Annotated in this window: 55 protein-coding genes and 1 tRNA gene (2 of these 56 running past the window's edge); 38 read left to right on the top strand and 18 right to left on the bottom strand. The window is 57.6% G+C overall.

The window, feature by feature from the left end; translation table 11 throughout:
• Both RYZ18_RS00820 and RYZ18_RS00815 read right to left on the bottom strand, forming a co-directional pair.
• Positions 1-573, bottom strand: the 5' portion of a protein-coding gene (locus RYZ18_RS00820) for a TRAP transporter small permease subunit (protein ID WP_317654452.1). The gene continues 327 nt to the left of window position 1, outside the view; 573 of the gene's 900 nt are visible here — the first part of the coding sequence; its start codon is at positions 571-573; its stop codon lies beyond the left edge, outside the window.
• A gap of 173 nt (positions 574-746) precedes the next feature.
• Positions 747-1,832 carry a TRAP transporter substrate-binding protein gene (locus RYZ18_RS00815; RefSeq protein ID WP_317654449.1) on the bottom strand — a complete coding sequence of 362 codons (1,086 nt, stop codon included), beginning with the start codon at positions 1,830-1,832 and terminating at the stop codon, positions 747-749.
• Positions 1,833-2,538: 706 nt separating this feature from the next.
• Between RYZ18_RS00815 and RYZ18_RS00810 the strand changes: the two genes are divergently transcribed.
• The 4 genes from RYZ18_RS00810 (at position 2,539) to RYZ18_RS00795 (ending at position 6,366) form a co-directional block, all read left to right on the top strand.
• A complete protein-coding gene (locus RYZ18_RS00810; RefSeq protein WP_317654447.1) occupies positions 2,539-4,293 on the top strand; it encodes an acetolactate synthase 3 large subunit in 1,755 nt (584 codons plus the stop codon).
• A 15-nt stretch (positions 4,294-4,308) separates the two neighbouring features.
• Positions 4,309-4,869, top strand: a complete 561-nt coding sequence (gene ilvN / locus RYZ18_RS00805) for an acetolactate synthase small subunit (RefSeq protein ID WP_317654445.1) — start codon at positions 4,309-4,311, stop codon at positions 4,867-4,869.
• Positions 4,870-4,987: 118 nt separating this feature from the next.
• Positions 4,988-6,142 carry an aromatic ring-hydroxylating oxygenase subunit alpha gene (locus RYZ18_RS00800; protein ID WP_317654444.1) on the top strand — a complete coding sequence of 385 codons (1,155 nt, stop codon included), beginning with the start codon at positions 4,988-4,990 and terminating at the stop codon, positions 6,140-6,142.
• Positions 6,139-6,366, top strand: coding sequence for a hypothetical protein (locus RYZ18_RS00795; protein WP_317654443.1), 228 nt, complete (start codon positions 6,139-6,141; stop codon positions 6,364-6,366). The genes RYZ18_RS00800 and RYZ18_RS00795 overlap by 4 nt, the downstream gene beginning before the upstream one ends.
• 4 nt (positions 6,367-6,370) lie before the next feature.
• Here the strand turns inward: RYZ18_RS00795 and RYZ18_RS00790 are convergent, their stop codons facing one another.
• Positions 6,371-6,886, bottom strand: a complete 516-nt coding sequence (locus tag RYZ18_RS00790) for a lytic transglycosylase domain-containing protein (RefSeq protein WP_317655778.1) — start codon at positions 6,884-6,886, stop codon at positions 6,371-6,373.
• Positions 6,887-7,115: 229 nt separating this feature from the next.
• Here RYZ18_RS00790 and ssb point away from each other — a divergent pair, with 229 nt between their 5' ends.
• From ssb to trpE, 3 genes are all read left to right on the top strand, one after another.
• Positions 7,116-7,628 (top strand): single-stranded DNA-binding protein, encoded by a 513-nt coding sequence (gene ssb / locus RYZ18_RS00785; RefSeq protein WP_317654442.1) that lies wholly within the window; start codon positions 7,116-7,118, stop codon positions 7,626-7,628.
• Positions 7,629-7,759: 131 nt separating this feature from the next.
• The gene (locus tag RYZ18_RS00780) at positions 7,760-9,616 is read left to right on the top strand and encodes a SurA N-terminal domain-containing protein (protein ID WP_317654441.1); all 1,857 of its coding nucleotides are present in this window, start codon (positions 7,760-7,762) and stop codon (positions 9,614-9,616) included.
• Positions 9,617-9,626: 10 nt separating this feature from the next.
• Positions 9,627-11,150 (top strand): anthranilate synthase component I, encoded by a 1,524-nt coding sequence (trpE, locus tag RYZ18_RS00775; RefSeq protein WP_317654440.1) that lies wholly within the window; start codon positions 9,627-9,629, stop codon positions 11,148-11,150.
• Positions 11,151-11,159: 9 nt separating this feature from the next.
• Here the strand turns inward: trpE and RYZ18_RS00770 are convergent, their stop codons facing one another.
• Positions 11,160-12,134: a divergent polysaccharide deacetylase family protein gene (locus tag RYZ18_RS00770; RefSeq protein WP_317654439.1), complete on the bottom strand. Its 975-nt coding sequence runs from the start codon at positions 12,132-12,134 to the stop codon at positions 11,160-11,162.
• A gap of 141 nt (positions 12,135-12,275) precedes the next feature.
• On the opposite strand from RYZ18_RS00770, the gene RYZ18_RS00765 reads away from it, so the two are divergent.
• The 6 genes from RYZ18_RS00765 (at position 12,276) to lexA (ending at position 17,190) form a co-directional block, all read left to right on the top strand.
• Positions 12,276-12,863, top strand: coding sequence for an anthranilate synthase component II (locus RYZ18_RS00765; RefSeq protein WP_317654437.1), 588 nt, complete (start codon positions 12,276-12,278; stop codon positions 12,861-12,863).
• Entirely contained in the window at positions 12,860-13,876 is a 1,017-nt protein-coding gene (gene trpD / locus RYZ18_RS00760; protein ID WP_317654435.1) for an anthranilate phosphoribosyltransferase, read from the top strand. Before RYZ18_RS00765 ends, trpD begins: the two co-directional genes overlap by 4 nt.
• A 13-nt stretch (positions 13,877-13,889) precedes the next feature.
• Complete coding sequence (gene trpC, locus RYZ18_RS00755) at positions 13,890-14,702, top strand: indole-3-glycerol phosphate synthase TrpC (RefSeq protein WP_317654434.1); 813 nt, start codon at positions 13,890-13,892, stop codon at positions 14,700-14,702.
• 7 nt (positions 14,703-14,709) lie between these two features.
• On the top strand, positions 14,710-15,192 hold the full coding sequence (gene moaC, locus RYZ18_RS00750) for a cyclic pyranopterin monophosphate synthase MoaC (protein WP_317654433.1): 483 nt from the start codon (positions 14,710-14,712) through the stop codon (positions 15,190-15,192).
• Entirely contained in the window at positions 15,189-16,376 is a 1,188-nt protein-coding gene (gene glp / locus RYZ18_RS00745) for a gephyrin-like molybdotransferase Glp (RefSeq protein WP_317654431.1), read from the top strand. Before moaC ends, glp begins: the two co-directional genes overlap by 4 nt.
• A gap of 106 nt (positions 16,377-16,482) precedes the next feature.
• Positions 16,483-17,190 (top strand): transcriptional repressor LexA, encoded by a 708-nt coding sequence (lexA, locus tag RYZ18_RS00740; RefSeq protein ID WP_317654430.1) that lies wholly within the window; start codon positions 16,483-16,485, stop codon positions 17,188-17,190.
• A 9-nt stretch (positions 17,191-17,199) separates the two neighbouring features.
• Here lexA and RYZ18_RS00735 read toward each other — a convergent pair whose 3' ends face one another.
• Positions 17,200-19,320 carry a ComEC/Rec2 family competence protein gene (locus RYZ18_RS00735; RefSeq protein ID WP_317654429.1) on the bottom strand — a complete coding sequence of 707 codons (2,121 nt, stop codon included), beginning with the start codon at positions 19,318-19,320 and terminating at the stop codon, positions 17,200-17,202.
• Between the two features lie 114 nt (positions 19,321-19,434).
• Here RYZ18_RS00735 and gltX point away from each other — a divergent pair, with 114 nt between their 5' ends.
• Together gltX and gltA are read left to right on the top strand one after the other, a co-directional pair.
• On the top strand, positions 19,435-20,841 hold the full coding sequence (gene gltX / locus RYZ18_RS00730; protein WP_317654428.1) for a glutamate--tRNA ligase: 1,407 nt from the start codon (positions 19,435-19,437) through the stop codon (positions 20,839-20,841).
• 104 nt (positions 20,842-20,945) lie between these two features.
• Positions 20,946-22,238 carry a citrate synthase gene (gene gltA, locus RYZ18_RS00725; protein WP_317654426.1) on the top strand — a complete coding sequence of 431 codons (1,293 nt, stop codon included), beginning with the start codon at positions 20,946-20,948 and terminating at the stop codon, positions 22,236-22,238.
• A gap of 77 nt (positions 22,239-22,315) precedes the next feature.
• Here the strand turns inward: gltA and RYZ18_RS00720 are convergent, their stop codons facing one another.
• The 3 genes from RYZ18_RS00720 to recA form a co-directional block, all read right to left on the bottom strand.
• Positions 22,316-22,606 carry a DUF1330 domain-containing protein gene (locus tag RYZ18_RS00720; protein ID WP_317654425.1) on the bottom strand — a complete coding sequence of 97 codons (291 nt, stop codon included), beginning with the start codon at positions 22,604-22,606 and terminating at the stop codon, positions 22,316-22,318.
• A gap of 1 nt (position 22,607) precedes the next feature.
• The gene (gene alaS, locus RYZ18_RS00715; RefSeq protein WP_317654424.1) at positions 22,608-25,274 is read right to left on the bottom strand and encodes an alanine--tRNA ligase; all 2,667 of its coding nucleotides are present in this window, start codon (positions 25,272-25,274) and stop codon (positions 22,608-22,610) included.
• A 179-nt stretch (positions 25,275-25,453) separates the two neighbouring features.
• Positions 25,454-26,524: a recombinase RecA gene (recA, locus tag RYZ18_RS00710; protein ID WP_317654423.1), complete on the bottom strand. Its 1,071-nt coding sequence runs from the start codon at positions 26,522-26,524 to the stop codon at positions 25,454-25,456.
• Between the two features lie 209 nt (positions 26,525-26,733).
• Between recA and RYZ18_RS00705 the strand changes: the two genes are divergently transcribed.
• On the top strand, positions 26,734-27,309 hold the full coding sequence (locus tag RYZ18_RS00705) for a gamma-glutamyl kinase (RefSeq protein ID WP_317654422.1): 576 nt from the start codon (positions 26,734-26,736) through the stop codon (positions 27,307-27,309).
• Here the strand turns inward: RYZ18_RS00705 and RYZ18_RS00700 are convergent.
• The 4 genes from RYZ18_RS00700 to RYZ18_RS00685 all read right to left on the bottom strand — a co-directional run bounded on the left by RYZ18_RS00700 (position 27,280) and on the right by RYZ18_RS00685 (position 33,220).
• Positions 27,280-29,682, bottom strand: coding sequence for an ATP-binding protein (locus RYZ18_RS00700; protein WP_317654420.1), 2,403 nt, complete (start codon positions 29,680-29,682; stop codon positions 27,280-27,282). The genes RYZ18_RS00705 and RYZ18_RS00700 overlap by 30 nt on opposite strands.
• 100 nt (positions 29,683-29,782) lie before the next feature.
• The gene (locus RYZ18_RS00695) at positions 29,783-30,952 is read right to left on the bottom strand and encodes an RsmB/NOP family class I SAM-dependent RNA methyltransferase (RefSeq protein ID WP_317654419.1); all 1,170 of its coding nucleotides are present in this window, start codon (positions 30,950-30,952) and stop codon (positions 29,783-29,785) included.
• Between the two features lie 9 nt (positions 30,953-30,961).
• Positions 30,962-32,416, bottom strand: a complete 1,455-nt coding sequence (gene guaB, locus RYZ18_RS00690; RefSeq protein WP_317655777.1) for an IMP dehydrogenase — start codon at positions 32,414-32,416, stop codon at positions 30,962-30,964.
• An 87-nt stretch (positions 32,417-32,503) separates the two neighbouring features.
• Positions 32,504-33,220 carry an RlmE family RNA methyltransferase gene (locus tag RYZ18_RS00685; RefSeq protein ID WP_317654418.1) on the bottom strand — a complete coding sequence of 239 codons (717 nt, stop codon included), beginning with the start codon at positions 33,218-33,220 and terminating at the stop codon, positions 32,504-32,506.
• 166 nt (positions 33,221-33,386) lie between these two features.
• Here RYZ18_RS00685 and RYZ18_RS00680 point away from each other — a divergent pair, with 166 nt between their 5' ends.
• Both RYZ18_RS00680 and RYZ18_RS00675 read left to right on the top strand, forming a co-directional pair.
• Complete coding sequence (locus RYZ18_RS00680; RefSeq protein WP_317654416.1) at positions 33,387-34,325, top strand: nucleoside hydrolase; 939 nt, start codon at positions 33,387-33,389, stop codon at positions 34,323-34,325.
• Entirely contained in the window at positions 34,322-35,779 is a 1,458-nt protein-coding gene (locus RYZ18_RS00675) for a protein adenylyltransferase SelO (RefSeq protein ID WP_317654415.1), read from the top strand. Before RYZ18_RS00680 ends, RYZ18_RS00675 begins: the two co-directional genes overlap by 4 nt.
• Here the strand turns inward: RYZ18_RS00675 and RYZ18_RS00670 are convergent.
• Entirely contained in the window at positions 35,776-36,672 is an 897-nt protein-coding gene (locus RYZ18_RS00670; RefSeq protein WP_317654413.1) for a DMT family transporter, read from the bottom strand. The genes RYZ18_RS00675 and RYZ18_RS00670 overlap by 4 nt on opposite strands.
• A 149-nt stretch (positions 36,673-36,821) precedes the next feature.
• Here RYZ18_RS00670 and RYZ18_RS00665 point away from each other — a divergent pair, with 149 nt between their 5' ends.
• The 4 genes from RYZ18_RS00665 (at position 36,822) to RYZ18_RS00650 (ending at position 39,950) form a co-directional block, all read left to right on the top strand.
• Positions 36,822-37,199, top strand: coding sequence for a Fur family transcriptional regulator (locus RYZ18_RS00665; RefSeq protein WP_411567065.1), 378 nt, complete (start codon positions 36,822-36,824; stop codon positions 37,197-37,199).
• Between the two features lie 84 nt (positions 37,200-37,283).
• Entirely contained in the window at positions 37,284-38,192 is a 909-nt protein-coding gene (locus RYZ18_RS00660) for a DMT family transporter (protein WP_317654410.1), read from the top strand.
• Positions 38,193-38,237: 45 nt separating this feature from the next.
• Positions 38,238-39,512, top strand: coding sequence for a phosphopyruvate hydratase (gene eno, locus RYZ18_RS00655; RefSeq protein WP_317654409.1), 1,275 nt, complete (start codon positions 38,238-38,240; stop codon positions 39,510-39,512).
• Positions 39,513-39,518: 6 nt separating this feature from the next.
• Positions 39,519-39,950, top strand: coding sequence for a cupin domain-containing protein (locus RYZ18_RS00650; protein ID WP_317655776.1), 432 nt, complete (start codon positions 39,519-39,521; stop codon positions 39,948-39,950).
• Here RYZ18_RS00650 and RYZ18_RS00645 read toward each other — a convergent pair.
• Positions 39,947-41,053 carry an anhydro-N-acetylmuramic acid kinase gene (locus tag RYZ18_RS00645; protein ID WP_317654408.1) on the bottom strand — a complete coding sequence of 369 codons (1,107 nt, stop codon included), beginning with the start codon at positions 41,051-41,053 and terminating at the stop codon, positions 39,947-39,949. The genes RYZ18_RS00650 and RYZ18_RS00645 overlap by 4 nt on opposite strands.
• 76 nt (positions 41,054-41,129) lie before the next feature.
• Between RYZ18_RS00645 and tyrS the strand changes: the two genes are divergently transcribed.
• Both tyrS and RYZ18_RS00635 read left to right on the top strand, forming a co-directional pair.
• Entirely contained in the window at positions 41,130-42,380 is a 1,251-nt protein-coding gene (gene tyrS, locus RYZ18_RS00640; protein ID WP_317654407.1) for a tyrosine--tRNA ligase, read from the top strand.
• 43 nt (positions 42,381-42,423) lie between these two features.
• The gene (locus RYZ18_RS00635; RefSeq protein WP_317654406.1) at positions 42,424-43,239 is read left to right on the top strand and encodes a hypothetical protein; all 816 of its coding nucleotides are present in this window, start codon (positions 42,424-42,426) and stop codon (positions 43,237-43,239) included.
• 33 nt (positions 43,240-43,272) lie between these two features.
• Here RYZ18_RS00635 and RYZ18_RS00630 read toward each other — a convergent pair whose 3' ends face one another.
• Together RYZ18_RS00630 and RYZ18_RS00625 are read right to left on the bottom strand one after the other, a co-directional pair.
• Positions 43,273-44,010 carry a GNAT family N-acetyltransferase gene (locus tag RYZ18_RS00630; RefSeq protein ID WP_317654404.1) on the bottom strand — a complete coding sequence of 246 codons (738 nt, stop codon included), beginning with the start codon at positions 44,008-44,010 and terminating at the stop codon, positions 43,273-43,275.
• A 28-nt stretch (positions 44,011-44,038) separates the two neighbouring features.
• Positions 44,039-44,533: an outer membrane protein assembly factor BamE gene (locus RYZ18_RS00625; RefSeq protein ID WP_317654403.1), complete on the bottom strand. Its 495-nt coding sequence runs from the start codon at positions 44,531-44,533 to the stop codon at positions 44,039-44,041.
• Between the two features lie 171 nt (positions 44,534-44,704).
• Here RYZ18_RS00625 and RYZ18_RS00620 point away from each other — a divergent pair, with 171 nt between their 5' ends.
• From RYZ18_RS00620 to RYZ18_RS00585, 8 genes are all read left to right on the top strand, one after another.
• Positions 44,705-45,355 carry a DUF177 domain-containing protein gene (locus tag RYZ18_RS00620; protein ID WP_317654401.1) on the top strand — a complete coding sequence of 217 codons (651 nt, stop codon included), beginning with the start codon at positions 44,705-44,707 and terminating at the stop codon, positions 45,353-45,355.
• Positions 45,356-45,623: 268 nt separating this feature from the next.
• Positions 45,624-45,830 (top strand): 50S ribosomal protein L32, encoded by a 207-nt coding sequence (gene rpmF, locus RYZ18_RS00615; protein ID WP_317654399.1) that lies wholly within the window; start codon positions 45,624-45,626, stop codon positions 45,828-45,830.
• A gap of 39 nt (positions 45,831-45,869) precedes the next feature.
• A complete protein-coding gene (gene plsX, locus RYZ18_RS00610; protein WP_317654397.1) occupies positions 45,870-46,967 on the top strand; it encodes a phosphate acyltransferase PlsX in 1,098 nt (365 codons plus the stop codon).
• Complete coding sequence (locus RYZ18_RS00605) at positions 46,964-47,938, top strand: beta-ketoacyl-ACP synthase III (RefSeq protein WP_317654395.1); 975 nt, start codon at positions 46,964-46,966, stop codon at positions 47,936-47,938. The genes plsX and RYZ18_RS00605 overlap by 4 nt, the downstream gene beginning before the upstream one ends.
• 118 nt (positions 47,939-48,056) lie before the next feature.
• Complete coding sequence (gene ihfA, locus RYZ18_RS00600; RefSeq protein WP_317654394.1) at positions 48,057-48,362, top strand: integration host factor subunit alpha; 306 nt, start codon at positions 48,057-48,059, stop codon at positions 48,360-48,362.
• 12 nt (positions 48,363-48,374) lie between these two features.
• Positions 48,375-48,920 (top strand): MerR family transcriptional regulator, encoded by a 546-nt coding sequence (locus RYZ18_RS00595; RefSeq protein WP_317654393.1) that lies wholly within the window; start codon positions 48,375-48,377, stop codon positions 48,918-48,920.
• Positions 48,921-48,993: 73 nt separating this feature from the next.
• Positions 48,994-49,070: transfer RNA gene (locus RYZ18_RS00590), tRNA-Pro, on the top strand.
• 74 nt (positions 49,071-49,144) lie between these two features.
• Positions 49,145-50,221 (top strand): 2'-deoxycytidine 5'-triphosphate deaminase, encoded by a 1,077-nt coding sequence (locus RYZ18_RS00585; RefSeq protein WP_317654391.1) that lies wholly within the window; start codon positions 49,145-49,147, stop codon positions 50,219-50,221.
• Between the two features lie 3 nt (positions 50,222-50,224).
• Here RYZ18_RS00585 and RYZ18_RS00580 read toward each other — a convergent pair whose 3' ends face one another.
• Together RYZ18_RS00580 and RYZ18_RS00575 are read right to left on the bottom strand one after the other, a co-directional pair.
• Positions 50,225-51,049, bottom strand: coding sequence for a DUF3445 domain-containing protein (locus RYZ18_RS00580; protein WP_317654390.1), 825 nt, complete (start codon positions 51,047-51,049; stop codon positions 50,225-50,227).
• A complete protein-coding gene (locus tag RYZ18_RS00575; RefSeq protein ID WP_317654389.1) occupies positions 51,046-51,525 on the bottom strand; it encodes an Lrp/AsnC family transcriptional regulator in 480 nt (159 codons plus the stop codon). Before RYZ18_RS00575 ends, RYZ18_RS00580 begins: the two co-directional genes overlap by 4 nt.
• A 138-nt stretch (positions 51,526-51,663) precedes the next feature.
• Here RYZ18_RS00575 and cysG point away from each other — a divergent pair, with 138 nt between their 5' ends.
• The 6 genes from cysG to RYZ18_RS00545 all read left to right on the top strand — a co-directional run.
• Positions 51,664-53,061, top strand: a complete 1,398-nt coding sequence (gene cysG, locus RYZ18_RS00570; protein ID WP_317654388.1) for a siroheme synthase CysG — start codon at positions 51,664-51,666, stop codon at positions 53,059-53,061.
• Complete coding sequence (locus tag RYZ18_RS00565) at positions 53,058-53,360, top strand: DUF2849 domain-containing protein (protein ID WP_317654387.1); 303 nt, start codon at positions 53,058-53,060, stop codon at positions 53,358-53,360. The genes cysG and RYZ18_RS00565 overlap by 4 nt, the downstream gene beginning before the upstream one ends.
• Positions 53,361-53,365: 5 nt before the next feature.
• Entirely contained in the window at positions 53,366-55,024 is a 1,659-nt protein-coding gene (locus RYZ18_RS00560; protein WP_317654385.1) for a nitrite/sulfite reductase, read from the top strand.
• Positions 55,011-55,751, top strand: a complete 741-nt coding sequence (locus tag RYZ18_RS00555; RefSeq protein ID WP_317654383.1) for a phosphoadenylyl-sulfate reductase — start codon at positions 55,011-55,013, stop codon at positions 55,749-55,751. Before RYZ18_RS00560 ends, RYZ18_RS00555 begins: the two co-directional genes overlap by 14 nt.
• An 11-nt stretch (positions 55,752-55,762) precedes the next feature.
• On the top strand, positions 55,763-56,152 hold the full coding sequence (locus tag RYZ18_RS00550) for a DUF934 domain-containing protein (protein WP_317654382.1): 390 nt from the start codon (positions 55,763-55,765) through the stop codon (positions 56,150-56,152).
• Positions 56,153-56,218: 66 nt separating this feature from the next.
• On the top strand, positions 56,219-56,250 hold the start of the coding sequence (locus RYZ18_RS00545) for a ferredoxin--NADP reductase (protein WP_317654381.1). The gene runs 808 nt beyond the window's last position; only the first 32 of its 840 coding nucleotides appear in the window; it begins with the start codon at positions 56,219-56,221; its stop codon lies beyond the right edge, outside the window.

The raw sequence follows: 56,250 nt of genomic DNA, 5'->3' as shown, positions 1-56,250 counted from the left end.
CAGAACGGTTGTGGGCAGCATAAAGAACAGCGCCCCGCCCATGTCGACAATGCGCCTTGCGCGGTGTTTCATGCCAGAATAAAACAGGTCAACGCGCACATGCCCGCCCTGCACGAATGTGTAAGACACGCAAAGGCAGACGATCATAGCGTTATAAAGCTTTAGTTCCTCAGCCCACCAAGACAGGTCTTGCGCAAAACTGATCCCAAGCGGGCCAAGCTGAATATCTGGCACGCGGAAAATTCTTTGCAGGAAGACGATCATCACCTGCTGCAGCACCATGATTAAGCCAACCCATGCAACTGTGCGACCCACGCCATTGGCGAATGCCTCAAGCGCGCGCACCATCGCCCATAGGATTTGGCGTTTCCAAACCGCACCGATGACGGTGATGATCAAGAAGGCGGTGAAGACGACAAAGAAGAACTCCACCGATGCACCATAGTAGATGAACCGCACGAGGGACTCGTTATTGCTCCAATCCAACCATGACCCAGGGTTCATGAGCGCGACTGCCAGATTGTAAGGGGCCATCGCGATATTGGTGAAGACCCAGACAATGAAATCAATCATGTGACTATCCTTGCAGAAGCGGGCGTTGCATCAACGGAATTTGCAGCACCGCAGCACGCAGAAATCTGCACGCGCTTGGCGCTGGATCTGTCCCGCTATGAGAGGCAGCTTCGGGGAGATGTAAGAAAAACTCCTCCCCCGCTTGCACGGGAGAGGAGCCGAAGTTCAGACGATTAGCCTGCGTTCACACGGTTACGCTGGCGCATATATTCGCCATCACCGATGTCATACCAGCCGACCGATTCCTGCATCGCAGCGAAGTAGCTTTCTGCGATCTGTGCATAGATCGGATCGCCCATGTTCTCTTCGCGCACTTCTGCGGAAGCACGGCCGAACGCATCCCAAACATCATCAGGGAACTGACGTGTCTGGATGCCGCCTGCGCGCAGACGCTCAAGCGCCGCACCGTTTTCCTGCAGCGTCATCGCCAAGGATTTGGAGTTTGCTGCCGCACATGCCGCGTCAACGATTTGCTTCTGTGCATTGGTGAAGCTTTCGTAAACATCGAGGTTGAACGACAAGGTCAATGCAGAACCTGGCTCGTGGAAGCCTGCGGTGTAGTAGATCGAGGTTGCTTCCTGGAAGCCCATGCGCTCATCCGCGAAGGGGCCGATCCATTCCGCACCGTCAATCTGACCAGAAGCAAGCGCCTGATAGATTTCGCCGCCAGGAATGTTCTGAACGGATGCACCCAAGCGGCCAAGAACCTGACCACCCTGACCGGGCATACGGAAGCGCAGACCCTGAAGGTCATCAGCCGAGTTGATTTCTTTGTTGAACCAACCACCTGGCTGCATCGCTGTGTTGCCGCAAGTGAAGGATTTCAGGTTAAAGAGACCTGCAAGCTCGTTGTGCAGCTCGTGGCCACCACGGTTGTAATACCAGTTGGCGAATTCCTGACCAGTCATACCGAAAGGCACGGCGGTGAAGAATGCAAAGCCAGGGTGCTGGTTCAAGAAGTAGTAATCAGCCGAGTGATACATATCAGCCTGACCAGAGGACACGGCGTCAAACACTTCGAACGCGCCAACAAGGTTGCCTGCAGGCATCTTGTTGATGGTCAGCTGACCATCGGTCATAGCAGTGATGTAGTCTGCCGCCATCTGTGCCGCGTCATCAAAGATCGCGAAACCATCAGGAACCGAAGTTACCAATGTCAGCGTACGATTGCCCTGAGCGTAAAGTGGTGCGGCCAAAGTCGAAGCTGCGGCTGCTGTCCCCCCAAGGGCAGACGTTCTCAAGAAAGAACGACGATCCATAGTATTCCTCCCATTCGGACACTGCCGCATTGGTGCGACAGTTTTTCGTTTCAAGGTTCTGCCACGCTACAGCAACAAAATTGCGCCGCAAACCAATTTCCGCGCTCGAAGCCCCGATTTTGTAAAATTTTTTTACCAAAAGAGCCATTTTCCCTAAAATATATCGCAAATTCTGACCTAATTTTAGAAGAGGTGAATGGATTTTACGCAAGCGATCAACTTAAGGTTACAATTGAACGCTGCGCACTCGCCATGATCTGCGCCCGCGCTCCGAATCTTTTCAAACGCAAGGGCACCTACAGTTTCCCCGATCTTGCCCCTCCCAAAGCGCATAGTCCTATCGGAAAGCAAAAGCGGCCATCATCCCCAAGTTCGGATGGTCGAATTCAGAAAACCATCCAATCGGGCTATTCTGGGATATAAAATTGCGCATTTTCGCCGCCAAAAGACAGTTTATTTAATTTCTACCCTGCAAACGCTGTTGACCTCCCCCCCGCGGATACCTAATGTCGCCCCAATTATAGGAGATTGGGATGCTAGATTTGGTGGTCGTAAATGTGGGAGTGACAGTGCGCATGGGTCGGTGACGATAGCCATAAAAACCCCCATGCGCCCTCGGATATCACCGAGGGCTTTTTTATTCGCAACACCCCATAAAACACCGCCCCGTATAGCGGCCAAAGTGTAAAACGAAGGACAAACACAGATGACTCGTCAGATGACCGGTGCAAAGATGGTGGTCGAAGCCTTGATCGAACAAGGCGTTGATACGGTGTTCGGGTATCCAGGTGGCGCCGTTCTGCCCATCTATGACGAGATCTTTCAACAAAATCACATTCGCCACATTCTTGTGCGTCATGAGCAAGGGGCGGTGCATGCCGCCGAAGGCTATGCCCGCGCCACGGGCAAACCGGGTGTTGTGTTGGTCACCTCTGGCCCCGGGGCAACCAATGCTGTGACAGGGTTGGTGGATGCGTTGATGGATTCGATCCCAATCGTGGTTCTGACGGGTCAGGTTCCAACCTTCATGATTGGGTCAGACGCATTCCAAGAGGCCGATACAGTTGGCATCACCCGCCCCTGCACCAAGATGAACTGGTTGGTCAAAGACACAGATCACCTGTCATCCACCATTCACGAGGCGTTTCACATCGCCACAAAAGGCCGCCCAGGCCCCGTTTTGATCGACATTCCAAAAGATGTGCAATTCGCAACAGGCACCTATGTCGAAAAGCCCCGCGCGAAGGTTGATCACTATACCCCGCGCGTCAAAGGCGACACCGCGATGATCACCGCCTTGGTCGAGGCCATGGAACAGGCGGAGCGTCCGATTTTTTACACAGGCGGCGGCGTGATCAATTCTGGCCCCGCGGCGAGCAAGCTGCTGCGTGAACTGGTCGAGGCGACTGGATTTCCTATCACGTCAACCTTGATGGGGCTTGGCGCCTATCCCGCATCAGGCGAGAAATGGTTGGGGATGCTGGGTATGCATGGCCTTTACGAGGCCAACCTTGCCATGCATGGCTGCGATTTGATGATCAATATTGGCGCGCGGTTTGACGACCGCATCACAGGGCGCATCAACGCGTTTTCGCCAAACAGCCTCAAGGCGCATGTCGATATTGATCCCTCCTCGATTAACAAGGTGATCCATGCGGATTTCCCTATCATCGGGGATGTGTCCCATGTGTTGGAAGATATGCTGCGCATCTGGAAATCGCGCGGCAGCAAAACGAATTCCGCAGCGGTCAAGAAATGGTGGGGCCAGATCGAAGAATGGCGCGCCGTGAAATGCCTCAGCTATAAAAATTCGACCAAGACAATCAAACCGCAATATGCGCTTGAGCGGCTTGAGGCGCTGACGAAAGGCATGGATCGCTACATCACAACTGAGGTCGGCCAACACCAGATGTGGGCCGCGCAATATTTGGGTTTTGAAGACCCCAATCGTTGGATGACCTCTGGCGGCCTTGGCACAATGGGCTATGGCACACCCGCCTCAATCGGGGTGCAGGTCGCCCATCCTGACGCCTTAGTAATCAATGTGGCGGGCGAGGCATCATGGCTGATGAACATGCAGGAAATGGGCACGGCCGTGCAATACCGCCTGCCCGTCAAGCAATTCATCCTCAACAACGAACGTCTTGGCATGGTGCGCCAATGGCAGGAATTGCTGCATGGCGAACGCTACAGCCATTCATGGTCAGAGGCCCTGCCCGATTTCGTGAAACTGGCCGAAGCGTTCGGGTGCAAGGGTATCCTGTGCGATAATCCTGATGATCTGGATGAGGCGATTAAAGAAATGCTCGCCTATGACGGGCCTGTGATTTTCGACTGTTTGGTTGAGAAGCATGAAAATTGCTTCCCAATGATCCCATCGGGCAAGGCACATAATGAAATGTTGTTGGGCGAGGCTGAAACCCAAGGCGTGATTGACGCCAAGGGCAGCGTCTTGGTCTAAGGAAAGGGTGTAATCATGTCTCCGCTCAATATCGAAAAAGGCTCTAGCAGCCATTCGGCCTATGATCTGCGCAGCCATATGTCTGACGCGATTGAAACCCACACGCTTGCGGTTTTGGTGCAAAACGAAGCGGGCGTTCTGGCCCGTGTCATCGGGCTGTTTTCGGGCCGTGGTTATAATATCGAAAGCCTGACTGTGGCTGAGGTTGATCATGCAGGCCATCGGTCACGCATCACGATTGTGACCTCAGGCACGCCGCAGGTGATCAACCAAATCAAAATGCAGCTTGAGCGTATGGTGCCCGTCCATGAGGTGCATGACCTCACCGTGGAAGGCGCGATGGTCAGCCGTGAATTGGCCTTGTTCAAGGTCAAAGGCAAGGGTGAGCATCGTGTCGAAGCCTTGCGCATTGCCGAGATTTTCCGCGCCAATGTGGTGGACAGCACTTTGGAAAGTTTCGTCTTTGAAATCACAGGCACGCCCGAGAAAATTGACGCCTTTGCCGATCTCATGCGCCCCTTGGGCCTGTTAGAGGTTGCCCGCACAGGCGTTGCTGCAATTGCGCGCGGTGCGTAACCGCATAGGTCGCTTCCCATAGTCTCAAAGGTCGCGTTTTGATAAGATCAGTGCGGCCTTAGCCTTCAAAAAAGATCATCCCCATCTGGGGCGCATCTTTTCTTGGGGGGAAAGACCTATGCCTGATGATTTGATCAAGCACGATCTCGACAGCGTTCTTGCGCCAATTTCGCGCGCCAATGGCCTGCCGAATGCGCATTACACCGACCCCGCAACAATCGCTCGTGAAAACCGCGCGGCGCTTGAGCATCAATGGGCCGCTTTGGCCGTTGGGGCCGATGTGCCTGAAAATGGCGATGCAAAACCGATTGAATTTTTGGGCCAACCCCTGCTGCTTTTGCGTGATGACACAGGGGCGGTGCGGGTCTTTTTCAACATCTGCCGTCACCGCGGTATGATTTTGGTCGATGCGCCGCGCAAAATCGAAGGCGCGATCCGCTGCCCCTATCATTCATGGTGCTATGCCAAGGATGGCCGCCTTGTGGCCACGCCCCATGTGGGCGGGCCAGGCCAAAACCAACATGAAGGGATTGAGCGGGCGACCTTGGGCCTCAAAGAGGTGCGCAGCCATATCTGGCGAGATGTGGTATTTATCAACCTTTCGGGCGATGCGCCCGATTTTGAAACCCAACACCAAGCCGCCCTCACCCGTTGGGCTGAATTTGAAAAGCCGCTTTATCATGGCGGCGAAGACAGCCGCTTTACCTTGGATGTGAATACGAATTGGAAACTCGCAGTCGAGAATTATTGCGAGAGCTATCACTTGCCATGGGTGCATCCGGGCCTGAACAGCTATTCACGCCTCGAAGATCACTATCACATTGAAGAAGAACAAAAATTCTCGGGCCAAGGCACGCTTGTCTATCGCCAGCTCAAGGATGAGAAAGGTCAAAGCTTCCCTGATTTTGACGGGCTGTCGCAGGCATGGGACACCGCCGCCGAATATATCGCGCTTTATCCCAATGTCTTGCTGGGCGTGCATCGCGATCATGCCTTTGCGATCATTCTAGAGCCTGTCGCCCATAACCGCACGCGCGAACATGTGCATCTCTACTATGCCACCCCAAAGACCGATCCTGCCTTGCGCGCGAAAAACGCCAAGCTGTGGAAGGATGTCTTTATCGAAGATATTTTTGTGGTGGAGGGGATGCAAAAAGGGCGTGCTGCCGCAGGGTTTGATGGGGGCCGCTTTGCCCCCGCGATGGACGGGCCGACACATATGTTCCACCAATGGGTGGCGCAGCGGTTGCGCGACACGGAAAGCGGATTGTGAGCGCCCCAAAATCCGCGCTTGATGCCGCACTTCTTGCGGCCCATGCGGCAGGCGATAAAGAACGCATTGCGCAGATATATGCGAAGGCCGCCGATGATATGGATGCGGCCTCTGCCGCGTTTTATTTGACCCATGCTTATGTGTTTGCCCTAGATGCAGGGCTGCCCGAGGCCGAAACCTATCGGCGTGCCTTGGTCGAATTGGGGGCCGAGCCGACCGGCTAGGCGCTCACCCACCCCCCAAAATACGGCGCACATAATTTTGTGTCTCTTGAAAGGGCGGCACACCGCCATGGGTGTTCACGGCTTGTGGCCCTGCATTATAGGCCGCCAAGGCCAAACGCCATGAGCGGAAATTGCGATATTGCATCGCCAAATAGCGCGCACCCCCTTCTAGGTTTTGCGCAGGATCATGCGGGTTTACCCCCAAGAGATCAGCCGTATCTGGCATCAATTGTGCCAAACCAATCGCCCCCGCGTGGCTGATGGCGCGCGGGTTCCAGTTCGATTCAACCGCAACAAGGCGTAGGAACAAATCCTCAGGCACGCCATGACGGCGCGCTGCATTGCGGGCAAGATCAAGATAGGCCTGAGGGGCCTGCCCCGAAAAGCGCGGGATCGCCGCGCCAAGGGCCGCATCGTAATCAGGGCGCAAGCGTTCTGAATTGGAATATTGGCTTGAGGCGCGGCTGTCCAAAACCCGTGCCGCTGAACGGAAACGATCAAGGCTATTGCCATAGGCCATAGAGATTTGCCCAAATATTAGGACAAATCCCACAGAAATCAGGCTGACTTTCTGCACCTTCACGGCCCATTCACCTCATAAACCTGTGTTGTTTTAGCCTGTATCCCCTACAGCGCCAAGCGCTTGTGCGCCGCCTGCAAATGAAATTCGGGTTTCATTAACCAATTTACGATGGTCTAAACATATCTCAAAGGCGCAGATTCGCGGCCACGACTATGGGAGAGGTGACATGGCAGGTTCGGTTAATAAGGTAATTCTGGTCGGGAATTTGGGGCGCGACCCTGAGGTGCGCAGCTTTCAGAATGGCGGCAAAGTGTGCAATTTGCGCATCGCGACATCTGAAAACTGGAAAGATCGCAACACAGGCGAGCGGCGCGAGCGCACAGAATGGCACTCGGTGGCGATTTTCTCAGAACCTTTGGCCCGCATTGCAGAACAATATCTGCGCAAAGGGTCAAAGGTCTATATCGAAGGCCAGTTGGAAACCCGCAAATGGCAGGATCAAAATGGGCAGGATCGTTACACGACCGAGGTGGTCTTGCGTCCCTATCGTGGCGAGTTGACCTTGCTTGATGGTCGCAATGACCAATCGGGTGGTGGTGGCAGCTATGGCGATAGCGGCGGCTATGGCGGCGGAGATGACCGCATCAGCGGCGGCGGTTTCCCAGATGATCGCGGAATGGATCGCGGTGGTGCGGGCCAATCCATGCCAAGCGATATGGATGACGAAATCCCCTTCTAAGTTGCTTGCCCCCCCTGCCCCAAGCGCGTAAATCCTCATCACAAATTTGGTAAATGCCACCCGCGCGGGTTGCGCGTGGTGGCTTTTGTCAGGCACAAGATCGGCACAGCGCAACAAAGCGAGATACGCATATGAGCAAATCGGCCCGAAAATCCCTGTCCAAGATTTTTGTCTGGGCAATCCTTGGCCTGCTATTTGTGGCCCTAGCAGGCTTTGGGATCGGGTCGTTCTCAGGCGGCGCCTCGCGGATGGGATCGGTCGGCGATATTGAGATCAGCGCCGAAGATTATGCCCGCGCCCTAGATCAAGAATTGCGTGCCCGCAGCGGGGAGACGGGGGAAAATGTGACCCTGTCGATGCTGATTGCCAACGGCATAGATGCACAGGTGCGTCAGGGCCTTTTTGCGCGCGCGGCCCTTGATAATGAGGCGGCGATGATGACGCTCTCCATCGGGGATGAGGAGATCGCCAACCAGATTTTGCAAATCCCCGCTTTCCAAGGTGCAGATGGCACGTTCGACCGCCAAGCCTATGAGTTTTTTCTTAGCCAACGTGGTTTGAGTGCCGGCGAATTTGAGGAAGAAATTCGTGCGGATATCGCCCGCTCCATCCTGCAATCTGCGATTTTGGGGCGCGTGCCTGCGCCTGCGGCATTGGTTGATCCTTTGGTGGCCTATCAACAAGAATCCCGTGGCTTTTCTTATCTGCCTTTGACCGCCGCCGATTTGGACGCCCCCGTGCCTGCCCCTACGGAAGAGCAGATCATAACCCATTACGAGGCGTTCCCAGATCGCTTTACCTTGCCCGAGGCCCGCGAGATCACCTATATCTGGATCACGCCCAACATCATCATGGATGATATCCCCGTCAGCGACAGCACGCTGCAAAGCCTCTATCAGGAACGCATTGAGGAATACCGCCAACCCGAGCGCCGCTTGGTGGAGCGTTTGGTCTACCCCACCGAAGCCGAGGCCGAAGCCGCTTGGGCGCGCCTCAATGACGGCAGCGCAGATTTTGAAACCCTTGTGAGCGAACGTGGGCTGTTGTTGGAAGACACCGATATGGGGGATGTTACCCGCGATGATCTCTCTGCCACCGAGGCAGAGGCCGTTTTCGCCGCAAGCGATGCGGAATTCGTGGGCCCCGTTGCCTCGCCCTTTGGCCCTGCAATTTTCCGCATCAATGCCGTGTTGGATGCGACAGAAATCCCGTTCGAAGAGGTGCAGGACGACCTGCGCAGCGAAGTCACGGCGGATGCCGCGCGCCGCGCCATTTCTGACCTGCGCGAAGGGTTTGACGACCTCCTCGCCTCAGGCGCCACCCTTGAGGAGGTCGCGGATGAGACGCAAATGGTGCTTGGCACGATCCGCTATGATGGCAGCCAAGAGGATGGCATTGCCGCCTACGAAGCTTTCCGCGCGGTTGCAGACACGATTGAAGATGGGGATTTCCCCGAAATTCTCGATCTCTCCGATGGCGGGGTATTCGCCCTGCGGCTTGACCAAATCGTGTTGCCAACCCTGCCGCCTCTTGACGATGTGCGCGCGGATGTCATCGCGGATTGGACAATCTATGCGACCCAAGACGCGCTCTTGGCCCGCGCCGAAGAAATCCGCGCCGATATCGCGGCCTCGGGTCGGCGCCTTGAGCGGTTTGGCGGCTTGATGCGCGAGACAGATGTGCGGCGCAATGACTTTATCGCGGATACGCCTGACGCGCTGGTGCAAACAGTGTTTGGCCTGTCCCGCACGGGCGAGATTGCGGTTGTCGGCGGTGAGGCACAGGCCTTGGTCGTGCGCCTTGATGCGATCAACCCTGCCGATCGCGCCGACCCTGATACGGATCTTTTGGCCAATATCCTGACCCAACAAATCAGCCAGTCCCTGACGGCCGATTTATTCGAAGATTTCGGACGCCAGATGCAATCGGCGGTCGGCCTTACCTTTAACCAATCCGTGGTCAACCAAGTCCACGCATCCTTCCCATAAGGCACGGATCATGGCGCTAATCACCCGTTTTGACAGCTTCGCCGAAGGTTGGGCGCAAGGCAAAAACCAGATTGTCTATGCCCGTTTGGCTGCTGATTTGGATACGCCTGTTTCGCTGATGCTGAAACTTGCCAATGCGGGCCAAGACAGTTTCATGCTTGAATCTGTCACGGGCGGGGAATTGCGCGGCCGCTATTCAATCGTGGGCATGGCCCCCGATGTGATCTGGGAATGTCACGGCACCCAGGCGCGGATCAACCGCCACGCTGCCCAAGATCGGGATCATTTTGTTGAGTGCGACAGCGCGCCCCTCACCTCACTGCGCGCGCTTTTGTCCGAAAGTCAAATTGATCTGCCCGCCGATATGCCACAGGCCGCAGCGGGTCTATTCGGCTATTTGGGCTATGATATGATCCGTTTGGTGGAGCATTTGCCCGATGTGAACCCAGACCCGCTTGGCCTGCCTGATGCCGTGATGATGCGCCCATCTTTGGTTGCCGTGCTAGATGGGGTTAAGGGCGATGTAACCTTGGTGTCGCCTGCGTTCTTCTCGGCGGATATTTCGGCGGAAACCGCCTATGCGGCGGCCTGCGCGCGGGTGCAAGAGGCGCTCGACAAGCTCGAACAGGCCCCTGCCATTGCGCAACGCCATTTGGGGGCGGATGCAGACACGTCTGGCGTTGAGCCCATTTCCAATTTCACTAAAGAGGGCTATTTCGCCGCCGTGGACAAGGCCAAGGCCTATATTCGAGCGGGCGATATTTTTCAGGTTGTCCCCTCGCAGCGCTGGACGCAGGATTTCTCGCATCCGCCCTTCGCCCTCTATCGCGCGTTGCGGCGCACGAACCCTTCGCCCTATATGTTCTTCTTCAATTTCGGGCCTTATCAGGTCGTTGGCGCAAGCCCAGAGATTTTGGTGCAGGTCAAAGGCAGCCAAGTCACCATTCGCCCGATTGCAGGCACACGCCCCCGCGGTGCAACGCCCGAAGAAGATCGCGCGCTTGAGGCGGATTTGCTGAGCGATAAAAAAGAATTGGCCGAACATCTTATGCTGCTGGATTTGGGCCGCAACGATGTGGGTCGTGTCGCCAAAATAGGCACAGTGCGTCCAACCGAAGAATTCATTGTCGAACGCTACAGCCATGTGATGCATATCGTGTCGAATGTTGTGGGCGAATTGTCGGATGAGCATGACGCGCTTTCCGCCCTTTTGGCGGGTCTGCCCGCAGGCACAGTCTCGGGCGCGCCGAAATTGCGCGCCATGCAGATTATTGACGAGCTTGAGCCAGAAAAGCGCGGCGTTTATGGGGGCGGTGTCGGGTATTTCAGCGCGGGCGGCGATATGGATATTTGTATCGCCTTGCGCACGGCTGTTTTAAAAGATGCACAGCTTTACATCCAAGCGGGCGGTGGCGTTGTCTATGACAGTGACCCCGAGGCGGAATTCATGGAAACCGTGAACAAATCGCGCGCCTTGCGCAAAGCTGCGGCAGAGGCCGCGCAATTCGCGGGCCAATCCCAAAGCAAAGATTAGACCGAACGCCTAGCGCGCGAGGGTCTGTTGCAAGATCGCTGAGACGGGCGCGACCGCATAGCTTGCGTTCACCGCCGCCTGCCCTGCCCCCCAAGACAAAAGCGCCGCCAAGGTTTCGGGATAGCTGCGGCCCAAAACAATCGCGCTGCCTGTTTGCTGTGCCTCAAAAGCCGCACGATCCAAAAGCCGCAACATGACGGGCGCAGATTGCCCCTCGTCATCCAAAACGCGGTAAAGACGCGCGGCGGGAACGCCATCGCGGGTGGCGGCCTGCTCAAGACCGCCAAGACCGAAGGCGCCTGCAATCAGCCCATGGCCCGTTTCCCCCATCCGCGCCAGAACCTGACCTTGGAGGGAAATATCCCCGCGCAATGTTCCATCTGCGCTGTCAAGCAAGGCCACAGTTTGCGGCAGGCGGTCGAGCGCGGCCTCGAATGCCGCAAGATCGGCAAACCGCGCCTCTATGACCGCCTCAATCCCTGCCGCACGATATCGCGCCAGTTGCGCCTCTGCATCCATGCGCGTGGGATCAATCACGATGCTCACAGGCACAGTTAGGCTTTCCAGGGTGCTATCGGTCAGCGGAAATTCGGGATCATCATAAAGCAAGATTGAGAAAAGCGGCACAGATTGCGGTGCAGAAAACGGCGTTGCGTAGGCCACAACCGAAGGCAGATCTTCGGGCTCTGGCATGGGTGCCGAGGCCGAAACGGGGGGCATCGCGGCTTGTGCAACAGGGGCATCTGGCGTGATTGTTGGCAAAATCACGCGTTCTGGCTCGGGTTCTGGCTGCGGTTCTGGCTCAGGTGCGGCGGCAGGGGCAGGATCTGGGGAGGGGGCGACCACGGGATCAGGGCGTGCGGCCTCTTGGGCCTGCTCCACCACCCCGCTCGTGTCTTGCCCTAAGAAATAGGATGTGCCCAATAATCCCGTCACAGAGATCACCGTGCCGATCACGGCACCGACCAAAAACCCCTTTAGCATCCGACTTTACCCTCTCTTGTGCCAATCAATCTGCGCAGTGCCGCATGTTTTCAGCCCCACCTCCCTTGACCCCGAGGCGCGGCTCTGAACATTTATAGCCTGAGTGATCTGCCAAAACACCCCCAATTCCGCGAGCCCGTCATGCTTCTCTTGATCGATAATTACGACAGTTTCACCTATAACCTTGTTCACTACTTGGGCGAGCTTGGGGCAGAAACCCGCGTTTTGCGCAATGACGCGCTGACAGTGACCGAGGCCTTGTCCATGGGGCCAGATGGGATTGTTCTGTCACCTGGGCCTTGTGACCCCGCACAGGCGGGTATCTGCCTTGATCTGACCCGCGCTGCCGCCGAGGCCCGCGTGCCGCTTTTTGGCGTGTGCTTGGGGCATCAAACCATTGGCGAGGCCTTTGGGGGTAAGGTCGTGCAGTGCCATGAAATCGTGCATGGCAAACTGGGCGAGATCCATCACAAGGGGATCGGGGTCTTTGCAGGCCTACCTTCGCCCCTTTTTGCCACGCGCTATCACAGTCTGGTGGTCGAGCGCGCCTCTCTGCCCGATTGTCTTGAGGTCACAGCGGAATTAACAGACGGCACGATTATGGGGCTGCGCCATAAAACACTGCCGATTGAGGGCGTGCAATTTCATCCCGAAAGCATTCGTTCGGAACATGGCCATGCGATGCTGAAAACCTTTATCGACACAACGAAGGGAGCGGTGCCTGCATGAGCGATGCAATGAAACCCCTGATCTTTGCGGCCTCAGAAGGGCCACTGTCCCGCGCCCAAGCCGAGACGGCCTTCACACATCTGTTCGAGGGCACAGCAACCGCCGCGCAAATGGGGGGCTTGTTGATGGCCTTGCGCGCGCGCGGTGAATCCGTCTCAGAATATGCGGCGGCGGCGGCTGTGATGCGCGCAAAATGCACCGCCGTTTCCGCACCCGCAGGCGCGATAGATATCGTGGGGACAGGTGGCGATGGCATGGGCACGCTGAACATTTCCACCGCGACCGCCTTTGTGGTGGCGGGTGCAGGGGTGACCGTGGCCAAACATGGCAATCGCAATCTGTCGTCCAAATCAGGGGCGGCAGATGCGCTGACCGCCTTGGGGGTCAATGTCATGGTCGGCGCCGAAGTCGCAGAACGTGCCATTAATGAAATTGGCATCGGCTTTATGATGGCCCCAATGCATCACCCCGCGATCAAACATGTCATGCCCGTGCGCCAAGAATTGGGATGCAAAACCATCTTCAACATCCTTGGGCCTTTGACCAACCCTGCAGGGGTGAGGCGGCAATTGACGGGGGCCTTTGCGATTGACCTGATTTTCCCAATGGCTGAAGTTCTCAAGGATTTGGGATCCGAGAAAGCATGGCTTGTCCATGGGGATGACGGCAGCGATGAGGTGTCGATCTGCGGGGCCACACAGGTTGCAAAGCTTGAGGATGGAAAAATCACAGGCGGTGAAATTCACCCCGAGGATGCAGGCCTGCCCGTTCACCCCTTGCGCGATATCTTGGGGGGCTCTCCTGAGGAGAATGGCCGCGCTTTTGCCGCGCTGCTTGAGGGGGCGCCATCAGCCTATCGCGATGCGGTTCTCTTGAATGCGGCCTGTGCGCTTGTCGTTGCGGATCACGCCAGTGATCTGCCCACTGGGGTCGAGATGGCCCGCGACAGCATCGACAGCGGCAAGGCAAAGGCAAAACTAACCGCCCTTGCCCGCCTGACATCGCAAGCCTGACATCGGAGGCCGCATGAGCACCCCCACGATCCTAGAAAAAATCAAAGCCTATAAGCTTGAGGAAATCGCAGCCGCAAAGGCAGCGAGGCCTCTTAGCGAGGTTGAGGATGCGGCGCGCAATGCCCCCCCCCTCCGCCCCTTCGCCGAGGCGCTACAAGAGGCCAGCCGCGAAGGCTATGGCTTGATTGCTGAAATCAAGAAGGCGAGCCCCTCCAAAGGGTTGATCCGCCCTGATTTTGATCCGCCGGCCCTTGCACAGGCCTATGAGGCGGGCGGGGCCACCTGCCTCTCGGTTCTGACCGACACCCCCAGTTTTCAGGGTGCGCCTGACTATCTGGTGGCGGCACGCGCCGCAACCACCCTGCCCGCGCTGCGCAAAGATTTCCTCTATGACACGTATCAAGTGGCCGAGGCGCGCGCTTGGGGGGCCGATTGCATTTTGATTATCATGGCATCTGTCAGTGATGCCCAAGCCGCCGAGCTTGAGGCGGCAGCGTTTGATTGGGGAATGGATGCGCTGATCGAAGTGCATGATGAGGCCGAGCTAGAGCGCGCAAGCGCCCTAAAATCACGCCTCTTGGGGATCAATAACCGCAATCTCAACACCTTTGAGACCAGCCTTGAGACCACCCGACGCCTGTCGCGCATGGCCCCGGAAGATCGGCTTTTGATCTGCGAAAGCGGGCTTTTCACCCCCGCAGATTTGGCCGATATGGCAAAATATGGGGCGCGCAGTTTCCTGATTGGCGAAAGCCTGATGCGCGCGGATGATGTGGCCGCGGCCACAAGCGCGCTCTTATCTGACCCCTATACTGGCACAATGTGAGGGCGGCATGAGCGAGCAAAAACTGACCCATTTCGACAAAGACGGACAGGCGCATATGGTGGATATCTCTGCCAAAGACGCGACTGATCGCGTGGCGATGGCCGAATGTTTTGTGCGCATGGCCCCTGAGACATTGGCGCTTGTGGAAAGTGGCACTGCGAAAAAGGGCGATGTTTTGGGGGTCGCGCGGCTTGCAGGGATCATGGGGGCGAAGAAAACCGCCGATTTGATCCCGTTGTGCCATCCTTTATCCTTGTCAAAAGTGGCCTTGACGCTTGAGGCAGACAGCGCCCTGCCTGGGGTGCGGATCGTGGCGATTGTGAAAACCACGGGCCAAACGGGGGTTGAGATGGAGGCGCTGACCGCCGCCTCTACCGCCGCGCTGACGGTCTATGACATGCTCAAAGCCGCCGACCGCGCGATGGAAATCGGCGGGCTGCGCGTGCTGCTCAAAGATGGCGGTAAGTCAGGGAAATACGAGGCGCAATGATTTCCGTAAGTGAGGCCCTCGCGCAGTGTTTGGACTTAGCGCAGCCCTTGGGGGTTGAAGATATCCCCTTGCGCAATGCAGCGGGGCGGGTTTTGGCGCGGCCTGTTGTGGCGATGCGTGATCAGCCGCCCTTTGCGGCCTCTGCGATGGATGGCTATGCAATCCGCAAAGCGGATTTGTGCCTTGGCGCGCGGCTGCGGGTGGTGGGTGCGGCCCCCGCAGGACAAGCCTGGCAGGGCCAGATTGGCCAAGGTGAGGCGGTGCGTATTTTCACGGGCGCCCCCCTGCCGCAAGGGGCCGATCATATTGTGATCCAAGAGGATGTCACCACCTCAGAGGATCATATCGAGATCAATGCAGTGGATGACGCACCCCATATTCGCCCTGCGGGCGCTGATTTCAAAGAAGGGGCAGAGATGACCCCACCACGCCGCCTGACCCCTGCGGATCTGGCCTTGGCCGCGGCCATGAATGCGCCGCGCCTCTCGGTTTATCGCCGCCCTGAGGTGGCAATCATTGCCACAGGGGATGAATTGGTCAGCCCCGGTGAAACCCCGCGCCCTGATCAAATCATTGCCTCAAACACCTATGGTTTGGCCGCAATGGCCGAGGCTGAGGGCGCGGTCGTGCGCCTTTTGCCGATTGCACGCGACAGGCGCGACAGCCTTGCCGCCACGTTTGAGATGGCAAAAGGCGCGGATTTGATTGTCACTGTGGGCGGTGCATCGGTGGGCGATCATGATTTGGTTGGCGCCGTGGCCCAAGATCTGGGGCTTGAGCGCAGCTTTTATAAAATTGCGATGCGCCCGGGAAAGCCGCTGATGGCGGGGCGGATGGGGGATGCGGCCCTCTTGGGTTTACCAGGAAACCCCGTATCCGCCATGGTGTGCGGGCATCTTTTCATGGTGCCGCAATTGCGCGCCTTCCAAGGCCTGCCCAAATCCCCGCGCCGCACCAAACAGGCGCGACTGTCAACGGATCTGCCCGCCAATGGCCCCCGCGCCCATTACATGCGCGCGAGCCTCGCGCCGCAAAAGGGGGCGGCGCTGCCACATATTGCCCCCTTTACAAGCCAAGACAGCGCGCTCTTGACCATTTTCGCCGAGGCGGGTGCCTTGTTGATCCGCCCCCCGCATGACGGGCCGCGCAAGGCAGGTGATCTTGTTGATTACCTCAGCCTTTAACACCTAAAATCGCAGGGGCGTTGACAAAATAGGCGAACAAGGGTAGAACATTCATCGAACATAACCGCATCACGCCAAGCGATGCATGAGCAGAGGCCCGTTCGAGATGTTGACGAAAAAGCAGCTAGACCTGTTGGAATTCATCCACCGCCGCATGCAAAAGGACGGTGTTCCCCCCAGTTTTGACGAGATGAAGGATGAGCTGGATTTGCGCTCGAAATCGGGCATCCATCGTCTAATCACGGCCCTTGAGGAACGGGGCTTTATCCGCCGTCTGGCCCATAAGGCCCGCGCGCTGGAGATTGTAAAACTGCCCGATGCGTTAGAGCAGAAATTTGGCACTGGGGCCAAAGCAGGCTTTGCGCCCCGCGTGATCGAGGGGGACAGGGTCGACCCGCCCGCCCGCGCGCAAGCGGTTGAGACCCGCGGGGTCAGCGAATTGCCAATGATGGGCCGCATCGCAGCCGGCACCCCGATTGAGGCTTTGGCGGATATCTCGCATCATGTCAGCGTGCCTGCCTCCATGTTGGCCGCAGGGCGGGCGCATTACGCGCTAGAGGTTAAAGGCGACTCTATGATTGAGGCGGGCATCAATGATGGCGATATGGTCATCATCGAAGAACGCAACAGCGCCGAGAATGGTGACATCGTTGTGGCCTTGGTCGAAGGCTATGAGGCCACGCTCAAACGCTTTCGCCGCAAGGGCAATATGATCGCGCTTGAGGCGGCCAACCCTGCCTATGAAACCCGTGTTCTGCCCGAAGGTCAGGTAAAAGTGCAAGGTCGCCTTGTTGGCTTGGTGCGGGTTTACTGACCCCCCCTTTTATCGTGACCTGCCAGACCAAAGCCGCGCACCCTGTGATGCGCGGCTTGTTTCTATGGCAATTGGGCCGATACCCCCTTGGGGCAAATGCAAGGCCACAGCGCCTGCACGGGCCATATCGCGCGCATCAAAAAATAGGCAAGGCCCCGGACTATCCGATGGGTTTAGACGGGCGGCAAGGATCACAACATCCGCTGCCCCACAGGCAGAAAGGGCATCCGCCAAGGCCGCCTCGCCCCGCCCGTGCCAAACACGATACCCTTTGACGGTGGCAGCCTGCCCTGCCCCCTCCGCCTGCCAAAGCGGTCGTGCAGCCGCCTCGGGTTGGGTCGCGCGATCCCCATCGTTTTCAAGCCAGAGATCCACCACGAACCTCTCGCCGCGCGCATGGCTTGGCACACGTAGGCCCGCCGCATCCATCACCCCGACAAGACGCGCTGAAGGGGCAATCAAGATGTCTGGTCGCGGGCTTTGGCCCGAAATCCAAAGGGCCACTCCCATGGGCAAGAGAAAGGCGGCCCGCATTGGCCCGTTCCAAATCAATCCGCCCACAAACCCCGCCGCGAAAACGGGCATGACAAGCGGTGCGGGGCTGACGACCATACGCACCGCACGCGGCCATGCCGCCACCTCATGCGCCACGGATAAGATGAGGGTCAGGCCCTGCTCCATCGGATAGAGCGCCAAATTGGCAAGACCAAAAGGCGCAAGCAGGCCTGCCACAACCCCCAATGGCATCACCAAAATGCCCATGATCGGCATCGCAATCAAATTCGCGACCAAGCCATAGGTGGTGAGGCGGTTGAAATGCATCGCCGCAAAAGGCGCAGTTGCTGCCCCTGCAAGAATGGATGAGACAACCACCCCTAACACTGCCATTCCCAACCGCCACCCCCAAGAGCGCGGGCCCGTCCGCCCCGTAAACAGGCGCGACAAGGCCCCAAACCCAACCACAAGCGCCGCCGTGGCCGCAAATGACATCTGAAAGCCCGGCGATAACAATGTCTCGGGTCGGCGGATCAGCACGATCAAAGCTGCAATCGCAACAGAGCGCAGTGAAATCGCCCGCCGATCACAGAGAACCGCCGTGAACATGACCGCGACCTGAATATAGGCGCGCTCGGTCGCGACTGACCCGCCCGAAAGGGCCAGATAGAACCCGCCCGCAGCAAGGGCTGCAATAGCCGCCCATTTCTTGGTCGGGTAGTAGAGCGCCACGCGCGGAAAAAGGGCCAAGATCACCCGCAAGGCCGTAAAAACAAACCCCGTCAAAAGCCCCATATGCAGCCCAGATATTGCAAGGAGATGGGCGATATTGGTGTCGCGCATCGCCTCGACATCGGTGGCGATCAGGCCCGCGCGATCCCCTGTTAAAATCGCGGCGGCAAATCCCCCTGCCCCCGCCTGCATGCGTGCTTGAATGGCGCGCGAAAGATCAAGCCGCGCGCGGGTCAACCACAGGCCCGATGGATCATGGTCAATCACTTCGAAATCTTTGCGGCTGTAGCCAACGGCACCAAGCCCCAGAAAATAGGCATGGCGTTGGAAATCAAACCCATTCGGTTCTGATGCGGGCGATGGCGGCAAGGCGCGCGCCTCAATCCGAATGATATCGCCAATTTGCGGCACTTGCACCGATTGCCCATGCAAAGACAGGCGCAGCCTGTCTGGCGTTCTGGGGGGGCTGATGGGGGCCATGGTGACGCGGTCTAAAGTCAGGCGCGGCGCCTCTGAGGCCGAGCGGTCAAGCATCACCACCCGCCCCTCAATCACGCCGTAATATGGCCATCCCAAGATAGGAGCCTGCATTTGATGCGCGCGCCATGCCCCAAGGGACAGCCCCATTAAGAAAAGTGAAAGCCCAATAGAGATCAGCGCAATCCCGCCACGCGCCCAAACACCAAGGGCTGCGCAGCACAGCCCCGCTGCAAAAACGGCGATGCGCGTGCCCGTGTCAGGTTCCACAGGCAGCGCAAAATATGCTGCAATGCCTGCGGCCAAAAAGACCGGCACCCATAAAAATCGATCTTGGGCTTGCGCGCGGAGGTTAGAAACAAAAGCGCGAAACCCAAGGCGGCGCGTCCAGATGTGGATCGGTGGATGTGGTGCTGCAATCGGCACGTTCTGCGCCCTTGTTTCCCTGTTGCGGAGTGCCTAAACACAGGGCCAAACCTAGCCGTAAGTTTGTAAGAGAAGGGTTAAGGGCCACCGCCCAAACCCGCGAAAGGAAAGCCGATGAGCCAGCCTGTCACACGTTTCGCCCCCTCGCCCACGGGGTATTTGCATATTGGCGGCGCGCGCACGGCCTTGTTCAACTGGCTTTACGCGCGCGGGCGGGGTGGAAAATTCCTGCTTCGGATCGAAGATACGGATCGCGCCCGCTCGACCCCAGAGGCGACAGAGGCCATTTTAAAGGGCTTGGCTTGGCTTGGCCTCGATTGGGATGGGGAACCCATCAGCCAGTTTGAGCGCGCAGACCGCCATGCCGAAGTGGCGCGCGCGATGCTGGAAAATGGCAAGGCCTATAAATGCTTTGCCACCCAAGACGAGATCGAAGCCTTTCGCGAGGCGGCGCGGGCCGAAGGCAAATCCACCCTTTATCAAAGCCCGTGGCGGGATGCGGCCCCTGAAACCCACCCTGACGCGCCCTTTGTGATCCGTCTGCGCGCGCCGCGTGATGGTGAAACCATCATCGAAGATCAGGTTCAGGGGCGTGTCACCATCGGCAACGCACAGTTGGATGATATGGTTTTGCTGCGCTCGGACGGAACCCCGACCTATATGTTGGCGGTGGTGGTCGATGACCATGACATGGGTGTGACCCATGTGATCCGTGGCGATGACCATCTCAACAATGCCGCACGGCAAAGCCAGATTTATCACGCAATGGGATGGGATTTACCGATTTGGGCACATATCCCGCTGATCCACGGGCCAGACGGCAAAAAACTGTCCAAACGTCACGGCGCTTTGGGGGTCGAGGAATATGCCGCGATGGGATACCCGCCTGCCGCAATGCGCAATTATCTCGCCCGTCTGGGATGGAGCCATGGTGATGATGAATTGTTCACCGATGCCCAAGCGACCGAATGGTTTGATCTGGGCGGCATTGGCAAATCGCCTGCGCGGCTTGACTTCAAAAAGCTCGAAAATGTCTGCCAATGGCATATCGCACAGATGGAAGATGCCGCGCTTTTGGGGGATATTGAAACATATCTCGCAGCGGCCAATCAGCCCGCCCTTTCGCAATCGCAGAAAGATGGCCTCAAATCCGCGCTCTATTGCACAAAGGATCGCGCCAAATCCCTGCCTGAGCTTTTGATGAAGGCCGCATTTGTTTTGAACGAAAGACCAATAAAACCTGATGAAAAGGCCTTAGGGGCGCTGGATAATGTATCCCGTGGTATACTGAAATCATTGACTGCGCAGTTGCAGAATGCTACGTGGACGCGTGAGGGTCTTGAAACGCTGATCGGCGCAGTCGCCGAGGCGCATGAGACCAAGCTTGGCAAATTGGCAGCACCGCTTCGTGCGGCCTTGTCGGGACAAACAGTTTCACCGAGCGTCTTTGATATGATGCTCGTGCTGGGTCGGGACGAATCCATTGCCCGACTTACGGATGCAACGGTTGGTGCGGATTAAACCAGACCCGCACCAATGAGGCCCCAAGCGCATGCTACGGCCAGATACGTCAACACCCCCCGTGCAAACCCCGTGTTTTGCGCGGCAAAGCGAGAGGGAACGTCATGACTGACACGAAAACGGCCAAACTCAGCATCAATGATCGCGACTTCGATCTACCCGTCTACAGCCCCACAGCAGGGCCTGATGTCATCGACATCACCAAACTATATGGCCAAGCGGGCGTGTTCACCCATGACCCAGGCTTTACCTCCACCTCGTCTTGCGAAAGCCAGATCACCTTTATTGATGGCGACAAGGGCGAACTTTTGCACCGCGGCTACCCGATCGACCAACTGGCGAAAGATTCGCATTATCTCGAGGTTTGCTACCTCTTGCTTTATGGCGAATTGCCGACAGCGGCCGAATTGGAAGATTTCGAGACCCGCGTGACCCGTCACACTATGATCCACGAACAGATGCATAATTTCTTCCGTGGCTTCCGCCGTGACGCGCATCCAATGGCGACAATGGTGGGTGTCGTAGGGGCAATGTCGGCCTTCTATCACGACAGCACCGATATTGCGGATCCTTGGCAGCGCGAAGTGGCCTCGATCCGTATGATCGCGAAAATGCCAACCATTGCTGCGATGGCCTATAAATATTCCATCGGGCAGCCCTTTGTGTATCCACGCAATGACCTCGATTATGCGACCAATTTCTTGCGGATGTGCTTTGCCGTGCCCGCCGAGGAATATGTGCCTGATCCTGTGCTAAGCCGCGCGATGGATCGCATTTTCACGCTGCACGCAGATCACGAACAAAACGCCTCGACCTCAACGGTGCGTTTGGCGGGCTCGTCTGGGGCAAACCCGTTTGCCTGTATCGCGGCGGGTATTGCCTGCCTTTGGGGGCCTGCGCATGGCGGTGCGAACCAAGCCTGCCTTGAAATGCTGCGCGAAATTGGCACTGTGGATCGCATTCCCGAATATATTGCCCGCGCGAAAGACAAAAATGACCCGTTCCGCCTGATGGGCTTTGGTCACCGCGTCTATAAAAACTTTGACCCTCGCGCGAAGGTGATGAAGGAAAGCGCCGATGAGGTGCTGGATCTGTTGGGTGTTGAGAACAATCCAACCCTGCAAGTTGCGAAAGAACTTGAGAAAATCGCGCTTGAGGACAGCTATTTCGCGGATAAGAAACTCTATCCAAACGTGGATTTCTATTCGGGCATCATTTTGGATGCGATGGGGTTCCCAACCTCAATGTTCACCCCGATCTTCGCGGTCAGCCGCACAGTGGGTTGGATTGCACAGTGGAAAGAAATGCTGAACGATCCTGCGGCAAAAATTGGCCGCCCGCGTCAGCTTTATACGGGCCCAACCAAGCGCGATTATGTCGATATCGCCAAGCGCTAAGGCACCACTTTAGACGGAAGAAGAAAAGCCGCTCTCTAGGGGGCGGCTTTTTTGTGTCGTTGAGGGCACGCGGTGGATTATTCCACGCCTTCAATCAAGACCAATTCGCGTATTGAGCTGTCCTTGGCAAATGCCATCGCCTCTTGATAGGCGGGGCTGTCATAGCAGGCATTGGCATCGGCCAAACTGGGGAACCAGATCACCACATTGCGCGCATGACCCTGCCCTTCTTTGATGATCACCTCACCACCGCGGGCCAAGAATTTGCCACCAAAGGCCGCAATCGCGGGGCCTGCCAATTCGGCATAGCGCGCATATTCCTCTGGATTTGTAACGGTGACATGCGCCACCCAATATGCCCCTGCCATATTATGATACTCCCTTAATCACATCCCGCACGGCTGCAAGCGCCGCATCGGCTTGGGTGGCATCCTTCGCCCCCCCTTGCGCCAAATCTGCGCGGCCACCACCGCCCTTGCCGCCAAGCGCCTCAACGGCTGCCTTGACCAGATCAACGGCGCTAAGCCGCGCGGTCAGATCATCGCTGACCCCTGCGGCCACTGCGGCCTTGCCATCGGCTTCGGCAATCAAAAGAACCGCGCCAGAGCCGATTTTGGCCTTATGCGCATCAATCAAGCTGGGCAGATCTTTGCCAGTAACACCTGCAACCACCTGCCCAAAAAAGGCGATGCCGCCGATATCTTCGGCAGCGACCTCTTTGGCCCCCGCACCACCACCCGCAAGCGCAAGCTGTTGGCGCAATTGGTCGCGTTCATTCTGAAGCGCGCGGCGCTCCTCCATCAAGGACTGGACACGGGCCAAAACATCAGGCCCTTGCGCCTTGAGCATCCCGCCAAGCTGGCTGAGGATGCGATCTTGTTGCGCCAAATAATCAAAGGCCGCTTGCCCCGTCAGCGCCTCAATGCGCCGCACACCCGAGGAAGAAGCGGTTTCCGCGAGCGTCACATAAAGCCCAATGTCGCCCGTCTGGCGCACATGGGTGCCGCCGCACAGTTCAAGACTATAGGTCGCTCCATCGCTGCCCTTGCCCGACCCTGCAAGCTTACCCATGGAGACCACGCGCACCTCATCGCCGTATTTCTCACCAAAGAGCGCCTGCGCCCCCAAATCACGCGCCGCATCAGGGCTCATGATCCGTGTCTCAACAGCCGCGTTTTGGCGGATGAATTCATTCACCTCGGCATCGACCCGCGCCAATTCCTCGGTGCTGAGCGCCTTGGCGTGCGAAAAATCAAAGCGCAAACGATCCGCCGCGTTCAATGAACCACGCTGCGCCACATGATCGCCGAGCGCGCGGCGCAGGGCCTCGTGCAACAAATGCGTGGCCGAATGGTTCGCGCGAATGGCGCTGCGGCGGCTGTGATCCACAACCAATTCCGCGGCCTGCCCGGTCTTAATCTCGCCTTCTGTCACCTTGGCGATATGCAAGAACAGGCCCGCAACCTTTTTGGTGTCTGATATTTCAGCGCGGCCCGTATCGGTCTTAACCAGACCAGTATCGCCGACCTGACCACCGCTTTCGCCGTAGAACGGGGTTTGGTTCGTGATCAGCGTGACAGCGCCGCCTTTTGCCGCGGCATTCACTTCGGCCCCGTCAGAAACAAGGGCCAAAATCTGACCTTCGGCTTGTTCCGTGTCATAGCCCAAAAATTCGGTCGGGCCATGTTGATCGGCCAGATCATACCAAATTGCGGCATCTGCCGCCTCGCCTGACCCCGACCATGCGGCGCGCGCCTTGGCCTTTTGGGCCTCCATCGCTTGGTCAAACCCGTCTGTGTCGACCTTGCGGCCCTTTTCGCGCAGAGCGTCTTGGGTCAAATCCAGCGGAAAGCCATATGTGTCATAAAGTTTGAACGCCGTCTCACCTGCCAAAGCGGCCCCTTCGGGCAGATCGACAAGGGCCTCATCCAACAGTTTAAGCCCACGATCAAGCGTGGTGCGGAAGCGTTCTTCCTCAAGCTTAAGCGTCTCGGTGATCAGCGCCTGCGCGCGGCCAAGCTCGGGATAGGCCTGCCCCATCTGGCTGACCAAAGCAGGCACGAGGCGATACATCAACGGGTCTTGCGCGCCCAAAAGATGGGCGTGGCGCATCGCGCGGCGCATGATGCGGCGCAACACATACCCCCGCCCCTCGTTTGAGGGCATAACCCCATCCGCAATCAAGAATGAGGTCGAGCGCAAGTGATCCGCAATCACGCGGTGATGCACATTCTTTGGCCCGTCTGGATCAACGGATGTTGCGTGCGCGGAAGCCTCAATCAAGGCGCGCATCAGATCTGTATCATAATTGTCGTGCTTGCCCTGCAAAAGCGCGCCAATCCGCTCAAGACCCATGCCGGTATCGATGCTCTGCATCTTAAGAGGCACCATCGAGCCATCCGCGAATTGCTCATTTTGCATGAAAACCACGTTCCAAATCTCGATGAAACGATCGCCATCTTCTTCGGCTGATCCAGGAGGGCCGCCCCAGATATGGTCGCCATGATCATAGAAAATCTCGGTGCAAGGGCCGCAAGGGCCTGTTGGCCCCATCTGCCAGAAATTGTCGGATGTGGCGATGCGGATGATCCGATCCTCAGGCACGCCCACCTTTTTCCAAATCTCAAACGCCTCATCATCGGTATGATAGACCGTGGTCAAAAGACGTTTCGGGTCGATATCAAAATCCTTGGTGATCAATTCCCATGCAAAGGGAATGGCTTCTTTTTTGAAGTAATCACCAAAGGAGAAATTCCCAAGCATTTCGAAAAACGTGTGATGGCGCGCCGTGTAGCCGACATTATCAAGGTCATTATGCTTACCGCCCGCGCGCACACATTTTTGCGCCGTGGTGGCGCGCGGCGGGTCGCGATGCTCAAGCCCTGTGAAGACGTTTTTGAACTGCACCATGCCCGAATTGGTGAACATCAAAGTCGGGTCATTGCGCGGCACAAGCGGCGAGCTTTCGACAATGGCATGGCCGTTGCGTTCAAAATATTTGAGAAAGGTTGAGCGAATATCGTTCAAACTGGCCATGAGCACGCGGTCTTTCTGACTAAATCCATCGGTTCTGCGTGGGATACAAGTTTGTCAAAGCACTGTCCACAGGACAAAAACTTGGGGCGGGGATGGAAATTTCAAGGGCCTAAAATGCAAGACGCGCGCAGCCCGATTGGGGCTACGCGCGAAATTGTGCTGACGCAAGGAGTGGGGAATTAATCCTCAACCATTGCGCTGTCATCACTGTCATCCATGCCGAATTCCAACCCATGGGCGGCACGGATTTTGTCCTCGATTTCCAAAGCCATGCTTGGATTGTCTTTCAGAAATTGCTTGGCGTTTTCGCGGCCCTGTCCAATCCGCTCGTCCCCGTAAGAGAACCAAGCGCCTGATTTCTCAACCACGCCTGCCTTAACACCCAAATCAAGCAATTCGCCCGTTTTCGAGATGCCCTCGCCATACATGATGTCGAATTCCACCTGTTTGAACGGAGGAGCCACCTTGTTTTTGACCACTTTCACACGGGTTTGGTTGCCGACAACCTCGTCACGATCCTTGATCGCGCCGATGCGGCGGATATCCAAACGCACGGATGAATAGAATTTCAGCGCATTACCACCTGTGGTGGTTTCTGGGCTGCCAAACATCACACCGATTTTCATGCGAATCTGGTTGATGAAAATCACCATACAGTTTGAGCGCGCGATGGAACCTGTCAGTTTGCGCATCGCCTGAGACATCAGGCGCGCATGCACCCCGACCGAGCTGTCGCCCATATCACCCTCAAGTTCGGATTTCGGGGTCAACGCTGCAACGGAATCCACCACCACAAGGCTAACCGCGCCAGAGCGCACCAATGTATCGGTGATTTCAAGCGCCTGTTCCCCTGTATCGGGCTGAGAAATCAGAAGATCATCCAAATTCACGCCCAATTTTTTGGCATATTGTGGGTCAAGCGCGTGTTCGGCATCGACAAAGGCGCATACCCCGCCCTTCTTTTGCTCTTCCGCGACCGCGTGAAGCGTCAGCGTGGTCTTCCCCGAGCTTTCAGGGCCATAGATTTCGATGATCCGCCCCTTTGGCAGACCCCCAATCCCAAGGGCGATATCGAGCCCGAGCGAGCCTGTCGATGTCGCCTCAATTTCTTGGATGGCGTTCTCACCCCCAAGGCGCATGATCGAGCCCTTGCCAAATTGACGCTCGATCTGTGCCAAGGCGCTGTCGAGTGCCTTTTGCTTTTCCGCCGCGTTGCGATCCGTCATGTCCAGAATATCCGCCATTGCCATTGGTTTGGCTCCTTATTTCACACTGCTGCCAAGGCGGCAATGCTTGCCCGTGTTCACCTCTTGTTCTCAGACATAAATGCAAACAAAAAGAGAACATTTCAAGTAAAATCTTGCAAGGCCCATGTTTTACGGTGAATGGTAAAGAAGTGGTTACGGGGATCGCCCTTGGCGATAATATTAATATGCTCTTGTTTTTTAAGCAGAAACTGGTGCTTTTCAGTGTGCCAAAAACAGGCACAACCGCATTAGAGGCCGCAGCCCTGCCCTATGCGAGTGCGGCGATTCTTGACCCGCCGGGGATGAAACATGTCTCGGTGTCGCGCTATAAGGCGCAGCTTGCCCCGTTTTTCGAGGCGCGCGGCAAGCAGCCGCATGAAACCATGGCCATCATGCGCGAACCCATTGACTGGCTTGGAAGTTGGTATCGCTACAGACGGCGCGATCAAATCAGGGGAAAACCAAATTCCACCGCTGATGTAAGTTTCGCCGAATTTGTTGAGGCGTGGTTGCTTGATACCCCCCCTGCCTTTGCACAAATCGGCGCGCAGGCGCGTTTTTTGGGCACGGACACGGCGCAGATCGGGGTCGATCACTTGTTTCGATATGATCAAATGGATCGGGCAGTCGCGTTTTTGGAACAAAGATTGGGGGTGTCGCTGCAGCTAGAGCGGCGCAATGTCTCGCCAAGCCTGCCATTGGAATTGCCCAAGGGGCTTGAGGCGCGCCTCAGGGCAGAGCGGCCCGAGGAATTCGCACTATGGGAGGCGCTCTGCGCGCGTTTGTAATTGATGCTCTACCTTGGCCAAGAGGTCGGCCAGCGCAAAGGGTTTTTGCAAAAAGGCAGAATTGGGGATCTCGCCCAAGGTTTTTTGATACACATCCTCCGCATAGCCCGACATGAACACGACAGGGGTTTGCGGGCGTGTTTCCAACGCCTCGCGCACCCAAGAGGGGCCATCACGCCCCGGCATCACGACATCGCTGATGAATAAATCAACCTCGCAATTTGGGGCGCGCAGCTTTTCAAGGGCTGCTTCCGCGCTCTCAGCCTCTTCCACCTCATAGCCGCGCAGGCGCAGCGCGCGGGCGGCGAAAGCGCGCACGGGCGGCTCATCCTCGACCAACAAGATTTTCTCACCCCGTCCCTTGGATTGCTTTGCGGGCGCAGGCGCCTGCGGGGTGGCCGCATTTGGCGTGTCTACGGGCGGGGCTGCCGCAGGATCATATGCAGGGCAGTAAATCGTAAATGTTGCCCCCTGCCCCAACTCGCTATCGACAAAGATATACCCGCCCGTCTGTTTGATGATGCCATAGACCATCGACAACCCAAGGCCTGTGCCCTTCCCCACGCCTTTGGTTGTGTAAAACGGCTCAAAAATCTTGTCCCGCTTGTCAGGGGCAATGCCTGTGCCTTGATCGCGCACTTGCAAGGTCACATAGCGCCCTTCTGGCACAAGCGCGCGGTCGCGCGCCAAGGGGGCATCAAGCGTCACCATTTTCGTCTCGACCGTGATTTCGCCCCCTTCGGGCATAGCATCACGGGCGTTTACCACCAAATTCATCACCACCTGCTCAAATTGGCGCCGGTCCGCCCGAATGGGCATAAGCGCAGGATCATGCGCGATGCGCAGCCTGACAGTCTCGCCCACCAATCGATTTAGAAGATGGCCCAGATCAGACAGGCAATCGCGCAAATCGACCACTTCTGGGGCCAAGCTTTGCTTGCGCGAAAAGGCCAAAAGCTGCCCCACAAGGGCGGTGGCGCGATTGGTGTTTTGTCGGATTTGTTCGATATCCGAAAAGTCAGGATCACCTTGATCATGACGCAGCAACAAAAGATCCGTGTGGCCGCTAATTGCGGTCAGAACATTGTTGAAATCATGCGCAACGCCACCTGCCAATTCGCCAATAGCCTGCATCTTTTGGCTCTGCACGAATTGGGCCTCGAGTTGCTTTAATTCGGTCGCATCATGCAACACCGCCAAGAGTGTATCCCCCCCCAACCCCGCAGGCGCATTTTCAGCAACAACACGCCCTAGGGTGATTTGCACAAAGCAATCATCATCACGATTGCGCACCCGCACCATCTCGGGGCGGTTTGGCACGCGCTCAGCGAGAACATCAGCCACCCAGTCGCGCACGGGGCGGCCTAAGCCTTCGACCAGATTGCCAAGGGGGCCGAGATCCCCCCCCGCCTCAATCGCCAAAAGCCGTTGCGCCGCGCGGTTGGCGACCAGAACCTGACCATCGCCCGCAACATGCAATAGGGCTGCAGGCAAGGCATCAAACACCTCAGATAGGCCCGTAGAATTGCGTGGCAGGTGATCGGGGCCAAGCAAGAACAATTCCCGCGTCCCATCAACCCGTGCTGCAAGCGCCGCACGCATGTCCACCACCCCGCGCGGGGAATGCACCCGATGGGTCTGGCCCGATTTCAAGGGCAAGTCATCGACAATATCCGCCAATCTTTCGATCTTTTTCCCATCGCGCGCCATAAGCCGCGCGATTGCGGCATCATTAATGGCCAAAACCTCATCTTCGGCGGATAGAAGAAGCGCGGGCAGGCCCAACCCTGCACCAAAGCCCGAAATTTCGCCACGCGCCTCCATGAATTCAATGCGCCAGATGACGAAATCGCCCGTGTTGTGCAGCGCCAGCCGCAAACCGCCCTTTGAAAGCCGCAGCACCTCGCGTGCGGGGATTTGCGCGCCGAGATCTTGATCCAATTGCGCCAGGTGACGGGCAACAACCGCCGCGGCATTGGGCAGACGCTGAGCCAAGGCCAGATCAATACGATCACATCCTTGCAGGCGCAGCATAGTATGCGCAGACGGGTTGGCATGTTCCAACTTACCGCGACTATCGGTGATCAAAACCGCATCAACATCGCCGTGATAGACCTTGGCCAAGGCCCTTAAATCTGCATCACGGCGCGATTGTGCCCATAAGGCAGGGATCAAAGCGGCCAAAAGCCCGCCCGCCCCACAAATCAGCGCGACCGACCACAGCGGTGACATAGAGGTCGTGCGCCCCGCATAGGTCAGGCCCAAGCCAAGGGTCACAATCCCAAGCACCAAAAGAACTGTCAAAAGAACAGGAGAAAATTGACCAAACCGCGGCTTGGTTTGCCCGCTCGCTATACTGGCTTGATCTGACAAGCCGCGCCTCCGTGTTCACGTTTTTTCACGCAGCATCGGCCCAAACAATTAACGATTGATTAAGATTTACGCGAAAGGCGCGGCAGCGCGCGAAGATGCTTTATTTTGCCTGTAACACGGCAAAAAAGAACCCGTCCGAGGCATTGCGCGGATCAAATCGGCGTGACTGAAGCAGGTCAAACTGCGGGTGGCGCGCCAAAAACGCATGCACCGCATCCTCATTTTCCGCACGCAGCAGCGAACAGGTCATGTAAATGATAAGGCCGCGCGGCGCGGTAAGGGTCACCGCCCGATCCAAGATCTGCGCTTGCTCACTCTGCAAGGCGGCCAGAGTTTCGGGTGTCATCCGCCACCGCACCATCGGATCACGCCGCCATGTTCCACTGCCAGAACAGGGCACATCCAAAAGAACCACATCAAATTGGACTTCGTGATCCAATTGCGCATCTTCGCGGGTTTGATAGACCATCCCCGCCCGTTCGGCGCGCAAGGCGACATCGCCCATGCGTTTGGGGAATTTATCATGTAATGTCAGATCTGCATCACTGCGCGCGGCAATGGCCAAAGATTTCCCCCCTGCGCCTGCGCAATAATCCAAAATGCGCCCTGTTTGGGGCACTGGAATCTCGGCCATTGCCATCTGCACAGACAGGTCTTGCACCTCGACCAAACCTGCCTGATAGGCGGCTGTGGCGGTAATTTTGCGCGCGCCCGTCTGCACCTCAAGCGCGGTGGCAAGGCGTGGGTCGGCTATCGCGTGCACGCCCGCTTGGGCCAAGTCGGCAATCACATGCTCAGGCGTGGTCTTGCGCGTATTTACCCGCAGATAGACAGGCGCCCGCGTGGACATGGCGGCAAGCAAGCCTTCCAAGTCTGGCCCAAATTCGGCCTTGAGCAGCGCCAACAGCCAATCGGGCGTATCGCTCAAAATATCGGGGGTTGGGTGTTCCTTCGCCTCATCCGCCGAAAGCGCGCTAGGGCCGTATGGCATCTGCCCAAAGACATCCTCAACCGCCACATTTTGCAGGCGCAAAAGCCCCAAAATCAGCGCGCGCCCCGTAGCCTGCGGGACGGTGCATCCCGCAAGGGCCGCCGCGCGGCCCCGATTGCGCAGCACATCATAGACATGATCGCTAATGGCCACGCGGTCTTTTGACCCTGCAAAGCGCGCAGACCTGCCCCATGCCCGCAAGGCGGGTTCAGGGGTTTGGCCCGCAAGAATGGCGTCTAAGACCTCAATCGCGGCCTGATATCGCGCAGCAGGCGTCACGCGCGCGCCTCAGCCCACGCGGTAATTGGGGCTCTCGCGGGTGATTTGCACATCATGCACATGGCTTTCTTGCAGGCCCGCATTGGTGATTTTCACGAACTGGCAGTTTTTGCGCATCTCATCCACAGTGGCCGAGCCCGTATAGCCCATCGCCGCGCGCAAACCGCCCACCAACTGGTGGATAACCGCATTGGCACTGCCTTTATAGGGCACCTGCCCCTCGATGCCTTCGGGCACCAATTTGTCAGAGGCGGCATCTTTTTGGAAATAGCGATCCGCTGAGCCGCGCGCCATGGCGCCAAGACTGCCCATCCCGCGATAGGATTTGAACGAGCGACCTTGATAGAGGATCACCTCACCAGGGGATTCATCTGTGCCCGCAATAGCAGAGCCCACCATCGCGCAAGAGGCGCCTGCGGCAATCGCCTTGGCAAAATCGCCCGAGAATTTAATACCGCCATCAGCAATGATCGGCGTGCCAGAGGCCGCGGCTGCTTCGGCACAATCCATGATCGCGGTTAATTGCGGCACACCAACGCCCGCCACAATCCGCGTGGTGCAAATGGATCCGGGGCCAATGCCCACTTTGACCGCATCTGCGCCTGCATCAATCAAGGCGCGAGTGGCATCGCCTGTGGCGACATTGCCCGCCACGACCTGCACAGCATTGGACAGTTTCTTAACCCGCTCAACCGCATGGGCCACGCCCTCGGAATGCCCGTGCGCTGTGTCGATCACGATCAGATCACAGCCCGCGTCAATCAACGCCTCCGAACGCTCAAAGCCCGCATCACCCACGGTTGTGGCGGCGGCCACGCGCAAACGGCCTAAATCATCTTTGCAGGCGTTGGGGTTCAGCACTGCTTTCTCAGTATCTTTCAGGGTCAAAAGACCCGTGAGCTTGCCCGATTTATCGACAACCAACAGCTTCTCGATCCGCCGTGCCTTCATCAGGCTTTTGGCTTCTTCCAAATCTGCAGGTTCGCGCAGCATCGCCAAATTATCAGATGTCATCATCGCGCGCACAGGCGTCTCGTCAGATGTCGCAAAGCGCATATCGCGGTTGGTGACGATCCCCACCACGAGGCCCTTTTCATCCACAACAGGAAAGCCCGTGAAATTATACCGCTCAATCAGGGCCTTGGCATCGGCCAAGGTCTGATCTGGGGTCAATGTGACGGGGGAATAGACAATGCCGCTTTCAAACCGTTTGACGCGCCGCACCTCGCGGGCTTGTTCCTCAAGCGTAAGATTGCGGTGGATCACCCCCATACCGCCTGCCTGCGCCATTGCAATCGCCATGCGCGCCTCGGTCACTGTATCCATAGCGGAAGACAAAAGCGGGATGTTCAGCGCAATCGATTTTGTCACCCGCGTGCGCGTATCTGCAGTCGAGGGCAGCACGCTAGACGCGGCAGGCAGCAGCAAAACATCATCAAAGGTAAGGGCCTCACGAATCTCCATCACGCATCTCTCCTTGCGGGAGTTTCAATTGGCACTGCCCTATCTCATGCATAAGCCCTGAGGGAAAGCCCCAATTGGGAAAAAATCTCAGCCGCGAAATCCTGAGGCGACCACAAATTTCTCGGAACTATCCGCGCGGCTCGCGCCTGGTTTCACATTTGCCACCTTGGCAAAGCGCTGTTTGAGGATCTTTTGCAAATCGCCCTCCGCGCCCCCTGCCAACACTTTGGCTACAAATGTGCCGCCCTCTTCCAACACATCAAAGGCGAAATAGGCTGCGGCCTCGCACAAGGCGATGATGCGCAAATGGTCGGTTTGCTTATGCCCTGACGAGGCTGCGGCCATATCGCTCATCACGACATCGGCTTTGCCGCCAAGCCAGCCTTTGACCTTTTCATCTGCGTCATCTTCCATAAAATCCAATTGATGCAGCTCTGCGCCTGCGATGGCTTCGACCTCTTGCAGATCAACACCGATGATACGGCCAATGGCCTTGCCTGATTTCTCGCCCAACGCGTTGATCCGAGGCACGGCCACCTGACACCATCCCCCCGGCGCACAGCCCAAATCAACCACCCGCGCGCCTGGCACCAGAAAGCGGAACTTGTCATCCAATTCCATGATCTTAAACGCCGCGCGGCCGCGATAGCCCTCGCGCTTGGCGCGCTGCACATAGGGGTCGTTTAACTGCCGCTCCAACCAACGGGTTGAGCTGAGTTTCCGCCCGCGCGCGGTTTTGACCTTCACACGCAAATCCCGCGCGCCGCGCCCGCTGCCGCTTTTTCCTGTGGGGGTTTTGGTCATCTCAGGTTCCAACTCGCTTCTTTCCCCCGCTTACTGCGCAGACCGCATTAGCGCAAGGGACTGCGCCTTTTGCGCGAATTTCCAAAACCTGCCGCACAGGTCATGGACAAGCCCGCCAAGCCACGCCAATTTAGCCGCAATGACGCAGCGCAAGGATCAACACCACATGGCACGCAAAATCATCATTGATACGGATCCAGGCCAAGATGATGCCGTGGCTATTCTGTTGGCTTTGGCCTGCCCTGAGGCGCTTGATGTGTTGGGCGTTGTGGCCGTTGCAGGCAATGTCCCCCTGCCCCTGACCGAGCGCAATGCCCGCATTGTAACGGGTCTGTCTGGGCGCACTGATGTGCCCGTCTTCGCGGGCGAGGCTGCCCCGCTTGCCCGCCCCCTTGTGACCGCCGAGCATGTGCATGGGCAAACAGGTCTAGATGGCCCGCCTTTGCCCGAACCCCATCTGCCGCTTGACCCTGAGCATGGGGTGGATTTCATCATTCGCAGCCTGCGCGCCCATCCCAACCAAGTGACGCTTTGCCCGCTTGGCCCCCTGACCAATATCGCACGGGCCTTTCAAAAGGCCCCCGATGTGATCCCACTGGTGCAAGAGATCGTGCTGATGGGCGGCGCTTATTTTGAGGTCGGAAACATCACCCCTGCCGCAGAATTTAACATCTACGTAGACCCAGAGGCCGCCGAGATTGTGTTTCAATCCGGCGCGCCGATCACGATGATGCCGCTTGATGTCACGCATCAGGCCCTGACAACCGCGCCCCGCGTTGCAGGCTTTGAGGCAATGGGAAATCACGCAGGCGCGATGGTTGCCGCATGGACAGGGTTTTTTGAACGCTTCGACAAAGAAAAATACGGCGCTGCTGGGGCGCCTTTGCATGATCCTTGCGTAATTGCCTATCTGCTAGATTCTGACCTCTTTTCTGGCCGCACCATCAATGTCGAGATTGAAACCCAATCCGAGCTGACACTGGGCATGACGGTCGCGGATTATTGGGGTGTTACAGATCGCAAGGCCAATGCGCTGTTTATCCGCGACATGGATGCAGATGGGTTTTATGCGCTGCTGCATGACAGGATCGCAAGACTGCCATGACAGGCCAAGACAAACCCCCTCCTAGCATCGGCTTTGACAACAGCTATGCCCGCCTGCCCGATCGCTTTTTTGCGCGGGTTGCCCCGACCCTTGCGCAAGATCCAAAGCTTTTGGCGCTTAATCACCCGCTTGCAGACCGCTTGGGGCTTGCTGATACGCTTCGCGCTATGAGCGATGACGAACTGGCCCAGATTTTCGCAGGCAACAAGATGCTTGCAGGGGCAGACCCGATTGCACAGGCCTATGCGGGGCATCAATTCGGCGGATGGGTGCCGCAATTAGGGGATGGGCGTGCAATCCTCTTGGGCGAGGTGGTAACGGATCAGGGGCGCTTTGACATCCAACTTAAAGGCGCAGGGCGCACACCCTTCTCGCGCATGGGCGATGGGCGCGCATGGCTTGGGCCCGTCTTGCGCGAATATGTCTTGAGCGAGGCGATGGCGGCCTTTGGGATACCCACCACCCGCGCTTTGGCCGCTGTCACCACGGGCGAGGATATCCTGCGCGAAGATATCCGCCCCGGCGCGGTTCTCGCCCGCGTAGCTCAAAGCCATATCCGCGTGGGCACATTCCAATATTTTGCAGCGCGGGATGATCGCGAGGCCCTGCGCGCTTTGGCGGATCACGCAATCGCGCGCCACTATCCGCAGGCCCAAAGCCTTGATGATCTTTTGATCGGGATGCGCGATGCGCAAGCGCGCCTTGTTGCGCAATGGATGGGTGTGGGGTTCATCCATGGCGTGATGAACACCGACAATATGACAATATCGGGCGAAACCATTGACTATGGCCCTGCCGCCTTCATGGATCGTTATGATCCTGAGCAGGTGTTTTCATCCATCGACCAGTTTGGGCGCTATGCTTATGCCAATCAGCCCAATATCGCGGTCTGGAACATCGCCCAATTCGCCACCTCGCTTTTGCCCATCTGCGATGGCCCGCGTGAGGATGCTATAGACCGTTTCACCCAGATCGTGCAGGGATTTGCGGATCGCTTTGACGCGGAATGGCATGCGGTTTTGGGGCGCAAACTGGGGCTTGGCCCTGATCATCCGCAGGCAGGCACAATGGGGCTTCAGTTTCTCGAGCATCTCGCACGGCTGGGCGGGGATTTCACCCACGCCTTTCGGGCATTGACCGATGGGGGCCTATCTGGCCTTGAGGCTGAATTGGGCGCGACAGGGGATCAAGCCCTGCGCGACTGGGGCATGATGTGGGAGGCCGAAACCACCCCAGAGACGCGCGCAGAAATGGGTCAGGCCAACCCTGTGCGCATCCCGCGCAATCATCAGGTTGAGGCAATGATCGCGGCCGCGATGTCGGGTGATCTGTCAAAATTTCAGGCCCTAAGCCATGCCTTGGCTGCGCCCTACACGCCCGATCCCAGCCTTTCCGCCTATGAGGCCGCGCCCACTGCGGCAGAACGGGTGACACAGACCTTCTGCGGCACCTAGCGGCGATTGATCAAGATCAGCCCCGCACAAACCAAAGCAAGCGCGAGCAAAAGCTCAAGCCCAACCGCCTCGCCCAAAAAGAGCCACCCCATCGCAACCCCAAAAATCGGCGACAAAAAGCTAAAGGACGCAATGGAGGAGGCAGGGTAAATCGAGATGAACCAAAACCAGACCAGAAAGGCGGCAAAGGCAATCACCACAATCTGAAAGCCTAGCCCCGCCCAATGGATCAGCTCAGGGTCACGCAAGAACGGGCCAAAAAACAGCGCCGCCGCGATCAATATCGGGCCAGAGACTAAAAGCTGCCAAAATAACTGCATTTCAATCCGCAGCGTGCGCAACGGCGTGATCCGTGCCGACACCGCAATCGCCGCCCAACACATTGCCCCTGCAATCGCATAAATATCGCCCAAAACCCCGCCTGCGCCGCTCGCCCGCCCGTCATGCGGCCATGCCAAAGCGCACACCACCCCACCAAACGCAAGCGCCAACCCGATGCCTTTTTGGGCTGTAATCCGCTCGTCCGGGATCAGAAAATGCGCGGCCAGTGTCAGCCAAATCGGCATCGTGTAAAACAAAACCGAGGCGCGCGCGACCGTGGTGTAATCAAGAGCAAGGAACAGAAACATAAACTGTCCCGCAAAGAGCAGCGCCACCCAAAGGCCAGAGAGGGGCGCACGGGCGAAATCAAGCGGGATCCCGCGAAAGCGCATCCACAGCAGCAGCAAAAATGCGGCCCCCACAGATCGGATGCCTGCAAAAAACACGGGCTGAATCCCCTCATTCGTGACCCTGACCACGACCTGATTAAAAGCCAGAAGAATCGCAAACAGGATCATGCCCACAGTGCCGAATTGATCCATCTGCGCTTTGCGCTGTGGTTGATGCTCCATCACCCTGCCTATGTGTTTTGATATGCCATGACCCAAGCGGTCTTTTCGGGCGATGTCAAATCCCTTACAGAAGAAAAGGCAGAGGTGGAAAAAGGGCCAAATTGGTGACTGAGACGATCGAAATGAGATGCAATACGCAAGGGCTGCGCATGACGGAACAGCGCCGCGTCATTGCGCAGGTTCTAGACGCATCCGCCGATCACCCCGATGTCGAAGAACTTTACTCTCGGGCCTCCGCCGTTGATCCACGCATTTCCTTGGCCACGGTCTATCGCACCGTTAAATTATTCGAAGAAGCAGGCATCCTAGAAAAGGTAGAATTCGGCGATGGCCGCGCACGCTATGAGGATGCAGAGCGCGAACATCACGATCATCTCATTGATTTGACAACGGGCGATGTCATCGAATTCATCGATCCCGAGATCGAAGCCTTGCAAGAAAAAATCGCGGCTAAGTTGGGCTATAGGCTTCAGGGGCATAAGCTTGAGCTATACGGCGTGCCGATTACAGCGCCCAAGAAAAAATAGTCAGACCCGCCACAGGGCTAGCATCGCGCCACGGCACAGGCTAAGCCACGGGCAAGGCTATTTTGCACGGAAGCGACCCCCAGAATGGAAAATATACGCGGCATCGCCTTGATGACGGCAGCGATGTTTGGCTTTGCGATTGAGGATGCGCTGGTCAAAACCCTCAGCGTGACCATGCCTGTCGGACAAATTTTGATCCTTTTGGGCTTAGGGGGCGCGCTGATCTTTGGCGGGATCGCGTGGGCGCAAGGCACCAAATTGATCACCCGTGACTTGCTTGACCCGCTGATGCTGACCCGCAATTTGGGCGAGATGTTTGGCACGATGGCCTTCGTCTCTGCCCTCGCACTTTCGCCCATGTCTCTTGTCGCGGCCATTGTGCAGGCTATGCCCTTGATGGTGACGATGGGCGCGGCCCTGTTTTTAGGCGCGCCTGTTGGGTGGCGGCGGTGGAGTGCGATCATCATCGGCTTTATCGGGGTTCTCATCATCATCCGCCCTGGCACAGCCGAATTTGATATCGGCGCGGTTTTGGCGCTTTTTGGGGTCACGGGCCTGACGGCACGCGATTTGGCAACCCGTGTGATGCCCGCAAAATACAGCTCGATGCAGCTGTCTTGTTACGGTTTTTTTGCGGTCGTGCCCGCAGGCCTGTTACTCTGGGCCTTTTCAGGGGGGGCCTTTGCCCCGCAAAGCCCCGAGGTGATCCGCCTTGCTGCCGCCCTGCTTGCAGGGGTGATGGGCTATTACGCGCTGACCCTCTCCATGCGTATGGGGGATATCTCGGTCATTACACCGTTTCGCTACTCGCGACTCTTATTCGCCCTGATCTTGGGCGCGATTGTTTTTGGCGAGCGGCCCGATGCCTATATGCTGACAGGGTCGGCCATCGTGATCGCGGCGGGGCTTTACACGTTGATCCGCGAAGCGCGGCTTGCGCGTGCCGCACAACAGGCGCAATCGACCCTTTCTTCTGATCCCACATCGCGCTAAAGCATCGCGCAAATCTTTTTTCTTTCTTCACAGACAGGCCAAGCCATGACCACCATCATTGATATTCACGCCCGCGAAATTCTCGACAGCCGTGGCAACCCCACTGTTGAGGTGGATGTAATCCTCGAAGATGGCACCTTGGGCCGCGCGGCTGTGCCTTCGGGTGCATCCACAGGCGCCTATGAGGCGGTTGAGATGCGCGATGGCGATAAAGCGCGCTATATGGGCAAAGGTGTTCAAAAGGCGGTCGCGGGCGTCAATGGCGAATTGGCCGACACGTTGGTTGGGTTTGACGCCACCGAACAGGCCGCAATTGATGCAGTGATGATCGAAATGGACGGCACCGAGAATAAGGGCCGTCTGGGCGCGAACGCGATTTTGGGCGTCTCGATGGCCGTTGCCAAAGCCGCCGCCGAGGCCACAGGCCAACCGCTTTATCGCTATATCGGCGGCACGCAGGCGCGCGTTCTGCCTGTGCCGATGATGAACATCATCAATGGCGGTGAGCACGCAGATAACCCAATCGACATTCAAGAATTTATGGTTATGCCTGTTGCAGCCCCCACATTGTCTGAGGCTGTGCGGTGGGGGTCGGAAATTTTCCACACCCTGAAAAAAGAACTATCCGCCGCGGGTCTGGCAACGGGTGTTGGCGATGAGGGCGGCTTTGCCCCTGCGCTTTCGTCAAGCCGCGCGGCGCTTGATTTCATCATGCAGTCGATTGAAAAAGCAGGCTTCAAGCCTGGCTCTGATGTGATGTTGGCGCTTGATTGCGCGGCGACCGAATATTTCAAAGGCGGCAAATATGAGCTGACAGGCGAAGGCCTCAGCCTGACCCCATCGGAAAATGTGGCCTATCTCAAGGCGCTTTGCGCTGATTACCCAATCTTGTCCATCGAGGATGGCATGTCCGAAGATGATTGGGCAGGTTGGAAAGAATTGACAGATGCGATTGGCGACAAGGTGCAATTGGTGGGTGATGATCTCTTTGTTACCAACCCTGCCCGTTTGGCCGAAGGTATCGAAAAAGGCTGCGCCAATGCGTTGCTGGTGAAAGTGAACCAGATCGGCACATTGACCGAAACCTTGGACGCGGTCGAACTGGCGCATCGCAACCGCATGGCCTGCGTGATGAGCCACCGCTCGGGCGAGACCGAGGATGCCACGATTGCCGATTTGGCCGTGGCCACCAATTGCGGCCAGATCAAAACAGGCAGCCTCGCGCGGTCAGATCGTTTGGCGAAATACAACCAATTGATCCGCATCGAGGAAGAATTGGGCGATGTCGCGCGCTATGCGGGCACATCCATCCTACGCTAAGGCATGATGACAGCCGCCGAGATTATCGCCCATCTGGGCCTGATGCCCCATCCTGAGGGTGGGCATTATCGGCAGACATGGGTCGGCGGCGGTGGGGGCGACCGCCCTGCAGGGTCTTGCATTTATTTCCTTTTGGCCGCAGGCGAGGTCAGCCATTGGCACCATGTCGATGCGACAGAGATTTGGCATTACCACGCGGGCGCGGAATTGATCCTGTCGCTCAGCGCGACCGATCAGGGGCCTGCGCGCGATCATATTCTTGGGCCAGACCTGACCCGCGCAGCGCCGCAGATCATCGTGCCAGAGGGGCATTGGCAATCGGCGCGCAGCACGGGGGATTACACGCTGGTGTCTTGCACTGTCAGCCCTGCCTTTTCTTTTGACGGCTTTACCCTTGCGCCCGCAGGGTTTGATATCCCGCGCGCCGCTGGTGGCTAAGGGCGGCTGATTTGCCCGCCCCCTATGGCCGCCGCCACGCCCGTGGTTGCAGGTGCAGAGGTGGGCAGCCCTGCCTGCACCCGCGCCGCAAGATAGGCAAAGGCCTGCGCCTCGAGGAAATCCCCATCAAAGCCCGCCACCTCAACCGCCACGACCTCTAGGCCCGTTAACGCGGCGAGGCGCGCCATAAGATGGCCATTCTTACGCCCGCCACCACAGACCAAAATCTGGGCAACAGGCTTGGGCAGATGTGCGAGACCTTCGGCGACAGCGCGCGCGCTGACCTCGGCCAAACTGGCCAGACCATCGGCCAAGGGCATCGTTTGCGCCTCGGTAAGAACCTGCGCAAACGTATCGCGATCAAGGGATTTTGGGGGCATTTTCAAGAAATATCCCTGCGCCATGACGCGTGCGACAAAGGCCTCGTTCACGCGGCCCGATGCGGCCAAGCCGCCGTCATTGTCATAGACCTGCCCTGTCCCTGACATCAGATCATCCATCGGCGCATTGGCAGGCCCCGTGTCAAAGGCCAAAAGCGCCCCTTCCTGTTCTGGGCGGTCATGGCTTGGATCAACATAGGTGATATTCCCCACGCCCCCCAAATTGAGAAAGGCCAAGGGCGCCGTGGCGCCCCTCTGTTTGGCAAGGGCAAAATGATAAAACGGGGCCAAAGGCGCGCCCTGCCCCCCCATCCGCATATCATTGCTGCGGAAATCCCAAATCACGGGGCAGTCAAAGGCCCGCGCCAAAACCGCGCCATCGCCCAATTGATGCGTGCGTCCCTGATCAGGATCATGCGCCAAGGTTTGTCCATGAAACCCTATAAGATCAAAGGGGGCGTTCAACGCCTGCAACGCCTCGATATGGGCGCGGTGAATGACCTCTTGGGCCTCTGCAAGGCCCGCATCATCGGGCCACTTGCCAAGGCAGCCCCGCAGCACGGCACGTTCCTGTGCGCTATAGGGGCGGAAGGCCGTTTGACCAAAACCAAGCACATGCACGCCATCGGTGTCCAAAATGGCAGCATCCACCCCATCTAGCGATGTGCCAGACATCAATCCCGCCACGCGTAGCCTTGGGTTGGCTTGACCCTTTCCCTTCATCCCCGCCCCCGTTATAGATCACCGCGCAGAGCATAAAACCGCTGCGCCTCGCTTGCCAAGAATGGATCACACCGCAATGACCTACCAGCCCAAATCCGACTTCCTTCAGATCATCCGTGCGCGCGGTTTTCTTGCGGATTGCACTGATCTGCAAGAGCTAGACGAAAAGCTGCGCGCGGGCGTGACCCCTGCCTATATCGGATATGATGCAACAGCAAAATCCCTGCATGTGGGTCATTTGCTGAATATTATGTTGCTGCGTTGGTATCAGAAAACGGGGCATAAGCCGATCACATTGATGGGCGGCGGCACCACAAAGGTTGGTGATCCCTCCTTCCGATCTGATGAACGCCCGCTTTTGGATGCGGCGGCGATTGATAACAATATCGCGGGCATGAGCCGCGTTTTCGCGCGTTATCTCAGCTATGATGACAGCCCGACAGGCGCGTTGATGCTGAACAATGCCGAATGGTTGGACGGGCTGAATTATCTGGAATTTTTGCGCGATATTGGGCGGCATTTTTCGGTCAATCGCATGTTGTCGTTTGAATCGGTCAAATCGCGTCTGGATCGCGAACAAAGCCTGAGCTTCCTCGAATTCAATTACATGATCCTTCAGGCCTATGATTTTCTTGAACTGAACCGCCGTTATGGCTGTGCGCTGCAGATGGGTGGGTCGGATCAATGGGGCAATATCATCAATGGTATCGACCTAACCCGCCGTGTTTTGGATCACGAGATTTTTGGCCTGACCACCCCGCTTTTGACCACATCAGATGGCAAGAAGATGGGCAAATCCCAAGGTGGCGCGATCTGGCTGGATGGCGAGATGCTGTCGCCTTACGAATTCTGGCAATTCTGGCGCAACACCACCGATGCGGATGTGGGGCGCTTCCTGAAACTTTACACCGAATTGCCGCTTGAAGAGTGCGAGCGGCTTGGCGCGCTTGCAGGTTCCGAAATCAACGAAGCTAAAATCGTTCTTGCCAATGAGGTGACAAGTCTGTTGCACGGGCGCGATGCCGCCGCCGCCGCAGAGGCCACCGCGCGCGAGGTGTTTGAAAAAGGGGGTATGGGCGATGACCTGCCCCGTCTCACGCTCAGCGCCGATGACATTGGCGAGGGCGTGTCGATTGTGCAGCTGATCACGCGCTCAGGCTTGGCAGGGTCGGGCAAAGAGGCCAAGCGCCTGATCGCAGAAGGCGGCGCACGGATGAATGACGCGGCCATCACCGATGCAGGCCTGATGATCACAGCCAGTGATCTGGCCACGCCCTTGAAACTGAGCGCAGGGAAAAAGCGCCACGCTTTGGTGGAATTGGGCTGATCCGTTAATCTTGGATTTACCTTGATCGGGCAGTCTTGCGGCTATGTTGCACAGCCTGCCCGATCTTGAGGATGCCCTACCCATTGCCACAGCGGGCTTTACCCAATCTGCGGGGTTTGAGCAGGCATTGCGCGCGCTCGGGCAGTCAGTTGCGCGCATTGACGGGCAGCTTTTCATAACGCGCCGATTTCCAATCCTAGGCCCCGTTGGCTATTGCGCAAAACCTGCTCATATTCCTGCCTCCATTCTTTCAGGCGCATCCCCGCGGGGCATGGCACATGTGCTCATCAACGCGGCCACCCCTGCCCAAGGGGCGGCCTTGGCCCGTGCGGGGTTTCTGCGCCTTGCCAAACCGCGCCACAGCTTGAGCGTGCCGCTGACACAAAACACCGCCGAGATGGTCGCGCGCCTGCATCCCAAATGGCGGGCCGCGCGCAAAACCGCGTTGCAGCGTGGCGCTGTGGCCCGCATTCGGCCCTTTTATACGCCGCGCGATGGGTGGCTTTTGGCCGCCGAAGCTGCACAGCGCAAAAGAAACCACTATGACGGGATCGCGCTGGCCCTTTTGGCCGAAATTGGCCGCAGCAAGACCCAAAAACTGCTTTATATCTGCGAGGGGGTGTCGCGGCAGGCCGCGTTGCTATTCTCACTTTCAGGGCATGAAGCGGCCTATCACATTGGATGGCGCAGCGCCGATTGCCCCTATGGCAGCCACCAGATGCTGCTCTTTGCGGCCATGGAATACGCCGCCAAGCGGGCGCAGCATTTTGATCTGGGGCTGAGTGAGGCGGATAGCCCTGGGCTTGCGCGGTTCAAACGGGGAACGGGGGCAACACTTTTGCCGCTTGGGGGCACATGAGCGCTCAGCCGCGCTTTGGCCCCTTTGCACCGCTTAGCGCGCCAGACGCAACAGCCGCGCGCGGGCGGGCGGAACGGCGGCAATCTCTAGCCCTGTGAACACATGCAGCGTATTCAAATCTTGATCAATCACGGCATGATCGCTGACCCACCCCCCCAACATCAAATAACTGCGCAAAAGCGGCGGCAGCGTTGCCATTGCCCGTTTCAGATCGGGTTTGCGCCGCAGCTTTGCCGCGAATGGAAACACATGGGACGACTTGATCTGAGGCCGCCATTTGGCGGGTGCGATATGGCGATCACGCAACAGCGCAAAGGCATCATGATAGGGCAGCGCATCCGTGCCGCGAAAAGACGAGCAACCAAAGAGCAGCTTGACCCCGATCTCATCCACATAGGCGGTCAATGCCCCCCATGCGAGACGTAAGATGTCCGGGTCATGCACCTCTGGCGCAAGACAAAAGCGCCCCATCTCAACCATTGGCCCGTCAAAATCGGACAGGGGCGATAAATCGTAAAACTGCGCCGAATAACTGGTCTGCAAGGCTGCCCCATCGGGCAGGCACATCAGGCGAAAGCAGGCGACCAATTCCCCCGCTTCCTGCGTTTCAATGAGGATATGGTCACAAAGCGCATCATAAGGATCTGCATCTAGACCCGCCCCATCTGCCCCACCGCGAAAAGCGCGGTGCCGCAGGGTTTGCGCGGCGGTCACATCGGCGGCGGTTTGGGCCATGCGCAGCCGATATTTCCCCGCCACCTTCTCGCGCATGATGCACCTATGTTACGCAGACAAAGGATTAATTGTTGGCGTTGACCAACTCACCCACATTGATGCGGCCAAAATTACCCATAACCTGACGGAAAATCGACACCTCACGGATCGAGCTTTCCGTAACGCGGCGCGAAATATCGACAATCTGACCATCGGCAAGCGTGTAGGTTTCCACATTCGACACGGTGCCGTTATCGGCAAAGGACACGGCCACGATATCGCGGCTTACAATCTCGGGCGCCCGCCATGCATAGCTGCGCACACGATATTGCGAATAGAACCATGTGGTTTCGCCAATCACGCCCTCACCAGCAGGACGGCCAAGGGTTTGCCCGAGGCTGTCGCGGGTATCTTGACCGATGGTGATGGCATCCAATTCTTCTTGCGGCGGGATAAAGCCGTGGTCACGGAAACTTTCGGTGCAGCCAGACAAAGCCAATCCAAAGGCCACTGCAATCACCGCTGCACGCACCCGCTTGCGCCCCATGCGTGCCTGCGTGCTGATCCGAAGTTCTGCCATGCCCATCTTCCTCACCCTAGCGCCAGCTTCCCTTCTGCGCTTGGGCGCAAACATTCAGGCATGGCGTCTGTCTTCATTTGGGCTTAACTTACAGCGACCAACAGAGCAAGCATTGCAATCGCGCGACCCTCATTTTCGAGGGGAAATTGATCAGAAACTTGAGGGGAGATCATGTCAAACGCCAGCCCACGCCCTGATCTTTTGGCTTTGGCCGAACTGCGCCGCGCAGGCGGCAAAACATTTGCCTTGACCCCCGATGCGGATGCGTTGCGCGAGATTGCAGATGATCTAGAGCTGCGTGCGCTGCGCAAACTGCGCTTTACAGGCAAAATTATGCCCGAAGGCAAAAGCGATTGGCGCCTTGAGGGGCAACTGGGCGCCACTGTGACACAGGCCTGCAGCGTCAGTTTGGCGGATGTGGTGACGCGGATCGATACCGATGTGTTGCGCCGCTATATCGCCGATTTCACGGCGCCCGAGGCCGAAGAGGCCGAGATGCCCGAAGATGACAGCATCGAGCCATTGCCCGCAAAAATTGACCTATATGCCGTGATGACCGAAGCCTTGGCATTGGCCCTGCCCGATTATCCGCGCGCACCAGATGCCGCAACCGAGGATGACGCCGCCGATTTGGTGCATATTTACAGCGCAAGCCCCCCCAATGCGGGCCCAGTTGAGGCAGAGGATGAGCCCCCCCAAACCGCAAACCCACTTTCTGCTTTGCAAGAATTACGGGATAAATTGGCGCAATCCCCCGCAGACAGCAGCAGTGCGGGCGCAAGCAAAAACACAGGCAGCCCCGCCAAAAACAGCGATAAATAACCGCAAACAAACGCAAACGCGCGGAATTTACCCAAAGGTCTATTAGGGCTTGCATAGGTGCAGAATCTTTGTATGTTCCCGCCCTCATTCGCCAATTGGATTTTATCCCAATTTTGCGCGCGTTTTTCGGGCAAATCACCCCATGAGCCGCGCATCACAGGTTGCCCTTTGGTGAAAAAAATGTGACAGAGATTTGAAACGTGACGATGGGCTGCCCCTGTTTGGTCAATCTTGACCGCGAAGCCCCTAACAAAACCGAGGTTGAGACATGGCTGTCCCCCAGAACCGAGTGACCCGCTCGCGCCGCAACCAACGCCGTTCGCATGACGCGTTGACCGCTGGCAATCCAAATGAATGCCCCAGCTGTGGTGAGCTGAAGCGCCCCCACCACGTCTGCCCGTCTTGCGGCAGCTATAATGACCGCGAGGTTATTGCCCAAGCAGACGAGATTGATCTCGATGATGACGCGGCCTAAGGGCCGCGCGTTTTTCCGAGGCAAGCGGATTTAAAAGTCATGACAGAGACATCCGTTCTGACTGGGCGTCAAGTTCCTGGAACGGTGCTATCGATTGATGCAATGGGGGGCGATCTAGGCCCCTCTGCTGTTGTGTCTGGCATGGCCAAAGCTGCACGTAAGAACCCTGATTTGCGGTTCATCGTGCATGGCGATGGCAAAACCCTGAACAAGCTGATTGCCAAACGCGGTGACCTAAAGGGGCGCTGCGACATTCGTCATTGTGACGATGTGGTCACGATGGATGCCAAACCCTCGCAGGTGGTGCGCCACGCCAAAGGCAGCTCGATGTGGAGCGCGGTTCAGGCCGTGGAAAACGGCGAGGCGCGGGCCGCTGTGTCTTGTGGCAACACGGGCGCGCTGATGGCGCTGTCGATGTTGCGGTTGCGCAAAATCCCAGGGGTGAACCGTCCCGCGATTGGTGTTTTGTGGCCTTCGCGCAACCCATCTGGCTTTAACGTCATGTTGGATGTGGGTGCTGATATCCGGGCCGATGCGCAAGATTTGTTGCATTTCGCCCTGATGGGCAGCGCCTATGCGCGCAGCGGCTTAGACCAATCCCGCCCCCGTGTCGGAATCCTGAATGTAGGCACCGAGGAACATAAAGGCCGCACCGAATTACACGATGCCTATGACCTTGTCGCCCGCGCCGCACCTGCGGCAGATTTTGAATTCGTGGGCTTTGTCGAGGGGGGGGATATCCCCTCTGATAAGGTCGATGTGATCGTCTGTGACGGATTCACAGGCAATGCCGCGCTCAAAACGGGCGAAGGCACCGCGCGTCTTATCCGCGAATTTCTGCGCGAGGCATTTGAATATTCAATATTGTCGCGCTTGGCTGCGGTGATGGCCTATAGCTCGCTCAAGAGGTTGCAAAAACGTATAGACCCCCGCCGCGTCAATGGTGGTGTGTTCTTGGGCCTGAATGGCACAGTGGTCAAAAGCCACGGCTCGGCAGATGGAACAGGGGTTGCAGCCGCAATCAAATTGGCGGCACGATTGGCCGCAGCGGATTTTGCAGATCAGTTGACCAAACGGATCGCCGAGGCGGAAACCGCAGCAGATCAGATCGTCCATGGGGAAGGGAAACAGGCATGACACTTCGCGCGGTCGCAACTGGAATTGGCCATTACCTGCCTGAGCGGGTTGTGCCCAATTCGGAGTTCGAAGCGCAAATCGACACTTCGGATGAGTGGATTCGCGCCCGCACAGGGATTGAACGGCGCCATTTCGCCGCCGAGGGCGAGACGACCAGCCAAATGGCAATCAAGGCCTGTGAGGCCGCCTTGGCGGATGCGGGCCTGTCTGCGGTCGATGTTGATGGCGTCATCGTTGCCACCTCAACCCCAGATCTCACATTTCCCTCTACCGCCACGATGGTGCAGCATGGGCTTGGGATGACGCAGGGCTTTGCTTTTGATGTGCAGGCCGTCTGCGCGGGGTTTATCTATGCGCTGTCCACCGCCAATGCCTATATCCTCTCTGGTCAGGCCAAGCGGATTTTGGTGATTGGTGCGGAAACCTTTAGCCGCATTTTGGATTGGGAAGATCGCGGAACTTGCGTTTTGTTTGGGGATGGCGCAGGCGCCGTTCTGTTATGCGCCGAAGAAAGCGCAGGCGCGGCCACAGATCGGGGCGTTTTGGCCGTTGATCTGCATTCAGATGGTCAATTTCGGGATCTGCTTTATGTCGATGGCGGTGTCTCGCAGACACAAACCACGGGCCATCTGCGGATGGAAGGGCGCGAAGTGTTCCGCCATGCGGTCGAAAAACTAGCCGAAACCGCCCATGCCGCACTCGCGCGTTCGGGCAATGCGGCCCAAGATGTGGACTGGATCGTGCCGCATCAGGCCAATTTGCGCATCATCACCCGCACCGCCCAAAAAATGGGGGTCGATATGGATCGGGTGATTGTGACCGTGCAAGATCACGGCAACACGTCAGCCGCCTCTATCCCCTTGGCTTTGTCGGTCGGGGTCGCGCGCGGCCAGATCAAAAAAGGTGACCTATTGGTTACCGAAGCGATTGGCGGTGGCTTGGCTTGGGGTGCGGTGGTTTTGCGCTGGTAAGGCGCTAAAATCTTGCCCTTACGTCACGGCGATTGACTCGCGCCGCAGCTTTGCTCATTCTGTGGCGGTGCTAAAACAACCCTTATACCGCTGCGCCAATGTCGGGAGGACATGAGCAATGAGCAATAAGACACTGACGCGGATGGATTTATCCGAAGCCGTGTTTCGTGAAGTGGGTTTGTCGCGCAATGAAAGCAGCGACCTTGTTGAGCGTGTAATTGAGTTGATGTCAGACGCATTGGTCGATGGGGGACAGGTTAAAATCTCGTCTTTCGGCACATTTAGCGTGCGCGCCAAATCTGAACGCATTGGTCGCAACCCGAAAACGGGCGAAGAAGTGCCCATTACGCCCCGCCGTGTCCTCAGTTTTCGCCCCTCGCATCTGATGAAAGAGCGGGTCGCAGACGGCAATAAGAAACGCTAAGAGGCGGGCAGGATGGCCAAATCCCCCGATGCCTTTCGCACCATTCGCGAAGTCGCCGATTGGCTTGGTGTCGCGGCCCATGTGTTGCGGTTTTGGGAAAGCAAATTCACCCAGATCAAACCTGTGAAACGCGCAGGCGGGCGGCGTTATTATCGCCCTGCCGATATGCGCCTGATCGGCGGGATCAAGGTGTTGCTGCATGATGAAGGGATGACCATTCGGGGCGTTCAGCGCCTTTTGCGCGAAGACGGGGTTGCGGCAGTCGCTGCGCGCTCGCCTGAGCTTGACCCCGATATGATGGTGGCCGAGGCGCAACCTGCCCCAAGCATTGCAGAGGTGGCGCGTGAAGCGGCCAATGAAAATACGCCAAGCCCCACGCCGCACCCTGCCCCCGCTCAGCCTGTGATGCAAGGAACCCCCCTGCCCATCGCTGATGGTTTGGCCGCGCTAAAGGCGCGCAAGACTGTGCTGAAATCATTGCCAGAGGCGCAATCCGCCCCGATCCTTGCACGGCTGCGCAAACTACAGGCGGGGCTCATGGCTGCGGCGCATGGGTAAAGCCTGCGCTTTGTCGAAATTCCTGCGCCCTAGCCCTTGCGCCACGCCATAAAATCGGTAGAAGAGCCCCATTCGGGCTATAGCGCAGCCTGGTAGCGCGTCCGTCTGGGGGACGGAAGGTCGCAGGTTCAAGTCCTGCTAGCCCGACCAGATTTTTGAAAACCGCTCTTGCCCTTTGCGGCGGGGCGGTTTTTTCTTGGGTAAAGGTCAAGGGAGGGTTCGCAATGGCGACAGATCAGACACGTGGCGTGCTGCCAGATCATCGGATTGAGGCGATGATCGCAGAAGGTCAGATCACGCTCACTGCCCCACCTGCGGAAACCCAAGTGCAACCCGCAAGTCTTGACCTGCGCCTTGGCCCCGTGGCCTATCGGGTGCGCGCCTCGTTTCTTGCAGGCAAGGGTGCGCGTGTCGCAGATCGGCTGGCCGAATTTGAGATGCATAAAATCGACATCAGCGCAGGCGCCGTGTTGGAGAAGGGCTGCGTTTATGTTGTGCCCCTGATGGAGGGCTTAAACCTGCCCCAAGATATCAGCGCCGTTGCCAATGCCAAAAGCTCAACCGGGCGTCTTGACCTTTTGACGCGCACGATCACCGATAGCGGCACAGAATTTGACCGCATCGCACATGGCTATAACGGGCCGCTTTATGCCGAAATTTGCCCGCGCAGTTTCTCGGTTCTGGTGCGGGCGGGCGCGCGGCTTAATCAAATCCGCTTTCGCCAAGGGCAAGCGGTTCTCAGCGATGATGAATTGCGCAAACGCCACGCAGAAAGCCAGCTTGTCTCAGACGAGACAGCTGTGATTGACGAAGGATTGGGGTTCTCCGTTGACCTCAAGCGCGAGAATAGCACCCTTGTCGGCTATCGCGCCAAACCTCATACGGGCGTGATTGATCTTGATCGTATCGGGGCCTATGACGCGCGCGATTTTTGGGAAGAAATCCATACGGATCAGGGCCGTATCATCCTTGACCCCGGTGCGTTTTATATTCTGGTGAGCCGCGAGGAAGTCTCAATACCGCCCGATTGCGCAGCGGAAATGTCGCCCTATCTGGCGATCGTTGGAGAATTCCGCGTTCATTATGCAGGCTTCTTTGACCCAGGTTTTGGTCACGGCCAACCTGCGCGCGGGGTTCTTGAGGTGCGCTGCCACGAAGCCCCCTTTGTGCTCGAACATGGGCAGGTGGTTGGCCGCTTAGTTTATGAACGGATGGAAAGCCTCCCCAGCACGCTCTATGGCCGTGAGATTGCCTCAAACTATCAGGGCCAAGGGCTAAAACTGTCCAAGCATTTCAAATAGGCGTCAGACAGAGCGCCCTGCGTAATGCACAGGGTGAGCTGCCAAACCTTCGACCTGTTCAGGGCTTAATTGCCCAAAGGGCAAAACCCATGTGTGGATCGAAAACACCATCGTCCCTGTAAGGGGCAGACGCAGAATAACCTGCCGCTCTGAGCGCAAAAATTCTGGTCGCCGTTCAGGGGTTTTGCGTGGCTGAGCCTCTGAGGCAGGCTGAAACAGGGCGGGGTTTTGATAAAAAAGCGCATTCTGCCGCCACAGCGGGTGATCCACCCGCACCATATCAAACAGGCGCTGCACGCGCTTGGCCATAACATCATCGTATTTTTCAACGGGAATATGGATCGCGCTCAAAGGGCGCCCAATCTTTTCAGCCAATGTCCAACTGGCGGGGAAACACAAAACCGCCGCACTGAGCAGATGCTCGCCCTGCGGGGCATCATGGGTGAGGATGCACAAATCTTCCTGAACAAGACGGGCAGCGGCGATCAACGGGTGATCGGCATCAAGATCAATCGCCACCCCATCTGGTCGGGTGATCACGCGGCCTTGACGCAGAAAGCCATCAGGCAGATGCGCGACCACCAGATCGCGCAATTCGGCACAGGCGGCTTCTGCGCCTGTTTGGCATTCAAACACCCGCGCACGATGCGACGCCAATAAATGATCGCGCAAGGCCATTTGTTCGGCATATCGCTCGTCACGGATCAGCCAATCCGACATCGGCACAGGTTGCACCCCTGGCAGGCGGCGGGTCGCCTCGGCCATCCAAGGCGCGCTTGGCAAATGGTCGTGCAAAATAGGGTCGGATAAGATCCTGTCTGAGATCATTTCACCTCGGCCAATCCCAACGGCAACATGGAGGTGGATTTGATCTCCTCCATCGAAAGCAATGCGGTGACGTTGTAGATTTTCACCTCTGAAATCAAGGCCTGATAAAAGGCGTCATAGGCGCGTGCATTGCGCACCCGAACCTTCAAAATATAGTCAATCTCCCCTGCAAGGCGATGCGCCTCCAACACTTCGGGGCGAGATTTGAGGCTGCGCAAAAACGCCTTTTGCCATTCGGCATCATGTTCAGACGTGCGGATCAAAACGAAAAAACACGCCTCAAGGCCTAAGGCATCGGCATCCAATTCCACAGTATGCCGTCCAATAATCCCCGCCTCTTTCATGCGGCGAATCCGCGTCCAAACCGGCGTCTTGGACGAGCCAACACGGCGCGCGATTTCATCTAAAGACAGGCTTGCATCCTCTTGCAGCACCGCAAGGATTTTTCGATCGGTCTCGTCTATTTGAACAGCCATCCGCAAAGCCTTTCATCCACAGAACAGCGAGGGGTTATGCGGCATTAATACCGAACATATGTCCCTATCTGCAAGGGGTATCTGCCAATTTTCAGGAAATTGTTCTATTTATTACGAAGTGAACGCGGAGTTTTGACCATGCAGCATTTTCCGATCTTCCTTAATCTCGCGGGACGGCGTGTAATCGTGTCGGGCGGCGGCGAATGCGCCTTGGCCAAGCTGCGCTTGCTGCTTAAGACCGAAGCCCGCATTTGGGTTTTTGCAGCTGACCCTGCCCCTGCGGTTTTGGATTTGGCCGCCACGGGCAAGATCACCTTGATCAAGCGTGCGCTTGCGGCGGGGGATGCGTTTTGTGCCGCCCTCTTTTACGCCGCGAATGATGATGATGCCGAGGATGCGCGCGTCATTCGTTTGGCCCGCGCGGATGGGGCATTGGTGAATTGGGTCGACAATCTCGAAGCATCCGAATTCATCACCCCCGCTATCGTTGATCGTGACCCCGTGACCATTGCCATCGGCACCGAGGGCGCGGCGCCCGTTTTGGCGCGGCGGATCAAGCGGGACTTGGAGGAGAGGTTAAGCCCTGCCCTTGGGATTTTTGCCCGTGTGGCGAAGTCCTTTCGCCCTCAGGTCGAGGCCTTGCCCGAAGGGGCCGCGCGGCGCGGGTTTTGGGCACGCTATTATGATCAACTCGCGCCACGGATCTTTGCAGCCGAGGGTGAAGCAGGTCTTGAGAGTGCGCTTGAAACCCTGCTGACGGAAAGCCTGACCGCCACCCCCCCTATGGGCGAGGTGCTTTTGGTCGGTGCAGGCCCAGGCGACCCCGAACTTCTTACACTCAAGGCGCGCAAAGCCCTTGATGAGGCCGAGGTGGTGATCCACGACCGCCTGATCTCGCCTCAAATCCTAGAGCTTGCGCGGCGCGAGGCGGTGCTGATTGATGCAGGAAAAACGGGCTTTGGCCCTGCGATGAAGCAAGAAGATATTTCTGCCCTTATGGTGGAACATGCGCGCGCCGGCGCAAAGGTGGTGCGCCTTAAGGCGGGCGATCCGTGCGTCTATGGCCGCTTGGATGATGAGATTGATGCGCTTTCTGATGCTGATATCCCATGGTCGATCATTCCAGGTATCACGGCGGCAAGCGCCGCCTCCGCGCAAATCGGGCAAAGCCTGACGAAACGGGGGCGCAATTCTGCGCTGCGATTTCTCACGGGCCATGATGTGGCAGGGTTTGCCGAACATGATTGGCGCGGCCTTGCGCGCAGTGGCGAGGTGGCGGCGATCTATATGGGCAAGCGTGGTGCGCGCTTTATCCAAGGGCGGCTTTTGATGCATGGCGCACGCCCCGACACACCCGTCACTGTGGTCGAACATGCAAGCCGCGCCGACACCCATGTCATTGATACCGATCTTGCACATCTTGCCCACGCCATTGAGGCCCAAGGCAAAGGTGCGCCTGCGGTGATCCTATATGGGCTTGCGCCGCGCGCCGCGCGCACGGCCCTCAACACTCTCAAAGCGGAGATTGCGTTATGAGCCGTGATTATTCCAAAATCCTGACCGCGAATGACCTGCGCCTTGGCGATGTCGTCTATTGGGCGGCCGACAAAAGATGGGCGCGGGACATCACGGATGCGGTGGTCTTTTCTGACAGCGCCACGGCCGAGGCTGCGCTTGCCGCAGCCTTCGCGCAAAGCGATCTGGTGGTTGGCCCCTATTTGGTCGATGCCATTACAACCGAAACAGGGCCCGCGCCTGCGCATTTTCGCGAGGCATTTCGGATGCGCGGCCCCTCAAACTATCCCCATGGCAAACAAGAACAAGCGCAAGGGTAAGGCAGATGTATCGCTACACTGAATTTGACGAAAATTTCCTGCGCGCCCGCAACGCGCAATTCCGCGCGCAAGTGGCCCGCCGCCTGTCTGGCGAATTAACCGAGGATGAGTTTAAACCTCTGCGCTTGATGAACGGGCTATATCTGCAGCTTCACGCCTATATGCTGCGCGTAGCAATCCCCTATGGCACGCTCAATTCAGCACAGATGCGCGCCTTGGCGCAGGTCGCGCGGCAATGGGACAAGGGCTATGGCCATTTCACCACGCGCCAAAACATCCAATTCAACTGGCCAAAATTAGAGGATGTGCCCGATATTCTGGACGCTTTGGCCGAAGTTGGCCTTCACGCCATCCAAACTTCGGGGAACACCGTGCGCAATGTCACCGCAGACCATTTTGCAGGGGCTGCTGCAGATGAGATTGCAGACCCCCGCCCCGTGGCGGAATTAATCCGCCAATGGTCAACCGATCATCCCGAATTTCAATTCCTACCGCGCAAGTTCAAAATTGCCGTAACAGGCAGCCCCAATGACCGTGCCGTCACCGCCGCCCATGATATCGGTCTGCGCATTGTCGCGCGCGAAGGCGAGATTGGCTATCAGGTCTTGGTCGGGGGCGGCTTGGGCCGCACGCCTATGATCGGCAAGGTTTTGGCAGAGTTTCTGCCCGAGGCTGATCTTCTGCCCTATATCGAGGCAATTGTGGCGGTTTATAACCTGATCGGGCGGCGAGATAATAAATATAAGGCCCGCATCAAGATCACCCTACACGAGACAGGCTTGGACGAAATCAAACGCCTTGTCGAAGAGGAATTCATCCCGCGCCGCGCGGCATTCAAAGGGGTTGATCAACGCCTCTTGGCAGAAATTCGCGGCCATTTTGCCCCCCCTGAGTTTATTAAAGGCGACAACGGCGCCCCAACCCTAAGCCCCGCTTTGCGCGCCTTTATCGACAGCAACGTAACGGCACACCGCCATGCAGATTACGCGATTGTGACGGTTTCGATGAAATCTCATGGCGCGACACCCGGTGATGCCACCACCGCGCAAATGGAGGTCTTGGCCGATCTTGCCGAAACCTATGGGCATGACGAGCTGCGCATCAGCCACGAGCAAAACGTGATCCTGCCCCATATCCCCCGCGCAGCGCTGCCTGATCTCTATCAGCGGCTGAAGGCTGTGGGTTTGGCCACGGCCAATATCGGGAAGATCTCGGATATTATCGCCTGCCCTGGCATGGATTACTGCGCCTTGGCCACGGCGCGCTCTATTCCTATTGCGCAGGAAATCGCCACGCATTTTCGCGATATCGGCCTAGAGGAGGAAATTGGCGCGCTGAAAATCAAAATCTCAGGCTGCATCAATGCCTGCGGGCATCACCATGTGGGCCATATCGGGATTTTGGGCTTGGATCGTGCAGGGGTCGAAAATTACCAAATCACCCTTGGGGGTGATCACACCGAGGCCGCCGCAATCGGCGAGCGCGCAGGCCCCGGTTTTTCTGCCGATGCGCTGATCCCCGCGCTTGAGCGTCTATTGCGCGCCTATTTGACCTTGCGCGATGGGGTGGATGAACCCTTCATCACGACCTATCGCCGCTTAGGGCTCGGCCCCTTTAAGGCCGCGCTTTACCCGCAGGAGGGCGTGCAAGATGTTGCAGCCTAGCCCCTTTGGCACAGTCGCCGAACGGGTGGCTATGCTGAACCGCCGCTATGACAAACATGGTGCCACAGCCGTGCTTGAGCATGCGTTGCGGGACGCAGATTGCGGGCGCGTGGCCTTGGTATCCTCCTTCGGGGCGGAGTCTGTGGTGTTGTTGCACATGGTGTCTGCGATTGATCGCACGACACCCGTTTTGTTCATCGACACCGAAATGCTCTTTCCCGAAACCTTAACCTATCAAAACGAATTGGCAGATCATCTGGGCCTTGAGGATGTGCGCCGCATTCATGCAAGCCGCACGATGATTGCGGCAAGCGACCCGCAGGGCGATTTGCATAAAACCAACCCCGATGCCTGCTGCGCCAAGCGCAAGACCGAACCGCTTGAACACGCCTTGGCCCCGTTTGACGCATGGATCACGGGGCGCAAACGCTTTCAGGCGCAAAGCCGCGCAGCGTTGGACTTCTTCGAGAATGAGGGCGAGATCAGGATCAAAATCAACCCACTGGCCCATTGGGCGCGCGAGGATGTGCAGGACTATATCACTAATAACCGCCTGCCCCGTCATCCGCTTGTGGCGCAGGGCTATCCGTCTATTGGCTGCGCCCCCTGCACGAGCCCCGTTGCCGCAGGCGAAGACCCGCGCGCAGGCCGTTGGCGCGGGCAAGACAAAGAGGAATGCGGCATCCATTTTGTGGATGGCAAAATCATCCGCCGCAACGTGGCGTGAAAGGATATATCATGAACACCACCCCCCATATTGTGGTCACCGATCAGGGCTTTACCCCAGAGGCGGCGCGGCCCGCAGAGATGGTTGAACTCAGCGATCCCGCCGCGTTTGACGCGGCCCTCCAGACACCGCAAGGCCATAGCGCGATCTGCATTCCCTTTGGCAGCTTTTCCGATGGCCGTGGCTTCACATGGGCCAAACGCCTGCGCATGGCGGGGTTCTCAGGGCGCTTGCGCGCTGCGGGTCATGTCATTGCGGATCAATACGCTATGGCGCGGCGCGCAGGGTTTGACGAGGTGGAAATCAGCCCTGATCTGGCCCGCAGACAACCGCAAGAGGCATGGGTGTTTCGGGCCGATTGGCGCGCGCATGATTACCAAAATCGCCTACGCGGCGAATAGCGCCTTTCCCTGACATAAATCAAAGTTTACAACTGCGGGCATATGCTAGGGCTGTGCCCATTCCGAATGATAGGCCAAAGTGACGTGACAGACGCAAC

This window comes from Roseovarius sp. 10 (assembly GCF_033100315.1).
GTDB lineage: Bacteria > Pseudomonadota > Alphaproteobacteria > Rhodobacterales > Rhodobacteraceae > M30B80.
The sequence above is the reverse complement of the archived record's forward strand: the minus strand, read 5'-3'. Positions and strand labels throughout refer to the sequence as shown.

What these genes read in the sequence shown, in the direction of transcription:
- RYZ18_RS00815 (WP_317654449.1), bottom strand. Translation starts at nt 1,832, where the DNA reads ATGGATCGTCGTTCTTTCTTGAGAACGTCTGCCCTTGGGGGGACAGCA.
- RYZ18_RS00810 (WP_317654447.1), top strand. Translation starts at nt 2,539, where the DNA reads ATGACTCGTCAGATGACCGGTGCAAAGATGGTGGTCGAAGCCTTGATC.
- ilvN (WP_317654445.1), top strand. Translation starts at nt 4,309, where the DNA reads ATGTCTCCGCTCAATATCGAAAAAGGCTCTAGCAGCCATTCGGCCTAT.
- RYZ18_RS00800 (WP_317654444.1), top strand. Translation starts at nt 4,988, where the DNA reads ATGCCTGATGATTTGATCAAGCACGATCTCGACAGCGTTCTTGCGCCA.
- RYZ18_RS00790 (WP_317655778.1), bottom strand. Translation starts at nt 6,886, where the DNA reads ATGGCCTATGGCAATAGCCTTGATCGTTTCCGTTCAGCGGCACGGGTT.
- ssb (WP_317654442.1), top strand. Translation starts at nt 7,116, where the DNA reads ATGGCAGGTTCGGTTAATAAGGTAATTCTGGTCGGGAATTTGGGGCGC.
- RYZ18_RS00780 (WP_317654441.1), top strand. Translation starts at nt 7,760, where the DNA reads ATGAGCAAATCGGCCCGAAAATCCCTGTCCAAGATTTTTGTCTGGGCA.
- trpE (WP_317654440.1), top strand. Translation starts at nt 9,627, where the DNA reads ATGGCGCTAATCACCCGTTTTGACAGCTTCGCCGAAGGTTGGGCGCAA.
- RYZ18_RS00770 (WP_317654439.1), bottom strand. Translation starts at nt 12,134, where the DNA reads ATGCTAAAGGGGTTTTTGGTCGGTGCCGTGATCGGCACGGTGATCTCT.
- RYZ18_RS00765 (WP_317654437.1), top strand. Translation starts at nt 12,276, where the DNA reads ATGCTTCTCTTGATCGATAATTACGACAGTTTCACCTATAACCTTGTT.
- trpD (WP_317654435.1), top strand. Translation starts at nt 12,860, where the DNA reads ATGAGCGATGCAATGAAACCCCTGATCTTTGCGGCCTCAGAAGGGCCA.
- trpC (WP_317654434.1), top strand. Translation starts at nt 13,890, where the DNA reads ATGAGCACCCCCACGATCCTAGAAAAAATCAAAGCCTATAAGCTTGAG.
- moaC (WP_317654433.1), top strand. Translation starts at nt 14,710, where the DNA reads ATGAGCGAGCAAAAACTGACCCATTTCGACAAAGACGGACAGGCGCAT.
- glp (WP_317654431.1), top strand. Translation starts at nt 15,189, where the DNA reads ATGATTTCCGTAAGTGAGGCCCTCGCGCAGTGTTTGGACTTAGCGCAG.
- lexA (WP_317654430.1), top strand. Translation starts at nt 16,483, where the DNA reads ATGTTGACGAAAAAGCAGCTAGACCTGTTGGAATTCATCCACCGCCGC.
- gltX (WP_317654428.1), top strand. Translation starts at nt 19,435, where the DNA reads ATGAGCCAGCCTGTCACACGTTTCGCCCCCTCGCCCACGGGGTATTTG.
- gltA (WP_317654426.1), top strand. Translation starts at nt 20,946, where the DNA reads ATGACTGACACGAAAACGGCCAAACTCAGCATCAATGATCGCGACTTC.
- RYZ18_RS00720 (WP_317654425.1), bottom strand. Translation starts at nt 22,606, where the DNA reads ATGGCAGGGGCATATTGGGTGGCGCATGTCACCGTTACAAATCCAGAG.
- alaS (WP_317654424.1), bottom strand. Translation starts at nt 25,274, where the DNA reads ATGGCCAGTTTGAACGATATTCGCTCAACCTTTCTCAAATATTTTGAA.
- recA (WP_317654423.1), bottom strand. Translation starts at nt 26,524, where the DNA reads ATGGCAATGGCGGATATTCTGGACATGACGGATCGCAACGCGGCGGAA.
- guaB (WP_317655777.1), bottom strand. Translation starts at nt 32,416, where the DNA reads ATGGAGATTCGTGAGGCCCTTACCTTTGATGATGTTTTGCTGCTGCCT.
- RYZ18_RS00685 (WP_317654418.1), bottom strand. Translation starts at nt 33,220, where the DNA reads ATGACCAAAACCCCCACAGGAAAAAGCGGCAGCGGGCGCGGCGCGCGG.
- RYZ18_RS00680 (WP_317654416.1), top strand. Translation starts at nt 33,387, where the DNA reads ATGGCACGCAAAATCATCATTGATACGGATCCAGGCCAAGATGATGCC.
- RYZ18_RS00675 (WP_317654415.1), top strand. Translation starts at nt 34,322, where the DNA reads ATGACAGGCCAAGACAAACCCCCTCCTAGCATCGGCTTTGACAACAGC.
- RYZ18_RS00670 (WP_317654413.1), bottom strand. Translation starts at nt 36,672, where the DNA reads ATGGAGCATCAACCACAGCGCAAAGCGCAGATGGATCAATTCGGCACT.
- RYZ18_RS00665 (WP_411567065.1), top strand. Translation starts at nt 36,822, where the DNA reads ATGACGGAACAGCGCCGCGTCATTGCGCAGGTTCTAGACGCATCCGCC.
- RYZ18_RS00660 (WP_317654410.1), top strand. Translation starts at nt 37,284, where the DNA reads ATGGAAAATATACGCGGCATCGCCTTGATGACGGCAGCGATGTTTGGC.
- eno (WP_317654409.1), top strand. Translation starts at nt 38,238, where the DNA reads ATGACCACCATCATTGATATTCACGCCCGCGAAATTCTCGACAGCCGT.
- RYZ18_RS00650 (WP_317655776.1), top strand. Translation starts at nt 39,519, where the DNA reads ATGACAGCCGCCGAGATTATCGCCCATCTGGGCCTGATGCCCCATCCT.
- RYZ18_RS00645 (WP_317654408.1), bottom strand. Translation starts at nt 41,053, where the DNA reads ATGAAGGGAAAGGGTCAAGCCAACCCAAGGCTACGCGTGGCGGGATTG.
- tyrS (WP_317654407.1), top strand. Translation starts at nt 41,130, where the DNA reads ATGACCTACCAGCCCAAATCCGACTTCCTTCAGATCATCCGTGCGCGC.
- RYZ18_RS00635 (WP_317654406.1), top strand. Translation starts at nt 42,424, where the DNA reads ATGTTGCACAGCCTGCCCGATCTTGAGGATGCCCTACCCATTGCCACA.
- RYZ18_RS00630 (WP_317654404.1), bottom strand. Translation starts at nt 44,010, where the DNA reads ATGCGCGAGAAGGTGGCGGGGAAATATCGGCTGCGCATGGCCCAAACC.
- RYZ18_RS00625 (WP_317654403.1), bottom strand. Translation starts at nt 44,533, where the DNA reads ATGGCAGAACTTCGGATCAGCACGCAGGCACGCATGGGGCGCAAGCGG.
- RYZ18_RS00620 (WP_317654401.1), top strand. Translation starts at nt 44,705, where the DNA reads ATGTCAAACGCCAGCCCACGCCCTGATCTTTTGGCTTTGGCCGAACTG.
- rpmF (WP_317654399.1), top strand. Translation starts at nt 45,624, where the DNA reads ATGGCTGTCCCCCAGAACCGAGTGACCCGCTCGCGCCGCAACCAACGC.
- plsX (WP_317654397.1), top strand. Translation starts at nt 45,870, where the DNA reads ATGACAGAGACATCCGTTCTGACTGGGCGTCAAGTTCCTGGAACGGTG.
- RYZ18_RS00605 (WP_317654395.1), top strand. Translation starts at nt 46,964, where the DNA reads ATGACACTTCGCGCGGTCGCAACTGGAATTGGCCATTACCTGCCTGAG.
- ihfA (WP_317654394.1), top strand. Translation starts at nt 48,057, where the DNA reads ATGAGCAATAAGACACTGACGCGGATGGATTTATCCGAAGCCGTGTTT.
- RYZ18_RS00595 (WP_317654393.1), top strand. Translation starts at nt 48,375, where the DNA reads ATGGCCAAATCCCCCGATGCCTTTCGCACCATTCGCGAAGTCGCCGAT.
- RYZ18_RS00585 (WP_317654391.1), top strand. Translation starts at nt 49,145, where the DNA reads ATGGCGACAGATCAGACACGTGGCGTGCTGCCAGATCATCGGATTGAG.
- RYZ18_RS00580 (WP_317654390.1), bottom strand. Translation starts at nt 51,049, where the DNA reads ATGATCTCAGACAGGATCTTATCCGACCCTATTTTGCACGACCATTTG.
- RYZ18_RS00575 (WP_317654389.1), bottom strand. Translation starts at nt 51,525, where the DNA reads ATGGCTGTTCAAATAGACGAGACCGATCGAAAAATCCTTGCGGTGCTG.
- cysG (WP_317654388.1), top strand. Translation starts at nt 51,664, where the DNA reads ATGCAGCATTTTCCGATCTTCCTTAATCTCGCGGGACGGCGTGTAATC.
- RYZ18_RS00565 (WP_317654387.1), top strand. Translation starts at nt 53,058, where the DNA reads ATGAGCCGTGATTATTCCAAAATCCTGACCGCGAATGACCTGCGCCTT.
- RYZ18_RS00560 (WP_317654385.1), top strand. Translation starts at nt 53,366, where the DNA reads ATGTATCGCTACACTGAATTTGACGAAAATTTCCTGCGCGCCCGCAAC.
- RYZ18_RS00555 (WP_317654383.1), top strand. Translation starts at nt 55,011, where the DNA reads ATGTTGCAGCCTAGCCCCTTTGGCACAGTCGCCGAACGGGTGGCTATG.
- RYZ18_RS00550 (WP_317654382.1), top strand. Translation starts at nt 55,763, where the DNA reads ATGAACACCACCCCCCATATTGTGGTCACCGATCAGGGCTTTACCCCA.